We start from the raw sequence: 57,671 nt of genomic DNA, 5'->3' as shown, positions 1-57,671 counted from the left end.
ACACTTACAAAAAGTAATGTAGTGAACAAGGTTGCTGATGTTAAGGCGCGCATAGCTGCTTTTATTGGAGAGGGAGAGAATGAGGTTCTAGAATCAAATTACCAGATAGAGTCAGAGGAAGTAATCAGCGATGAATATTACGTTGAAGAACCAATGGAATATAACGTTGTTACGATTATTATCACAAAAAATTATGGTGAAACTCAAATCTTACATGAAGATTTTTATTTTAACACAGGAGAAACGATGAATGATGTTATGTATAAGTATCATGATGAATTAGAGATGGTAGTAGAGCATAACCGTATTGTCTCTCTTAAAGGTTTCGAGCAAAGTCTAAATGGGAGTGAACGGTGGTTGGCTCAAATAACTGCTGCGGATGGTTCACCTGTAGACTCACTTGAATCAATACTTAGTGATGGTGACATTATTGAATTAGATTTACATTAAACGATAGGGACGGTTCTCGTGTTTCATTTCTGGGGTGGTAAATGGGGACGGTTCCGATGTTTCATTTCTATTTCCGTATAAAGTATGAGACGTGAGAACCGTCCCCATTTCACAAAAAGAGCACAGCCCAATTTTTTTGACTGTGCTCAAATATTTAAATCAGACAGTTCCCAGCAGAACTGGCTTTGCAGTAACGGTTTTATGTTCAACAAATCCGTCAATAATCCTGATTAGCATCTCTTTATCCATGTTTAACGGATTGACGTTTCCTTGATGTAATAGGTTTCTTGTGTTTTCATCAACGAATGTGATGGATGAATTAAGGTATTCTTTAAATACTTTAATAGGTGTGTTTATTTTTACTTCTTCTTCAGTTAATACATGTTCTTCATCGTATGGGGTGAGTTCGACCCCATTGAATTCTAGGCTTTCCATGATGCTATCAAAGATTAATTGATTGCTAGGTGGATTAGGGTTAGTAATATGGTAGATGGTGTTATTTTCGCCAAAATCTAGGCCTAGCATTAGCACGGTTACTACGTAATCAATCGGAACAAGGTTGGACACTGAACGTTTATTCATTAATATCCGGTAGTTATGATTAGTGTTAGGATCTCTTCGTGCCAATTTCTTTAAAATTTCAACCGTTCGAATGATTCCATATAGTCCAAATGTCGAGTTGGATTCCCCTGTTTCTGAGTCTCCTATAATGATCGCTGGTCTCATAATCATCACATCAAAATCCTGATGATAAGACATCACTAAATGTTCTGCATTACATTTACTTTCTTCATAGGCGTTTTGGAAGGTAGAGGAAGTAGGGTATAAGGTTTCACTTCCAATAGACCTTGTGCCTAACGTATATGCCGTGCTCACATGAATAAATTTCTGTACGTTAATCTGCTTCGCAAATTCAAGGATGTTTTTTGTGCCTGAAACATTCACATGGAAAATCTCTTCCCGCATTGATTCATCAAATGACAGTAATGCTGCTGAATGATAGATGACGTCAATGTTCCCTGTGAGCGCAGCTATTTCTTCTTCATTTATTCCTAAGGAAGACCTCGTTAATTCCCCTTCAATCACGTGAACCTGTCCATTTTTATGATCTAATTCTTCGATCAGAGCTTGGGCTTTTTTCTTGCTACGCGCTACTAAATAAACATGATGGTTCTCTTTCAATAACCTTTTGGCTAATGTCGATCCTAAAAAACCTGTCGAACCTGTAATTAATATATTCACTTAACAACCTCCTGCAGCTTATACATACCTATCATTATATACTAGAGAAGGGGTAAGTGGGGACTGGTTATCATATGGGAAATCGTGGAGGGTGTTAGTGTTGGGGGCATACTCGAGGGATTTTAAGGGATGAAGTCTCTTGGGAAAATTGGCCTTGTGCCTTTGGGATATAGCCTACCGATTGGTTCTAATTACCCGCCTTTTTACCAAAAAAATAGTAGATTTATATCCAATTTGGTGGTAATATGTAGAAATATCGGAATACGAAAGAGAGAATCAAAATGTCGATCAATAGATTACAAGATTCAACCATTATCACAAAAGAAAAATTTATAGATGTGTTGAAAGCTGCTTATGAAACAGGAGAAAAGAAACCATCTATGTCTGCAACTGATTTAATTAATGAAATTGCTCAAAACATGAAACAATTGAATATTGCTGATAATAACTTTTAATCTGATTTTTGAAAGATCCTATTTGAACGGATTCTACCATACTTCATAAGATTAAAAGTTATTTTTTTTGTCCATAGAATCTTTGGAAAAGGTTTAGGCTTAAAAAAATGATCATTTCGAGCAGGCTGAATACACTCCACGTCCGGCGAGTGGTGATTATTGATCCCGCAGGAGGTTTCAGTAATGGATATCAATTTCTTTAGTGGGTTTACTTTGAATATAGAAAAAAACTTCATTATAGATATGTTTTTCAGTGATTACTCCATCTTTAACGATAGAAATGCTCCTCTTATCAGGATTTGTAACCCTCCCATAACTAATTTCATATCTCTCATTTGAAGGAGACTTTATTTCAGTCTTTACGATACTATACTTCTCTCCATTTGTATGAGAGGGAAGCTCAACCTCACTTTGTCCTCTAAACCATTGAAATTTGCTATCCTTTTTATGAATCATTGCAGCTCCGTATTGGTTAGTTGATCTTCTGTAAACGACAAAAGTTTGATTATCAACTTCTTCAACATCTATTATACTTTCTTGTGCAATTCCTTCTAATTCCAGTCCATGTTGGATCGCTTCTTCTTGGGAACTAAACCACTCATCGAACTTCTTATCATCAGGTTTCTTATTACAACCTACCATTACCATTAAGCAAAAAAATAGGAACAAATACTTTCTCATTTTATCCTCCTATGTAAATGGACTTTTGGGATAGCTTTTATAACCATCGATTAATAGCATAAATGAAAATAGCGAAAAATGTTATTGGGAAAATTAAATCCCTTTTTTGGTGGTTATTCCTTGTTTTTGGAACGGATTTTCCTAGAGAGGTGGAGGATTAGGAGAAAGGGATGTGGTGCCCTCCAATTGTTATGCACCACAACCTACAATTGGAGGGCAATAAAGTTAAAAGTTATTCGCTTTCGGTACATCAAACCTTTGAACAAAGTTACACCCCTGACAGGCTCTTCCTATCTGTACGTTCGTTTCAGCGTCTATATAATATACTTCATTAAAGCCACATACTGAACATTCCATCACATGCAAGATTTCTCTTGGCCCAAAGATTGCATCAAGTAAACTCTCGAAATACATTATATCCCCTGCTTTCACTTTTTACCATAATATAACAAATGCTAGATATGAAACTTAGCGAAATCTGGTAACCTACTAGTAAAATTTATCGACAAAAAGGTAGAGGAAATGAAGTTGAACATTCCGATTGTCCCCTTAATGAACACGTTCATAAAAATTTAACAAAAATATCCACTAAATGGGATTATTTTACTATATGCAATTATTTTCAAACGAGGTAACATTAAAAATGAAAGTGCTCACTTACATAAAAGATAAAATGTAGAGGAGATTAAACCAATGAAAAAGAAAATTGCCTTAAATGTGCTGATTGCGACTACAGTCATGTCACTAATCGCTTGTTCCGGAACAGAAGAGGAGTTAGGATATTCAGGATTTGTGGAAGGAAAGAAGATTAAGATTCAAAGTGAATACGTAGGAAAGGTCGATGAAATACACGTCAAAGAAGGAGATTCGATTACAAATGAAGATGTTTTGATTACATTAAATACACAAAAGTTGGATATTGAAATCGAAAATGCAAAAGTGGGGATTGATATCGCAAATGCGAAGAAGCAGGAAGCCGAGGACCTAAACAAAGACTATCTTACCGATCAAGCAGATGGATCCATTAAACAAGCTCAAAATCAATTGAAGTTATTAGAATTACAAAAACAAAATTCTCTCGTTAAAGGACCAGTTCAAGGGTTTATACAAGATATTTATATCACTAAGGGAGAAATCGCAAATCCAAACCAAGATCTTCTTTCGATTGTCGATCCGAGCATGAAAGAAGTCATCATTTATGTGAGTGAAAAGGATGTGAGTTCAATCGAATTAGAAGATAAGGTGAAAATTCGAACAGATGCCTTTGAAAATGATACGTTCGAAGGGACGATTAAACGAATTTCCTCTGAAGCTGAATTCACTCCACAAACGATACAAACAAAGGAAGAAAGAGCAAAACGAGTATTCGCTGTTTCTATTAATGTGTCAGATGTTTCTGAACTTAAGCCTGGAATGTCTGTAGAGGTTGATCTATAAAAGAGGAGAAGGTGATGAGGTTCATGGAGCTATCAATTAAAACTGAGGGGCTGACTAAGAAGTTTGGAAAGTTGCTTGTTGTGAATCATGTTAATTTAGAAGTTCCTAAAGGTCATATTTACGGGTTTCTAGGACCGAATGGTTCAGGAAAATCGACGATGATTCGAATGTTGTGTGGTGTATTAGAGCCGAGTGATGGGGTCGGTACTGTTTTAGGATTCGACGTCAAAAAAGAGCCAGAAAGTATCAAGCAACGGATTGGTTATATGTCTCAAAAATTTAGTCTGTATGAAGAATTAACCGTTAAAGAGAATTTAGACTTCTATTCTGGTATATACGGTTTGAAAGGGAAAAATAGCAAGGAAAGACAAAAAGAACTGATTGAATTATCAGGTCTAGTAGGAAGAGAAAATCAAAGAGCTTCCTCTCTGTCAGGAGGGTGGAAACAACGGTTAGCATTAAGCTGCGCCTTGTTACATAAACCTGAACTGTTAATTCTTGATGAACCCACAGCTGGTGTAGATCCTGTTTCTCGAAGAATTTTTTGGGATATTATTACCCAGCTTTCAAAGGAAGGCGTGACCATTCTAGTTACCACTCACTATATGGATGAAGCTGAGCTATGTGACGAAATCGGCTTTATTTTTTTCGGTCATATCTTAATAAAGGGAAAGCCCTCAGAATTGATAGAAAAGTATAATGTTCGTAATCTAAATGATCTTTTTATTCGATTAGTAGAAGAGCAAGAAAGTAATCCTTTGAAAGGTGGTGGATTAGAGTATGTCTAAAGAAAAAACACCTTTCAGTTTTACCCGTTATGCTTCTATCGTTAAAAAAGAAATCATTCAAATAAAAAAGGACCCCGGTAGTTTAGCTATAGCGATCGTATTACCGGTCATGCTCTTATTCCTCTTAGGCTATGCGGTTAGTTCAGAAATTGATAACATTGAAATGGTTGTATGGGATCAAAATCAAACGGCAGAAAGTAGAAGCTTAATCCAAAGCTTTGAAAACAGTCGTTACTTTTTACAAACAGGAAGGGTACAATCGTATGATGAAATTGAAAAGATGTTGGATCAGGGTGACGTCAGCATGGCTTTGATCATTCCTAGGACCTATTCAAATGATTTACTCACTGAAGGAGCATCTGTTCAGATACTTATTGACGGCTCTGATCCGACTGTATCTAAAACTGCTCTATCAAACTCTAAATTAGTTGTACAAAATAAGTCAATCCAAATTCAATCTCAGCTAACAGCAGGAATCTTGCAGCCAGTTAAAGAGGATTCACGCGTCTTATACAATCCAACAATGGAAGTAATGAACTTTAACATACCTGCTCTAATCGGGTTGATTCTTCAAGAAGTTATTTTGCTGCTTACTGCTTTTTCGTTAGTAAGAGAAAAAGAAAGAGGGACGATGGAACAACTAATTGTCACTCCAATTAAATCTAGTGAGTTAATTTTGGGAAAATTAACGCCTTATATAGGAATTGGTTTATTTTCATTCCTACTGGTGTTAATTACAGCCTTGACATGGTTTGGCGTTCCAGTTCAAGGGAGCATGACCTTGTTGATTGGTCTTAGTATCCTTTTCATGATTACAACACTTGCTATGGGAATATTAGTATCAACCCTTGCCAAAAACCAATTACAGGCCATGCACATGGCGTTTGCGATTATTTTACCCAGTGTTATTCTATCGGGCTTTGTTTTTCCAAGAGAACCGATGCCACTCATTATCCAAGCGCTAGGCGGTTTTATTCCATTAACCTATTATTTAGAAATCCTTAGAGGTATTTTCTTAAAGGGGATAGGATTAGAAGAATTATGGAGCCAAACCCTTATCCTTATAGGGTTTACGGTTTTATTATGTGTTATAACAACCCTTCGTTTTAAAAAGAACTTAGAGTAGGTGATTATATGGAATCTGAAACAAAAGAACAAACCTTACAACAAACGATTGAACGATTAACAGGTGAGCTGGAAAAGGAAAAAAGAAAAAATAAGAGTAAAGAAAAAATTCTAGACGCTGCTATTAATATGTTCTCACAAAAGGGATTTGATAATAGTTCAACATCTGATATTGCCAAGGAAGCAGGTGTGGCAGAAGTAACATTGTTTCGTAACTTTCAATCTAAAAATAATTTACTGTACCAAATTTTATCGCCATTGTTTATAAAAATGACTTCACCTATTATTTTAAAAGAAGTAAAAAGTCAGTTTAGTGCCGTAGAAGGGGCTAGTGAGGAAGTATTAATATCCATCTTTAAAGATCGATTAGATTTGATTGAAAAAAACAACAAAGTGGTACAGGTGTTATTACGTGAAGCGTTAAATCGAGAGGAAATCCTAGAATCGATTGTAAATAACATTACCATTCCTGCAAAGAAAGAAGCGTTAGAATTTGTTCAGAGAATGAAAGATAAAGGAGAATTCCGTGACGTTCAGGAACAAGCTGTGGTCGACCTTTTGTTTTATACGATGTTTGGTTATGTTTTAAGCCACCACGTTTTTCAAATCGAGACATTTAGTAATGAACAAGATGAAGTTGTAGAAACACTGGTCGATTTGTTGTTAAATGGGTTGAAATCAAACTAGGGTAGCAGTTCTACCTCTTGTATGAAGCAGCATTTAATAGAAGCGAAAAACCTGATTCTATTAAAGAGTCAGGTTTAGGGAAAAAGAATAAAATTACACCGTTTCTGTTAGAGCAGATTGTACATATGTTACGACATCCCCAACGGTTATAAACTTTTCTGCTTCCTCATCGTCGATTTCTATATCAAATTCATCTTCTATTTCCATCACAAGCTCAACAACATCTAGGGAGTCAGCCCCTAAATCATCCTTAAAACTAGCAGTTTCTATGACTTTCTCTTCACCAACTGATAAACGTTCGATGATAATGGCTTTGCCTTTGGATAAGATTTCTTCTCGTGTCATAGTTAAAACACCTACCTTTTAATAAGTAATTGATAATGAACCTAAAGATAACCCAGCGGATGTTCCGAACAGTAATATCATGTCACCTCTTTTGATTTCCCCTGATTGAATATAATCATAGAATGCCATTGGAATAGAAGCGGCAATACAATTTCCATGATCAGATAGGTGATTCACTATACGCTCTTTTTCGAATCCATATTTTCTGAGAATCTCCATTCCATTCTTACTTGTTTGATGGGGGACGATAAATTTATAATCACTAATTAGAATCTTGCTTGCTTCTTCTAATTCTTTGAAAAAGCCTTCTAAATAACGAACAGCTGTCTTGAAAACTTTCTTTCCTTCCATATGAAAGATGTTATCTTCCAATGTTGTCGAAGGATCATTTGGGTGTTTCAGAACCCCGCCACCTTTTACACTCGTGTAATCTGCCCCTTCACTGTATGTATTTAACTTGAAATGATGGACTCTGCTAGATTCTCCTTCTGGGGTCTTCGTAACAATACAAGCAGCAGCTCCGTCACCAAACAAAACTCTTACTTCTCGTTCAGCCTTTTTGAGTGTTGGACTTGGAGTATCAGAACTAATGATTAAGATGTTTTTATAAAGATTCGAGCTTACTAGATTTGAAGCAATGAAAACAGCCAGTGGAAAGCTATAACACGTTGTATCTACATCAAAACATGAAATACCAGATTGCTCTAACCCTAGTTCTCGTTGGAATAAAGCTGCATCACAAGGGATTGCTTGAAGGTGGGTCCCACTTGCTCCGATAATACAATCAATATCGGAAACATCTAAATTCGCATCCCGGATAGCAGATAAGGCAGCTTGTGTACCAAGAGTTAAAGCTGTTTCTCCTTTTTCTTGATCGATGTAATGGCGAGACATAACACCAGTAGCTTTTTCGATCCATCCATCTTTAACACCCATTTCAACAGCCAACTCTTGACTCGTTTTGATACTGGAGCCAACTGCTTTACCAATCCCGGCAATTTTCGTTTTGAACAATTGAACATACACCTCCATTAAATAAGAACAGGGTTATTATTACATATATGGAAATATCAGTAAAGTTAAATTATGTAAATTTTTTGTGTTTTTTCTGTGTCCATCAGGTGCAGGGGGGTGGTTCTCGTGCACCATTATCGGTTGGTGTGTGGGGACGGTTCTCATGCACCATTTTAGTATGGTTTGAGGGGACGGTTCTCATGTATCATTGCATGTCTAGGTTCGGAATTTGAGACACGAGAACCGTCCCGGTGTCGCACATGTCTAGGTTCGATGATTGAGACACGAGAACCGTCCCCATGCACCCCCATGCACCTAATTGGAAAAATATACAATATGTGATATTGCCAGAAAGTTGTATCAAATTTCGACAAAAGGTATTATAATAGAGTCCAAAGACCTATACGTTTTTGGTCGGGAAAACTAGTTGAATAATCTGGCAAACTATATGAAAATATAGGACGCAAAGCCACGGGTCTTCGCATAGCATGATAGCCGGGTTACGATTTGTTAGGTTCTGCTATGTAAGGGCCTTTTTTGTTTTTTCTAAATACATTCCATTGATAGCGTTTTCATTTGGTATATCTTATCGCTAACTAAGTGCAAATATTTTACTATAGACCATGATTAACAAAAGGAGGATAACATTCATGAGCACCCACAGATGGACCATACATACTACTCCTTTGCTGCTAGTGTTAATCGCGTTAGCCATTTTCAGTTTTCTATATCCGTGGGACACTGCCTTAGGCGGTACTTTTACCTCTGCAAGTGTTTTTTTTCTATTAATTCTACGAATATATGGTTTTAAGGTTGCGCTAGTCATCAATCTTGTGGCACAAGTGATTGCTATTTTCTTTTTTGACATTTTATCAGTGAATCTCTTTTCATTGGTAGAGATTATCTTTTTTGCAATCATTCTACAGTACAAACCAAAGGTAAATATGGTTATAATCGGTTCTGTTTTTTGGGTGATCTTCTTATTACCCGTTTCAGTATTTATTTATCAAAATGTATACAACTTAAACGAAACCGTTTTACTCTATCAGGTCACTACAGGTGTTTTTAATGGAATCATCAATCTGTTTTTTGCAGATTTACTCTACACGTATCTTCCATACCAACGTTGGCTTGGGCAGGGAAAAAGGAAACGGTTATTTAATATCAAACATCTTTTGTTTCATCTCTCATTCATTGCAATCATTTTTCCTTTTCTTATTTATGTGACCATAAATAGTTTAAGTGCGATCAAGCAAAATGAGGGTAGTATCAATCAAGCAGCTGAAGGGATTAAAAGGGAAGTAGCTCTAGAAATGAAAAGCTGGAGTGAAGAAGATATCTTGAGACTGAGGCTAAATGGAAAAATTCAAATTGGCTATTTTGAGGAAATGATTAGTAGAATTGCTGAGCAAAATCATTATAATCTGACTGTAACTAGTAGCGAAGGTATGATTATTGCTTCAACCAAGGATACAATGATCAAAAAGCAATTATTTAATTGGTCGGAAAACGATAAGATCCATTATCTATCTTCATCCTTTTATCAGGTTGTCCCACAAGATTCTGTGTTAGATGTAAAGAATTGGAGCAAAGGCTTTTACGTATATGAAAGTGATTTCGGGGTCGAATCCTTAGAGCTAAAAGTAGAAGTACCGATTGGTCCCTTTCAAAAAGTGGCGTTTCATTCATTTATGAATCAACTAGTCTTTTTATCTGTTCTTTTACTACTCGTTTTTCTGATTTCGAGTATCATTCATCGATTATTTTCTAGGTCACTTAACCAGTTAGCAATCACTACGACAGGGTTGCCATCCAAGCTAAATCAATTTGAAACCGTAGTTTGGCCAACTAGTTCGATCTCGGAGATTCAATCATTGACGACTAACTTTAAAGATATGTTTGATAATTTGAAAAAGATGTTTGAAGAAAGTAATGATATAAATGAAGAACTAAAAAGCAAGGCAGAAATGTTAAGGGATTCAGAGAAAAAGTTACATGATTTAGCTTATTATGATGTATTAACGGGTCTGCCAAACCGTCAATTTTTCCAAATTTCACTGAAAGAAATCATTGATCATGCAAAAGAAAAGAATAAAAAGGTCGCTATTCTTTTCCTAGACCTTAATCAATTCAAGCAGGTTAATGATACGATGGGACATTTGGCTGGAGACGAGTTATTAAAGATCGTTGCTAATATGCTAAGCTCATTAAAAAACGAAAAAATCCATCCATATCGGTTGAGTGGGGATGAATTTGTCATTATCATGGAAAACTTTGAAGAGAAACAAGAAGTGATGAACATAGCGGCAAAGCTTAAACTCATGTTTGAACAGCCTATTGTGCTATTAGATCATACCCTTCATATATCAAGTAGTATTGGTATTAGTCTTTTTCCGGAGGACGCAAGTGGGAGTGAATCCTTAGTCCAACATGCAGATATTGCGATGTATAACAGCAAAGCACAAGAAGGCACCACTATTGAATTTTTTACTGAAGCAATGAGAGCTGAATATTTAGAGAAAATTGTTCTTACAAATGATTTAAGAAACGCTGTAAATACGAGTCAATTTGAACTCTACTACCAACCGAAAGTAAATCAAACGAATTATTTAACAAGTATGGAAGCATTGATCAGGTGGCATCATCCAAAGGGTGATATGGTAAGTCCAGCGACGTTTATTCCGTTAGCTGAAGAAGCGGGACTTATAGAGAAAATTGATGAATGGGTGATTACTGAAGCATGTAGGCAAAACAAACGCTGGCAGGATGAGGGATACCCTAAAATCCGAATATCAGTAAATATCTCCGCCAAGCATTTTTATCAGTCAAATCTAGTAGACTTGATTGAAAAAGCCTTGCAAGAGTCACAATTAGATGCAAGATACTTACAATTGGAGTTAACAGAAAGTGTGTTTATAGAAAATATGGAGCTTGTTATTCAGACGATTCAAAAGATCAGAGATATAGGTGTAATGATTTCAATCGATGACTTTGGGAAGGGCTTTTCGTCATTAACACACCTCGTTAAATTACCAGTTGCTGAAGTGAAACTAGATAGAGAGTTTATCAGGAACGTAGACCTTGATTATAAAAAAGGGTTAGTGGTTCGCAGTGTGGTAGAGCTTGCTACTAGTCTACATTTTAATGTGGTTGCTGAAGGTGTAGAAACGAAGAGTGAGTTGGCTTGGTTAAACGAAACAGGATGCGATGAAAGGCAAGGGTTTCTTTTCAGTAAGCCATTGCCTAAAGAGGAATTTGAAAAACTATTACAATCTACTGAACCACTTTTAAAAGAGTAAGTGGATCGATGTGAGAGAGTGGTGAACTATGTTCAGACGTGTTATTTTCAGCATCTTCTTCATCTTCTTAATCGGGTGTGGAGCAGATGAGAACAAGGAACAAATTTCAGAAATAAAAGCAGATGAAAAGAGTGAGTTAATCGATAAAAACGCACCAATTGAGTTGGAGCTATGGTCGTATTATTCTGGGGGATGGGAGTATGCGATTGATCAATTTGAACAAAGTCATCCTGGTGTGACTGTAAAGGTTCAATTTTTTACATTTGAGGAATATCAGAAGGAGTATTTAAAAGCTCTAGCTACCAAGGAAACTCCTGATCTTATGGTTTTTGATAGTAACCATTTTGGTCATTTTATGGCATTGGATGGATTAGAAGATTTAGCGAAAGAGCCCTACACGTTAGAACATTATCGTGAGCACTTTTCTGAGTCGTTATGGAACATGGGACAATCCTTCGATGGAAAGAAGATGATTGGTGTTCCGATAGGACCATCTCCACTTGTCACTTTCTACCGGGCAGATATCATGGAGGAATACGGTTTTCCTTCTGATCCCGAAGAACTGGGTGATTATATGGAGGATCCAAATAACTGGATCAAAATGGCCACTGAATTAAGGGAAGATGATAAGTGGATGATTCAAGATGCCATGGAACCTATCCAAATCTACAAATCTACTAGAGGTGTTTTTAACCAAGAACTGGAGCTTGTTAGAACTGGTGAGGATTTTAAGAAAGCTATTGATCTTGCGAGAGTGATTAGAGAAAATGATTTGGTTGCACCCATTAATGTATGGGAGAAAAACGGAGTAGAGGTACTGAAAAATGACCAGTTTGTGATGTTTTATAGGGGGAATTGGGGAAGTGGCGAGATTAGCGGATGGGTACCAGAACAAAGTGGAAAATGGAGAGCTACTCGTCTTCCATTTAACCAATTTGGCTGGAGTAATGCACCGATCATTTCGATCCCGAACGCTAGTAAACAGAAAGAGCTAGCTTGGGAGTTTGTTGAGTCCTACAGTTTTGGGGAATCCTATGGAGTATTCAACCGATCAACAGATTTGAGAAAAAATGAGTTTCTTGGTGGGCAACAGGACATGGTATTATTTGAGGAAATCATGAAAAAGGTAGAAGTGCCTAACTTAACACCCATTGACGAAAAGGCAGATGCCATCTGGAACTCTACTCTATGGAACAACTGGGATACTAAACTAAGCACCGAACAAATCATGGATGAAATAACAAAAAGCATCAACGAACAACTAAGTAAAGAAAAAGAATATTTATTACGTGACTGATGCATGGGGACGGTTCTCTCGTGTGCCATTTAGGAATGGTGTGCGGGGACGGTTCTCATGTATCATTTATGTCTGAGTTCAGATAGTGAGACGCGAGAACCGTCCCCATGCACCACCCAAGCACCACCAGTGAATCCGAAATGTAAGCGTTGACAGAATTATTAATAAATAGTACGATAAATGTAGTTAAATCTATATCATTTAAAGGAATGTTACCTTTTTTGGGCATAACCTGATGAGAATTGATTCACGTAAAGTGTGTCATTCTCTTCGGGTTTTTTTGTGTTAATTAAACAAATAGCAAAGGGGAGGTGGCCTTAATACATAGATTCAACCTTTAGAAAGAGGTAATGTTTCAGATGAGTGATTTTAGATTTTACTAGTAAAAAAGCCCTGAAGGAGTGGAATAAAGATGAGCAAGTTGTTGAAATACTTATTAGCTTTATTACTCGTAGTTGGTTTTGTTGGTTCTGATGTAGTTGCAGCAAAATCGTATAATGCCAAGGAACAAGTTTCAAATTCTGATAACTACAAAAAGGGAATCATTCAGGAAACGAAGTACGGGCCTGTTAAGGGATATGAAAATGTTGAGGAAAACACATTGGTATGGAAGGGAATTCCGTATGCGAAGCCGCCTGTCGATGAGTTGAGATGGAAAGCACCAGAAGAACCTGCTCCGTTCGATGGAATCTTTGATGCAACTGAATTTGGTCATATTGCGATTCAGAATTCTGCAAGCGGTATCATTGGAGAAGAGGATAGCCTTAATCTAGATATTTATCGTCCAAATACAAATAAAAAACACTTACCTGTTTTCTTTTTCATCCATGGCGGTAATAATCAATCAGGAAAATCTGGAGAGATTACTGGTGATGCATTTGTAAATGATGTAGAAGCAATCTTTGTTTCTATTAATTATCGACTTGGACCATTAGGGTTCAATCCACTTCCTGCTTTGAACACTGGTGATCGATTAGAAGACTCTGGAAACTATGCACTATTGGATATTGCCCAATCACTAGACTGGGTTAAGGAAAATATCGAAAGCTTTGGTGGAGATCCAAACAATATTACAATCTCTGGATTTTCGGCTGGTGGAAGAGATGTAATGGCTGCCTTAGCATCTCCAATTTTTGAAGGGAAGTTTCAAAAGGCGATTGCTTTTAGTGGGGGAATGACGATTGCGGATGAAGATGATAGTATTAAAGTTTTTGCAAAGGCGATCGCTCCATTAGTTGTTGAGGATCAGGTGAAATCAACTGAAGAAGAGGCATATCAATGGCTTCAGCAGGAAGATGAGGCTGTAAGAGAGTACCTCTATTCATTATCTGCTGATCGATTAAGTGGATTAATGGGTAACGCTGCAATAAGAATGAGTGTCTTTCCACACCTGTATAATGATGGTTATGTTCTTCCAAAGGAAAAATTTGAGACAAGTGACTATAATTCTGTACCGTTAATGATGTTAACAGGAACTTCAGAATTCTCATTCTTTGCATTTGGAGATCCTTACTTTGCGAGGTCTTTACAAGATGGAAGTTTGTTTACGGATGAAACAAAACGTGCTGAATTTGAATTTGCAAAGAAATATGGAAGTGATTTATACACTTTATTTAATACCCAGGAATCGGCGGAAACCATGTATGACAACTATAAAGAACCAATTTATACAATCCAAATTCCGTTTGGAGAAGATATGAAAACGACAACAGATATGGATCTTTTTGGTTCTTTTCATGGTATTTTTGTACCTCTTTTAGATAGCAATAATCAGACATACTTACCATTAATGAGGCAGTCGTTTGAATTGGAAGGTGCTAAGGAACTGAGTAGCCAGTTTAAGAACTACGTAGCTAACTTTCTTCACAAAGGTAACCCTAATAATGGACCAAAGTTAACTAAATGGGATAATTGGACAAAGGAGAACCCGGCAACCCTCGTGTTAACTGCAAATGACACAGATGCCTACGCTCACATGTCTGAGGTTACGATGACTAAAAACGATGTGATCAAGGAAATCGAACAAGACACAACCATTTCAGCTGAAGCTAAGAAAAAGATCGTAAGTGAAGTATTAAATGGTCGTTGGTTTAGTGCTGAACTTGATGCATACTACCAAAACGAAGATTTATGGATTAAATAAAGATTGTGGTGCACGGGGACGGTTCTCGTGCGCCATTTTTTAGTTTTGGGTACGGCCGGAAATTGAGACGTGAGAACCGTCCCCGTGGTACATTATTCCATCCCCAATTGATCATTCAAGAAAACCAAAGAACAGCCGATATAGGTTATGTAGGTATTTTTAAAAGAAAGTATGTATAATCATACAAATATCATCTACGAAATTTACATCAGGAGGAACGATATGAGAAAGAAAAAGAGCAGTATCCAGTTTAAGATGCTTAGCATTTTTTTACCGATCATTCTTATTTCTACGATTTCGATTACAGCTCTAAGCTTTTTTAGTTCGAAGAAGGAAATTACCACTTTAACTTCATCAAGTGTTAATAATAAAATGGATTCTGTTCTTGAAGCAATGGAGCATGAATTTACCGCACATACACGTTTAGCACAGTCACTAAGTACTCTTTATAAAGTAAAGGGAAATTCCCTGACTAAAGAGGATTATCAGAAAACGTTAGAAGAGACGATAGCGCTAAATGAGAATACATTCGGACTTGGGATATGGATTGATCCGTATAAGTATAATGCGGATTCTCAATACTTTGGTCCATATGTGTACAGAGATGCTGGTTCAATTGTGTACACTGAGGATTATGAGACGGCAGAGTACAACTATCCTGAAGCAGATTGGTATGTGAAGGGAAAAGAAGTGGGAGAAGGTAACATTTCTTGGTCTCCACCTTATTACGATGAAGCTTTAGATATGACGTTACTAACTGCTTCTGTCCCTATTTTTCAGGATGGAGCATTTGCAGGTGTGATTACGGCCGATTATGATTTAACAACCATTCAAAACTTAATCGTCAATCAAAAGTTTGAGCAAACTGGTCATCTATTCCTTGTTGGGAAAGCTGGTGAGTTTATCGCACATAAAGAGAAGGCAATGACTGACCATATTTCAGATGACTCTGATTTAAAAGAACTAGGTCAAGCTATCGAAGAAAGTGAACAGGGAGTACAACTTTTTGAGACAAATGGTAAAGAGTGGGAAGCATTTTATACAACTTTTCCTGATACTGGCTGGAAGTTGGTTTCTGCGATTCCAACGAGTGAGTTATATGATGGGGTAAATTCCTTGCTAACAAAATCTGTTTGGATTACAGCCTTCTTTTTACTAGCATCTGCTACTCTTATTTATCTATTTAGTGCAAGTCTTTCTAAGAAGATCAAACAGTTTGTTGAAAAGATTGGATACCTAGCAGAAGGGGATTTGTCTAGTCCTATGGAATTGAAGTCAAATGATGAGCTTGGCCAAATGAGTGATCATTACAACCGAGCGTTAAGTAATTTAAATCAAATGTTTCATACCATACGTTCTTCATCAGAACAAGTAGCAGCTAGTTCAGAGGAATTGTCAGCTAGTGCGGAACAGACGAGTGGTTCTGTTGCGGAAGTGGCAAATTCGATTCAGGAAGTGGCCGCAAATATTAATCAACAAAACAATTACACACAAAGAGTGAAGGAAAGCACAACTTTTATCCACAAGGGTATGGAACAAATTAATGACAATATAGAAAAGGTTAAGCATTCCTCTACACAAACGACAGTATTAGCCCAAAGTGGAACTGCCGATGTGAAAAGTGCGATTGAACAGATGAAGGAAATTGATTCAACGGTTCAACAAACCTCTAATTCAATTAATAATCTAGATAACAAGTCTAAGCAAATTGAAGAGATTGTTGGGTTAATTAACACGATCGCACAGCAGACAAACCTACTTGCATTGAACGCAGCGATTGAAGCTGCAAGAGCGGGTGAACATGGCAAGGGCTTTGCCGTTGTTGCTGACGAAGTACGTAAATTAGCGGAGCAATCCAGTCAGGCTTCAGGAGATATTAAACAATTAATCCACGAGATTCAGGACGAAATTAGTATTTCTGTTACAGTGATGAAGTCTAGTACAGAGTCTACAAAATCAGGTATTCAAGTGGTTGGACAAACTGGACAATCATTTAGTGAAATCTATGAAGCTATTGAATCAATGACAAAGCATACAGAAGAAGTATATGATTCGATTGTTTACGTCTTAAAAGAAGTAGATCAAATGAAGGATGTTGTCGAGTCAGTGAACGAAATAGCTGTCACAAATGACGAACAGGCACAAAATGTATCAGCGGCTACAGAAGAACAAGCTGCAATGGTCGAAGAAATGACAGCGTCTAGTGAAGCATTAGCTCAAATTGCAACTGAACTTCAGATGGAGCTTGGTAAGTTTAAATTATAAATAAAAGAAAGGGAAGATGTCGGTGCATCTTCCCCTTTTTTAACATGTAGGATTTCGGTTCACTTGTTTCTCGTATTCTACTAAAAGAGGAATTACAAACGATTATTTTTGTACATAAACTGAAACTGATCCGCCATTTACATAAAACTGGCCCCAGCCGTCATTGTTTATTGTGACAGTAGTGGAACGGTTACCCGTCATATCATACCAGACCTCGCCAGCATTTTGTCTTCCTACATACATCCACTTAGACCCACCCGGACCGTCAGTGATTAGGGTAGCAAGTCCAGACTTCTGTCGTGTTCCTTCACCCTCTCTTGTCCAGCCGATAATATCCCAGTGATCCAGATAATCATGTTGGACACCATATGCAAAGTTTTTTCGTGCAGTAAGGAGGGGGTCAATTTTATTTTTTAGTGATGGAATTTCATAGCTGCTGTCCCCATTCGTTCCGTAATAGTCACCATAGAAAACGGAAGGATAACCTTGTTGACGCGTTAAAATAAATGCATACGCTAATGGCTTGAACCATGTACCTACAACCGACTCAAGAGCCTGACCTGGTTGTGAATCGTGGTTTTCCACAAGTGTTACAGCAAGTGATGGATGCTGTTTTACGACCGTTCCATTCAATATGTTTCTCATATCATAGTTACCATTACTGTTAGATGCATAATGAAAATTATAATGAAGTGGTGCATCAAATATCGAATGGTTATAATTTGTTTTTGCCAAGTAGTTATTTAATGCATTTATATCATTTTGCCAATATTCAGCAACAGTGAACAGATTTTTCCCAGTCTGAGACCTGACGTGGCTAACCCACTCACCTAGGTAATCATGCTTAATATGTTTAACAGCATCTAAACGAAATCCATCAAGATTCAGTTCATTGGCATACCAAGTACCCCAATTTTTCATTTCATTAGCAACATCAGGATGGCTAAAGTCTAAATCAGCATACATCAGGTAATCATAATTACCTCGCTCGTTAGACACTTCCCAATCCCATGCCTTACCAGTACCTCTGAATTTATATACTCCACTCTGATCTCTTCTTTCATCCCAGTCTGTCCCATCGAAATGATACCAAGACCATTTGAAGTTAGAGTATGTATTACCTCTACCAGGAAAATTAAAACCAGTCCAAGCATCAATCTGATAATCTCCAGAAATTTCATTATTACGGTTATTTGGATCAACTTGTACGACAGTTACAGGCTGAGTAAAATCAGCACCACCTTTATGGTTCATTACAACATCGCCGTATACATTTATATTTTGACTTTGCAAGGCAGAAATGGCTGACTTTAGTTGTGCTTTCGTTCCATATTTAGTCCGAATTGTTCCTTTTTGATTAAACTCACCAAGATCATATAAGTCGTAAGCACCATAACCTACATCATTTTGTGAAGTGCCTTTGTATGCTGGTGGAATCCATACAGCTGAAATCCCCTTATTTGCTAGATTTCCAGCATCATTATGTAAGCGTTGCCAATGAGCTCCATCATTAGGAAGATACCATTCGAAATACTGCATTAACGTTCCATTGTTCGGTGTTGAAGCTCCTGCTCTGTCTACAGTACCAAAACCAGACAGAAACAGCATAATCGATAAACATAAAACAAAAGCAATTCTAACCTGTCTCATATTTCACACACCTTTCGAATTTTTGTGCTAGCGCTTGCACAAGTTACATTATACACTTTTCTGAATTATTGATAAATAATAATTTAATATTCAAGGGAAAACACACCTTTTATCCTATGGATGTGAAGTTTTAAGTCTTGGGAAACTGATATTAGTAGAGTTAATTGGCAATCGATTGCACTAGTTTTGGTTTGTGGGGGGGCATGGGGACGGTTCTCATGTTTCATTTCATTATGTGATGTACGGCTCAGTCCTCATGTATCATTTAAGTCTTGGTTCAACAATTGAGACATGAGAACCGTCCCTATGTGTCAAAATATTACAGGTATGTATTAATAAGGTTACAGTTGACGGAACATTCGCTTTTTTATGTATAATAGCAAATGTGAACTATTGGCCAATAGTTGTGCTATTTCACCATGATATGACAATAAGAAACAATCAATCTAAAAAATTGAATAGCGGAGGAATTAACAATGAAAAAAATATTCTCAATTTTTATCGTGTTCGCTGTTATTTTTTCAACATTGTCAGTCGTGAATACAGCTCAAGCAGCAACAAGCTATGATTCTAGCAAAACGTACAAGCTTATTAATCGCAATAGTGGTAAGGCTTTGGAAGTTTACTCTTGGTCAAAGGATGATGGCGGAAATCTTGTTCAATACGATGATTTGGGCGGTGCTAATCAACAATGGCGTTTGATTGATGTAGGAGAAGGCTTCCACAAAATCGTAAACGTTAACAGTATTAAGGCTATGGAAGTAAACAATTGGTCAACTTCGAATGGTGCCAATGTCGCTCAATGGAAGGATTGGAATGGAGCAAGCCAACAGTGGCAAATCGTTGATTTAGGGAATGGCTATGTTAAAATTATCAATCGTCATAGCAAAAAAGTACTTGAAGTATATGAGAGATCAAGCAGTAACGGGGCAAATGTTGTTCAGTATGATGATTTAGGTGGTACTAATCAGCAATGGAAGATTGTTGAGGTAAAGCCTTCTGAAACTGTTACAGTCAATTCAACGATTGTTGTTCCGGCTGGACAAACCTTTGATGGAAAAGGTAAACGCTATGTTGCTAATCCTGTAACGGTAGGAGATGGCAGCCAAGCTGAAGGCCAAAAGGCTGTGTTTCAATTAGAGAATGGAGCCACCTTAAAGAATGTGATATTAGGTGCCCCTGCTGCAGATGGTGTTCACACCTATGGAGATGCTACCATTGAAAACGTTGTTTGGGAGGATATCGGTGAGGATGCATTAACGATAAAAAAATCAGGCCGTGTCGTGCTTAAAGGTGGTTCTGCCCAGCATGGTAGCGATAAAATGTTCCAGATCAATGCTGCTTCACAATTTGAAATCTATAACTTCACCGCTCGAAATGCAGGGAAGATGATTAGACAGCTTGGTGGTTCAACGTTTACAACAACTGTTCATATCGAAGGATCTGTTATTACTGACATGAATGAAGCTATTTTCCGTACCGATAGCACAACAAGTAAAGTCACAATGATCGATTCTCGTTATTCAAATGTAGGTAAGAAGTGGTACAACGTAAAGAACGTGACCGAAAGTAATAACTACGAGTTTTAATATACACTAATAAGAAAAACGTCTGAAAAGGTATCTTTTTTAGACGTTTTTTGGTGTGCGGGGACGGTTCTCGTGTGCCATTTTTTTGTTTGGTGCAGGGGTGGTGCATGGGGACGGTTCTCATGAATCATTTCTAGTTTGGTACATGGGGACGGTTCTGATGTATCATTTCTGTTTTTGTATGGAGTTTGAGGCATGAGAACCGTCCCCGTGTCTCAAAGAGAACCGACTCATACGAAGGATAAAAGTCTAACATTTGTATAAAATAACCATGTTCATAGGAGGTGAGAGTATGCCAAATCTTAATGATAACAAGTACAGAAAGATTCAATCTGAGAGCCAAAAGCAAGGGAAATCATATGATGAGTATGCAGCAGAACTTGAGAAAAACAAACAAGAGGCTCAAAAAAGAAAGTAATGGTTAATGGCGCACGGGGACGGTTCTCGTGTGCCAGTGCTTTGTTTGGTACAGGGGGCGGTTCTCATGTATCATTTCTATTTTGGTATAGAATTTGAGACACGAGAACCGTCCCCGTATCACAAAAAAGGAAGTGCGCACAAAACCCGCACTTCCTTTTGATGTTATTCAAAGATTGTATTCGATAGTAAACGGAATAGGTAGTCTGTGTGATCACGGAAGCCTGGTTCAAGTCCAATAAGTGTTACGTCTTGGTCTTTTTCTTGAACAATCACAGCTTCACCGGTTGCTCCAGTTCTATTTCTCCAGTGCCCCGCCACAAAGAAGTCTTCTGAATCTTCATATGTTGCAATTACTTTTGTGTCAGTTACATTTGTGAAATAGGCTGGTCGATAAACGAACCCAAGGTCGTGGTCACCGTAGCCATTTGTAATGGCTGATTCTGACATAGAATAGTCAACCTTCACAATTCCGTTACTATTGCTTCCACCTTTATTCACTGTCACATTTGTTAAGCCAAGTGTTTTCGTAGCATCTGCTGAAAGTGCCCCAACCGAAATGTATTTTCCCTCACTTGCAAGGAAGCTATTTACATTCTCTTTGAACAGATTTAGCTGGTCTGCATTTAATAACCAGAAATCACGGTTTGCCACACTAGATTGACTTGTTGCTAAAAGTGAACTCGTAGCACTATAAACAAACACATCATATCCCTCTAAGCCTTGTGTTGCCACATCACGTGGGTGAAGCTCTGTCACATCAAAGCCTAAGCGCTCAAGTGAAAGCTTTGTACCAGCATGTGATTGAACTTTGCCGATTCCGCCATCCTTTAAAATAGCAACCTTAACAGAAGATAGTTCACTAGTATCAGCAGGAACAGCCGTTGTGTTAATCGTTAGACCAGATTGGCTCACTAAATTTTTCACGACATTGCTTGTACCGCTAAAATAGAAGGTACCATCTGTTCCTTTTTCAACAGTAACTCCATTAGATAATAGAGAGTTTACTAGGTTCACAGCTTTCACAGAAGTATTTGGAATTAGGAATGGACCTTTTCCAACAAGTTTTCCTTGTTCATTAACTTTGTTTACACTCACAGATTGAGCTTTTACATCTGATTGAGTAGCTATTGCTTCAAAGCCCCAAAGTTCAGGAAGGCTCCATGCAGAGATGTCGTACATTGCCGTTGTATCTTCAGAAATGTCTTCACCATCCCAAAGCATTGTGTTAGCTAAACCAGCTTTTGCTTGGTCCATGGATACAAGAAAAGTTCCAGCGGGATATGTTACACCATCAACAGTGAAGGCTTTCTTTGCTTCCTCAACCTTAATATCATTCGTTATTAAATGGTTTACCGCTTTTTTTGTAACGGTAGGGTCTTGCTCATCAACTGGTAAGATATATGCCTTAGGGAAGAATCCTGCATCATGTGTCGGATGATCAAATTGAATCCCACGCTTGAAGATTTCAATTTGGTCTGTGATCATATCTGTACGATTTTCACTCGCATATGTTAAGGCACCAATCATCGCATCATACGTCCACTTTACACCGTTCTCATCGTTTGTTGGTGCTTCAAGTGTATGTGCAAATGAACCATGGTACATCGCATACATAGGTGTAAAAATTGGTGGATAATCATCCCAGCCTGCAGCATCATCACGATAAGGGATATAAGATCCAACCATATTTTCATAGAGTGGAGTCGTAAATTCTGTTTCCTTATCCTTCATAATTTCAGCTTCCATCGCTTCGGCAGCAGCAAGTCCATGTTCAATAAATAAATCATACTCATAGTTTGGATTATGTGGTGGTGTACAGGGCTCAATCAACCCTTGTAGGTTTGGTCCATAATTCTTTACATATCCATGTAAGTCTAAAAGAACCATTGGATTCCACTCTGTCATTAATTCAACAGCAAGCTTTGTTTCAGGCTGTGATTGAGTAATAAAGTCACGGTTCAAGTCGATGCCATTTCCATTAAAACGAGTTCCGTCAACACGTCCATCCGGATTTGCAACAACATTGAAGATCAAGATGTTATTTTCTAAAATTTTAGTCGTTACATCATCATTTTGAGTAGCTAATTGTTCAATTAGTTGGATGGCAGCATCTGTTCCAACATACTCTGTTCCATGAACAGAAGCATTGATCATGACTGGTACTTTAAAATCAGGATTTTTCGCAATCCAATCCTGTGCCTTTTCAGGGTTTTTGAACATTTGCTTTCTTAGTGCTTGAATATGACCATATTTTCCTTTTGCACTAGGATCTGACACGGTCACTACATACATATCGTGCCCCTGTGAAGACTTTCCTTTCACTTCAACTGTGATTCTATTACTCTGTTTAGCGATCTCTTGAAGCTTATTGCCAATCTCCGAATACTTTAGAAAATCATAGTGTTCATTATTGAATAAACTTTTCTCTGCTTCAATAAGTTCAATGCTTTGTGCATTTTTATACGACTGGCCTCCGTTTGCTAATGCATGGTAAGGGATGCTTACAAGCAGGCTAAGCGATAATGCCCCGACTAGTAGTTCCTTTGTATATTTCATCTAATTCCTCCATTTTTTTTATTTTAAATATGTATTGGTAGTGAATAATAATAAGTAAATATGAATATAAATACAATGGGTAAAACTGTCTATTTTTTAGAATGGTAGATTTGGGATTAGGGCCTTTTGCCTATGAGGAGTATGGTTGGTGTGTTTTGTCTATTTTTTATCAAGGAAAAGGCACCCATCTCTATTGTTGAAATAAGTCGTATTAGAAAGAAAAATATATTGTTAGATTTTCTTACTAAATCTATGACATACAAGTACCTATTCAGTAACCTATTAGTTGTTATAAAAAAACTAAAGGGAGTTGGATGTGTATTGAAGATGCGTAAATTATTATCTGGATTGTGTATAGGAGTCGTTTCTTTTGTAACGATGGGCACATACGTAGCTGGCGCGAGTACAGGGGAAAGTAGCCAAACCTTAAATCTATCAGGGACACCAAGTGAAATTGGACAACAATATGGAGAATTAGCAAAATCAGCGATTCAAGAAAATGTAACATTATTTAAGAAGACAGCCAATTTGATCGGCTATTCTGACGAAGAATTAATAGAAGCAGGTACAGAACTTGAAACATATTTGTTAGAACAAGACTCAGACTTAATAGAGCAATTCCAAGCAATGGCTGAAGGGTCAGGTGTTTCATACATAGACTTACTTGCATTTAATCAACTCGAAGAAACAGTCTTAGGAGATGGCTGTACAACCATTTTAGCTGACGGTAAAGCAACAAAAACAGGAGCAACCTACTATCATAAAACTCGAGATGCCTCTCGTGGATATAAACAAGTTGTGGTTCAAGTTCAACCAGAAGATGGAAACAAGTTTATAGGAATAACAAGTGCTGGATCCTCTGGGATTGCCATGGGTATTAATGAACATGGGGTCTCTGTTGGGAACAATGTGTTATCCACTTGGGATACAGGTAGAGGATATGGAAATCTTACCATTATTCGTATGGCGTTAGAAAATGTAAGCAACACTCAAGAAGCTGTAGATTATGTAGCAACCATTGACCGTAGCTCAGGTTCTGTTTATGGAATTGCTGATGAAACAGAAGCAGCGTTTGTTGAAACAACAAATAGTGCATATGGCGTCATTTGGGTAGAAGACGAAGCAATTGCCCACACAAACCACTTCATCCATCCTGATATGCTAGTTTATGAAGATTTATCGGAAGATCTAACTGATGAAAGATGGGATTGGAGTTGGTATATATCCACTGAAGAACGCTTAGAACGTGCTACTGAATTACTTGAAAAAGATTTCGGTAAGTTAGATATTCAACGTATTATCAAAATTTCTGAAGATCAAAACGGTGAGGATCCTACACTTTGGATTGATGCTCAAGCGGAAATTAACGGTAGAGCAATGGGTTCTGTCTCAACAGGGACATTTGATGGGTCAAAGCTTCGTATGTGGTCCCAGTTAGGGCAACCTAGTGTAGCCCCAGCAATCCCATTTGATGTTGACCGACCACTAATTCCTATGCCGTTTAACTCTGGTATGCAAAGTGACCGTATCGAGAAGACGACAAGCAATCGAAATTAATAAATCAATAGCAGCCTAGTGTTTGGTGCAAGGGGACGGTTCCGATGTATCATCTTGTGTCTGGATATAGAAGTGTTGAGACATGAGAACCGTCCCGGTGTGTCACGTAGCTGCCGAGGAAGCTGCTGCTTCGTCAGCTTTCACACAATCAATTGCGACTACGATTGCAATTATGATTGTCTCCATTTCTTCGTTCATTATTTGAACCTTATAGCTATCTCCCCAAGTGAACCACTCCTTGGTCACTTGTCCAACGACCTCTCCATGCTGTAGCACTTTGAAATCCATATCCCACCAGTTTCCATGCACCTCAATACCAGCAGCGTCAATGCTATAACGTGGTTTAAAGAAAGAAAACTCCTTCTTAATCGTTAATACCTCTTGTCCATTCACCTCAACAAAAAACTTTGGTAAAAAGCTGAACATCTTTTTCGTAATGAGTGCTATTTCGTCTCTAGCTGTATTCATTAGAGAGAAGGTTTTAGGGATCTTCATAAAACTACCTTCTACAAAGTAAACATCCTTTTCTTGCTGGTCCTTCACCGTAAATTTCCCACCAAGACTGAACACCTTTTGCTTTATAAAAAGATTCTTCATACGGTTTCCTCCTTTGCTATCGTGTCCTTCTTGTTACCCTAGTACCCTATTTCTACTACTATTCCACACATGATATGGAAATACCTTCAAAAAGAAACAGAGGGGACGGTTCTCGCGTCTCATTTGAAAAAATGGTGCATGAGAACCGTCCCCATGCACCAACCCCGGAGGCGCCACCCCCTGAAGTACACACCACGCCCCCCAAGTAAAAACAAAATGCCGCAATAGTGATTGCGGCATTTAAAATGGTATAACATATGATGTTTTATAGTAGTCTATATTTCTTAAAGCTATTATAAATACCATCATCATCGTGGGTATCTGTTATATCGTCGGCAGCCTTTTTAACGGCTTCTTTTGCATTCCCCATGGCAATACCGTGTTGAACAAATTTCAGCATTTCTAGATCGTTCAAACCATCTCCGTATCCGAACGTATCTGCCCTGTCAATTTTTAAATACTCGAGTACTTTTTCAATGGCTGTTGCTTTATGGATACCTGGCAATGATAATTCACCGCTATTCTCACCGAAAATAGGGACTGTACTAGGTATAACAGTGAAGGCTGATTCAAATTCTGCCCGTATCGTTTCAATGGGTACATCTGAGCCTAGAAAGGAGATCTTATTAATGTCATCTCTGATTAAGTCTCCATCCTCAATGATCGTGTCGAGAAAAGGCTTAATACCTTTTTCGACTTCTTCTTTTGCTTCAGGTTTTTCAGTTAACCATTTATCAATGATTCTGCCAATATGCTTTTTACAGTTCTTACTCGCAAATAGGCCACCATTTGACTCAAGGTAAAAGTCGATTTTGTGTTGGTCAAAATACGAAACGACCTGTTGTACAGCTTCTTTTTTAACTACTTCATGAAAAATCACTTCTGAACCAACTTCAACATAGCCTCCAGCTGCACCGATAATCCCATCGAATCCAACCTCTAGGATATCTGAGAAAAGCTCAGCTTTGGAACGCCCTGTACAGATGAAGACTAAATGTCCATTTTTTCGAGCTTCTCGTACTGCAAGTTTAGCCGATTCTGGTATGATTCCATTATCATTAACCAGTGTTCCATCAATATCCATGAAAATAATTTTCTTCATCATTACACCTCTTTAACCCATCTATATTTGAAAAAACGATCTATCTTATAATGTTATTTTTGCAAATTTACGCTTACCAACCTGAACAATTAATCCGTCTGTGATCACAAGGTGCAATTGAGCGTCATCGACCTTGTTTCCGTTTAGTTTAACTCCATTATTTTCTATCATTCTTCTTGCTTCACTCTTGGAACTTAACATGTTCAAATGAACAAGTAAATCAATAAGCGAGATGTCCAAATCACCTTGCCATTGTACCTCTGGCATTTCTTCCGGGATGCTCCCTTTCTGAAAGACCGAAACAAAGTGATTTTCCGCTTTTTCAGCTTCTTCCTGTCCGTGGTACATTCGTACAATTGTCTTGCCGAGGAGCATTTTTGCATCCCTTGGGTGGAGTTCTCCTGTTTCTAACTGATTCTTGATCATCCCGATTTTTTCAGGTGTAAAATCGGTTATTAACTCAAAGTATTTATTCATTAACTCATCAGGAATGGACATCGCTTTCCCGTACATTTCCTGTGGACTCTCATCAATCCCAATGTAGTTTTTCTTGGATTTAGACATCTTCTCAACACCATCAAGTCCTTCTAGTAATGGCATTAATAGCGCAACTTGCTTTTCCTTTCCAAACTTTTCTTGGAAGTGTCGGCCCATTAGAATATTAAAATGCTGGTCAGTCCCGCCAAGCTCAACATCCGATTCTAGATTAACAGAATCGTAGCCCTGCATGAGAGGGTAGAAGAATTCATGGAGCGATATCGGCTTTCCAAAAGCAATACGTTCCTCAAAGTCGTCTCTTTCTAAAAGCCTAGCTACCGTAATCTTACCTGCAAGGTTAATTACATCCTCAAAATTTAGTTCAGACAACCATTTAGAGTTATAGTGCAGCTCAACTTTTTCCATATCAATCACTTTTGCAAATTGTTCAAAGTATGTTTTCGCATTATGTTTCACTTCTTCATCCGTTAATTGTTTTCTCGCAACTGATTTACCAGTCGGATCACCAATTTTTCCAGTAAAGTCACCAATTATAAGTTGAATCACATGTCCGTTTTCCTGAAACTGCCTCATTTTATTAAGGACAACGGTGTGTCCAAGGTGTACGTCAGGAGCAGAGGGATCTAGACCTAACTTGATTTTCAAAGGTTTATTTTCTAGTAAAGACTTGGCGATTTTGTTCGCTAACTCTTCAGTAGGAATAATCTCTTGAACACCCTGGCTGTAAAGTGTCATCTGCCTTTTTACTTCAATTTGTTGTTCTTGGGTTAATTTTTCCATTAGTTGACTCATGATTATTCCTCCTAAAATAAAATATAAAAAAACCACATCCCTAAAAAAGGGACGTGGTTTACTGTTACACGCGGTACCACCCTTATTGAAGGACATCATCCTTCCACTTAACGAGTTAACGGCTCGCCCGTTCTTTGTTACTTTTTTTCACAAAGAAAGCTCAAGGAATGTAATTCGTGTTATCTTTGTGTCGATTCGCACCAACCATCGACTCTCTGCAAACAGGGAGATAACGACTACTGGATTTCCTATCCTAGCTTTTTATTATAAAATTGTTTATCAAAATTCATTGTCTCGAATGACTCTTCTTAGTAAGGTTGTCATACTCTTTTGTTCCTCAATCGACAAGCCTGCAACAATCTCGACTTCTCCTTGGTGGAATCGTGGATAAAGCTCTTCCATCACTTGCTTTCCTTTATCTGTTAAAGAAACATAGGTGATTCTTCGGTCCCTGTTGTCGGTTTTCCTGTAACAAAAGTCTTTTCCTTCAAGTGTCTTCGTTATATTACTAATCGTCGCTTTAGATACACCAGCAGACAGAGCTAATTTTTTGGTCTCGACAGATTCCCATATCCACAAATCATATAGCATCGAAAATGCAGTCCATGACAACCCATACGTAGCTAAAACTTCCTGCTCCATTTTGTTTCGTAACCCTTGTGCAACCCGATACAGATTCGTCACAACTGCAATCGCGTCTAAATTAAGTGAGTCAATTGGGATTTTATTTAACCGTTTTATCGTATCAATCTCTTCAGGAAGCAGATCTCCATCCTCATTAAATGAATGAATCGTCCATCACCTCTTTGAATTGTCAAAATCATTAGCTATGAAACGATAATAACAGATTTGGGGAATTGGTGCAAGGGGACGGTTCTCGTGTATCATTTCTAGTTTGGAAGAGGGGAACGGTTCTCATGTTTCATTCTATATTTGTATAAAGCTTGTGACACGAGAACCGTCCCCGTGTCACAAAATTGGGGTGCGCACGAGAACCGTCCGCACTAACCTATTTTGACATCAATATCTGAAGTGTCGACTTGGTCACCAAACCAATCTTTTAGTTTTTCTTTTGCTTGAGCTTTAATCTCATCGTCAATATAGATAGCTACTTGGAATAGTGCTAGCCCCAATGCTCCTAGGTCATCTGTATATCCCACTCCAACCATTAAATCGGGAATGAGATCTAGAGGTAATATAAAATACCCTAGGGCACCAATAATAATTGCCTTGGTCTTCTTCGGGACTTCGGGTTTTTGAAGGGTATAGTATAAAAGGAGAACAGCATATACAACAGATGCGCCAGCCTTTTTTGCAAATTTCTTTAACTTCCCCCAAAACTTATCTTCGGAAAAATGCTTACTAGCAGATTCCATTTCTTTTTCCAGTTTTTCTTGTTCCATGTTTACTAGCTCCCTATTTACGAGTTTTTCCTATATAATACCAAATGAACTTTCGAAATCATAGGGGGACGGTTCTCATGTGTCATTTCTATATTTGTATAAAGCTTGAGACACGAGAACCGTCCCCATGTCTCACTCCACCACAATGCTAACCTCTTGTTTCATATCAATTTCGATTGCACGAATTTTTAGTTTGTACATGTCGATGGTTTCGGTGTAGTTTGGTTTTTCGTTGTATAGCTGTTTAAGGTGTGTGGCATGGTTGAGCATGTCCTTCTTGCTATTTTGGATTTCGCCTTCAAGTGTTTGTTCAAATGATTGGAAGGTTCCATCAAGTTGTTGTCGAATAGTGGCTTCGAATTGCCCTAATGATTTTGTGATGTTGTACAGGTATTTGGCAATGGCGTCATCATATGATTTGTTTTGTAGGAATTGTCTATATTCTTCCGCTCTAAGTGTGGTTGAAGGACTTCTTCCACCTAGTAATCTTCCAACCCCTTTAAGGAAGGTCTGGAATGGATTAATTTTGTTAAGAATATCGATTGGCTTATAATCGATCGATCCTACAAGCTGTTGAAGATGGTGCTTCATTTCTTCTGAAAATTTATCATTATTCAAAGCAAAAGTCATTTCTTGCTCAGTATTGATGATATCCTCAATCTCTTTTCCAAAAGATTGTAATACCCTTTCAGTAGGTTCGAAATGTTCCTTAGTCTTAAAGAGCCAAAAACCGAATTTTTGATAGATTTGCGGAATGATTTGGTTCCTCAGTTTCCATTCTAGAGCTTGGTTCATTTCTTCGTCTAAGATCAGATGAATTTGATCGAAATCGGTATGGACATCGATTTTTTCCGCATATTGCTTAAGCTCGATATTTGTTTTTTCTTTAACCTCATGATAAATATCGGTGGTTAACTTAACATATTCTTGAATGCATTTAGATGTTAGTTCGTTTTTTACTTGTAGAGCCTTTTGCTTTAGGGCATTTAATTCCTCAACTTCCTTGCGTTTTCGGAGTGCAAGCGTATTAATCTGCTTTTCCTTTTCATGAACAAAATGATCAAATTGATCTAGCAGCATCTTGAAGTAAGGGATGGATTTTTTGATCCGAGCTTGATCAACGTTCACTTCATTTAGCTTCTGAAAATATCGTTGGAGCTCATTTTTTTCCATAGAACCTGTATGAACAGAGCTATAGGGTATGACTTGTGTTTGAATCCCAAATTGCTTCGAAAGCTTACGTTCGACATCCTCAATTACTTCATCTAGTTCGTCTTCATCAAGATAGTCAGCTTTATTTAAAATGAATCGAACAGGGAAATCAGGTCTAGCATCTTTTATTTTTAACAATATTTCCTTCTCCGTTTTCTTAAATGGAGTCTCAGCGCTAAAAATAAATAAGATTTCATCAGCTAAATAGAGATAGTCATAGGTAGGATTTTTCGTATGCTCATGGTCATTAAAGCCAGGCGTATCGATTAACGTGACATTATAATCTGCAAGTGGTGCTGAATTTGACTGAATTGAGATTAACGCAGTCGAATGTTTTCCATCTTTTTCATGATCAATGGTTGTCCGGTGTTCCAACTCGGACGTCTTAATGGTTGAAATTGATTGTTGATGAATCTCTATCATTTCCCTTGTTTCGCCATAACTTAAAAGTGTTACGACAGATGTTGTTGGTAGTAGATCAGTAATAAGCAATTGTTCTCCAAGGATCGAGTTAATAAAGCTCGATTTTCCATTACTAAAGCTCCCTGTAATCAGTACCTTCCTCTTCGGTTCCCCTAAGAAATAGTTCAACCACCACGTACTATAGGCGTCATAGTCTAGCTCGAGCGACTTCATCCAATCGATAACAGATAAGTAGGTTTCCTTCATAAGCGTATATTCATAGATTTTTTCAGCAGAGACTGGCAATCTTTCACTCGTAAGTCGAGATGTTGACTGTGGATTCATTTCTTGCCAAGCCTGCATTAAAGAGACCATTGCATGTTTCAGCGGTAATGACTCGCACATCTGAATATAGGCAGGTAGATGCATGGTTATGACATGCTCAATTTCTTTCATCTTGTAACTTGGTGAAACAAGCCCATTGATCATTTGATAGAAGCTACCAGACTGTCCATCAAGTAAGAACTTCCCGAAATGATCGGCCGAGTCTTGAATGGCTACAAACAAATTATCTAACCAATTAATGAAATAGTTAGAGTCTAGGTAATAGGTGTGCAGCATTTGAAAGCATGTGTTCAAACTGCCTTGATCTTCTCTCCACAAGAGCTTTAATAGTCTTGGTACGGTAAAGGCAGGATTGAGCTTATTAGCTTCGGTGAGTTGAACGTAACTGAAGATCTTAGCTAGAAGTGAAGCATTGAACTCTTTTTCTAGTTTCGTCACAACCAATGTGAAAGCGGACAAATACTCTTCTTTTTCTTCATAAAAGGAGATTGCTAGCTCAAACACATCCTTATACGACCAATCGGTGGCTACAAGCTTGTCGATGATTGGTAGGAGCTTGTCCGTTTTTTGTTGAGACACATTCAGCGAATATTGTGCTAAAAGAGATTCCATTTTTAGAACGGTCGATGAAGTGTGAATCGATTGGTAAGTTGATTCAGCATTTTTGGTAAAACCAAGTATTGCGTAAGAATCACCGATGTTTTTAGATGCCCAACCAGAAAGCGGAGAGCTTTGGTTAATTTGCTCCCACTTATAAATGGCTGTTTCATAGTCTTCTAGTGAAAAGTAAAGCTCTGCTTGTGCAAAACGCACCTCATTTAGCTGCTCACTATCCCTTGCAGTTAGTCCATTTAATTGCTTTGAAAGGGATAGGAGATCTTCCAACTGACTATGACCCTTGACCCTTGTTTGATAAAATTGTTTTTCGGTTAGTTTTTCTTCATTGATTCGAACCATATATAATCACTCACTCAATTTTTTATAGATAAAAGCTCTTCCAGGCTGATTTCTGGTAGAGACTGTTTGTGCTCACGTTCACGTTTGGCCAGTTCCAATTCTAAGGATTGCTTATAGGCAGCGACATATTCTTCAAACTGGATAAATGCTTTCTTTTCCAAGTGATCGACTTCTTGCGAGATATATTCTCCTGTTGATGCTTTTAATTTTTCAATTAAGCTTGTTACTTCTTGGTCGATGTGTGGGAGCACTTCTTCTTTTACCTTTTCAAGCTTCTTCTCTCCTAAAAACTTATTTAGAAGAGGAAATCCGGCTAATGTGATCACAGGTAGTAGTAAGCCACCACTTAGTAAAACCATAACTACGCCGGCTCCAGCAGTAATTAAACCACTGGTCACAGACGCGTCCGAAGAGTTTGCGGTCGTCTTAATCGATAAGCCCATACTATCTAGTGAATGGGAGCCATTTCCGATTCGAATGGCCGCTAGTTCTTGTTTGAAAAGGGTGGAGAACCCGTTCAGGATTTCTTTTTCAAGCTTCTTAATCAACGTCTCGATTTGTGGGGTGTAGCTATTTACCCAGCCTTTTAACTGATGTTTAATCGAAATTGGGATGTTTCGCTCCACAAAGGTTTGAAATTTTGGACCATCATACATAAAAATGCTTTCATGAAGATTCTGTTTTAATTCTTCCTCAAAATGCTCAATCGATTTATTGGTCAATTGGATAATTTCATTTTTACGAGAGGCGATATAAACACTCAATGTTTTCTCGTGTTCTTTTGATTTTTTGTTAAAATCAGTAATCTTAGATAGCGCCTGTTCAAGCTCCAAGTTTGATGCTTGACGGATCGCTTCAATTTGTCGAATCTCATCTTCTACAACATGAAATAATTGTGTCAATCTATCTTCAAAGAAGCTTAATTTAAACGTTGATCCTCGTCCTTGTTGAGACTGACTTTTTAGATAGGATAAAAGCTGCTTAAACTCTGGATTTTGTGGGTTCTCGAGCGCGTCTTTAGATGAGAGGGCAAATAGCTTAAAAGGCTCGTCCTTCATCACTTTTTTCAAGCGAGCTTTCATGTAATCCATTGTTTCTTCCAATTCTTCTTCATCTAAGCGATCGATGAAATTGGCGACAAACACGATTTCCCCAAATGCTAGTTTTAAAACGGTTTCTGTTAAGTAATCGACTTCAGACTTACGAATAGGTGTAGTTGCATCAAAGACAAATAGCACGATAGTAGAACGTGGTATGTAGCTATAGGTCACGTCTAACCGATGTTCATTTAAATCACCCACACCAGGAGTATCTACAATGACTACTTTCTGATCAAGGTGTTCATAAGGAAGCTTGATTTCGATATGATGAATGTCTTGTAGGTTCGATCCTTCCTCAAATGTGAAGCTTTTCAGGTGGTTACTGCTGAGACGGTCCTCAATTACCTCGCCATCCTGCATGTAGACAGTCATCCCGTTCGAATCTGAATGCTTGATGACATTGATCGTTGCTGTCGTTGGTGTAACATCAGACGGCAAAAGTGGTTGCTCAATAAGTGCGTTGATTAATGTCGACTTCCCACGCTTAAATTCACCAAGAACAGTGATCAGATGTTCATCGGTTTGTAAATCATGTAGTAGATCAGTGATTGTACTTTTATAGGGTGCATGTGGGATTTTTTCCTCAATTAATGTTAAAAGGCTTTGGCATTGCTGCAATAATTGTGTTTGTTTTTCTTTGTAGTTGTGCATGATGATCTCCTCTTATTTAATGATTTTTAAGGATTGTTCTTGGATAAAAATCAGTCTTTCACTTAATGATTCAAAGTAATGTCTTTGCTCTTCGACAGAACGTTTTTCCGTTTCTTTTTCAAGTCGAATCTGGTGAAGATCTTCTTGTAATCTAAGCGTTTTTTCATGAACTTCTATTTCAAAGGTCATTTCAATGGATTGAGCAAGCTTGTTCCAATCAGCACGGAATTGGCTGACAATGGTTGGGCGATTGTCATACAGCGTTTGCTGTACTTGCTTTTTGATTTCTTCTTTTCGACCGTTTCGTCGATAATCTGTGAATGAGTTAAAAATGCTATCACCAAAGAAGAAAGCACTGATTGCAGCACCAATTCCCCCGATCACTAATAATGCAGGAGCTAAAATAATAGCACTTAGACCTAAGCCAGCAGCTCCAAGAATCATGCCTGTTAGATCATCATTATTTTGATATAAGGAAAGGTCAAAGTTGTAGTTCATTTCTAATTCTAGGTTAAAGGTTTCTTTAATCGCTTTGTTCAATTGGGCTTCCTCAGAGTTGAGTAGCTTGTACGCATTTGTCACATGGTTCTCAAGTATGTCGCCTTTGAGTTGATTAAGTTCCTTTTGAATATCACTTTGATACGATCTAATTATATTTTTAAGAAATCTTTTGACTTCAGCATCTTCTAAGCTACCACTGTAGGAATCTAGTGAGGATGAAAGGTTTGTAGACATGTCCTTCAACAGTGTCTCAACTTTTCGAGTAATCGTAGTTTCCTCACTTTTAAGGTCCACTATCAAACGTTCAATAATCAATCGCGCATTTTGTTTGAATCGAGTCACCTGTGGAGCAAGCTCTGCGATCTTTTGGTTGATTTCCTCGATCTCCATGTTTGTGGCAGATATTCGAAGAGCAATGGTCTCTGTTCGGAGTTCATTTGTTTTTTTTATCATTCGTCTAATTGGTTTTTCTAGTTTCACTTGACCCTTTTCATATTGGAAAAAATGAGCAAGATCTGATTCTAGCTGCACGAATCCAGTGTCATGAAGGTTCGTGTATGTTTGAGATTTAATACGGAACTCTTCGTTGTGTTCGAGACGTCTGATTGTTAATGCATCAAGGGATGAAACAAGGTAAAGTCTTGGGTCAGGTAATAAGGGTTGAAGCTTCTCACGTACATAGTTGAGTACTTTCATTTGATCCTCTTCGGTTTGAAGGCGGTCTTTGTAGTTAATAACAAAGAAGACCTTATTGATGTGTTCACTTAAAATTCGTTCCTTTAAGAAGTCCATTTCCGTGCCTGCAAATGGTGTTGTAGCTGATAGTAGGAAAATGACAGCATCTGATTTCGGAACAAAGGTAAATGTGATTTCTTCTCTTGCTACGTCAATATCATTGGTCCCAGGAGTATCGTAAATCTCGACACCAGCTTCACAGAAATGGTTTGGGAAGCCCACTTCGGCCATGGCAATCTCTTTGAATACATTTAGCTCTTGCTCATATCTAGCTTGGTCTTCTGAATCATCTTCATCTGCTTCACGAGGAGCAGCTAACTTCCGGAAGGCTTTGTGGTCGAGCACTTTTTTCTCCTTTGTTTGGTCACGGAATAGGAGTGAGAAGCTTGGTTGTTCTTGATAATATATTTTATTAATCATGGCTGTTGTTGGTTTTACTTTTGAGGGAAGGACATCTTTTCCTAAAAGCGCATTAATAAAAGTTGATTTTCCACGGGAGAACTCTCCAACAACCGTTAAAGTGAATGCATCTTTTTGAACTTGTTGAAGTGTTTCGTTAAGATAATGGGTGATTTCACGAGCATTTAGCTTCTCTGCAATGTCAATGACTTCATTTATATATGTAAGTACGTTTTGTTTCTTTGTTTCAAACTCATTTAAATTGATATAGTTAGACATGTTGTAATGGGCCACCTTTATTAGAAAAAGTATACTACTATTTTACTATAAAGCGGGGGTGGAAGGGGGTGTGTATTTAAGAAAAATATTGTCAAAAAGGATCATAATCGGTATTATTATAGGAAAAAAGTCTCAGAGGTGGTTGGGGAATGGATACTCTTTTTACAAATGGAGAAACGTTAAATCAGGCAACAGTCGAAACAAATACATTCGGAGAAAAGGCCATGTACCAGAATGGCCAGGTGATCGCTACTCAAAAAGCGGGCCTCTTTCCCGGTTCAACTAGTACATTTGAAGGCTCTGAAAAGGTAGCAGAAACAAAGGATAACATCATTAATGGCACAGATGTCATTCAGGATGGGAAACACACAGGCATTATAAAAGAAGATGTACATGGAAACTTGGGATTATACGATACAAACCATAATAAGCTCGGTCACATTGATCCAAATGGCAATGTACAATCAGTCATGAATCATATGGACCCACTCTCACAAGCAAACCGTGTCAACTTTCAAGAACTCAAATTTCAACACGGGGAATAGAACTCGTGGATGCACGGGTGGTGCAAGGTTGGTGCTTGGTTGGTTGGTGCATGGGGACGGTTCTCATGCACCATTTTCAGTATTGGCATGCTATATGGTTCTCGTGTATTAGGTTAGGTGTTGGTAAAAAGAGTGAGACATGAGAACCGTCCCTGTGTCTCACTTTTAGAAAATATAAAGGAAATGGTAAGTTTGTGTAAGAGCAGGAAAGATGTGCACACTATTAATCAAATGATAGAATTTTATAAGGCAATTGAGTAACAGACTTAGTAGCTAAATGGAGGTGGATTTTATGCCAATCGATGAATTAGCAAAAAAACGGTGGTTAGCTAATCCTGCAGACGTTCGTAAGGTGTTTGAAGACAATGTGTTCTGTTCAACTTGTGGTGTTACTACAATTGTTGATTATCACGTTGAGTCAATAAATCAAAACCTTGTTCTAAAAGGGCATTGTAAAAAATGTAATGGTAATGTTGCTCGAGTAATAGATTAAATAAAATGGTGCAGGGGGACGGTTCTCATGCACCATTTTTTAGTATTCGTATGCTGTACGGTTCTCGTGTATTAGTTAGGCTTTGGTAAGAAGAGTGAGACATGGGAACCGTCCCTGTGTGTCTAAACTGTTGCGATGAATGGTCGATATTAATTGTATATACATTCATTAATGGAATAGGTGATTAATATGAATTTTAAGGTTGCCAATGATTTACTTGATTTAGCAAGCTCTCTTATTGAAGGGAAGTTTTTCTATATAGGAAAATTTGAAAATAACACATTTACATTTATGAAAGTTCTGGATAACGGAATGGTAGTTAATGTCAATGATGGGGATACGATAAATATTTCAGAATCCTATTGTCAGCAAATATTTAGAGATAGAGAACCTGTAATTATTAGTAATACAGATACGCATGCTTGTACGAAAAAACTGGATCTTACAAAAATATATAATATACAATCATATGTTGGTGTTCCTATTTTCTACCAAGACGGTGAATTATATGGAACAATATGTGCGATAGACAACGAGAAATCTAAATTTGATCAGAAAGAGGCAGATGTTCTTAGCCGCTTTGCGAATCTATACACAAATGTAGTTGAGTTAGAAAGAAAGGCAAAAATAGATGAGTTAACGTCTCTTTATAATAGAAGATTTCTATATGAAAGTTTTGATAGCATTTGTAAACATGGGGCTTTAGTTCTTTTTGATTTAGATGGTTTCAAAGAAGTAAATGATCATTTTGGACATGAAGTGGGAGATAGTGTCTTAAAAGAAGTAGGAAAACGAATGAAAGATTTTCTTGGTAACAACGGATTAGCTGTTCGCTTAGGTGGGGATGAGTTTGTTATCGTGCTCCCAGATGTAACGGAGAATAGCGAAATAGAAATCAAAGCTTCTAGCCTTTTGAAAATACTATCTGATTGGGAAGATTACGATTATAACATTAGGATTACAGTGAGTATCGGTATTTCACTCTTTCCGAGAGATGGTTTAGAGGTTTCGACGCTTCTAAAAAATGCTGATATCGCCATGTATCATGCAAAGAAAAGTGGCAAAAACACTTTCCAATTCTTTAATACTATTTAGTGCTGGTGCATGGGGACGGTTCTCATGCACCATTTTTTAGTATTGGTATGCTGAACGATTCTCGTCTATTAGTTAGGCCTTGGCAAAAAGAGTGAGACATGAGAACCGTCCCTGTGTTTCAAACATTAACACTGTGTCTGTAATAAAAAGTTCACAACTTCTTGAATAAATTGTGAAGTTATTCACATAGTTATTGTGAAAATATTCACATGGAGGTAAGATACAGACATAGAGATAAATAAAAAACAAAAAGAACTAAGGAGAGGATCAAGATGATGAACACTTTTTTGAGAGAAAATAAAATTGCAGCAGGTATTTTAACAGTGATTAGATTATATCTAGGTTGGGCTTGGATGACTGGTGGTTGGGGTAAAATCACTGGTGGTGGATTTGATGCAGCAGGATTTTTAAATGGTGCACTTGCAAATCCAGTCGCTGATAAAGCAACAGGAGCAGCGCTTTATCCAACATACAACGCATTTATTGAAGGAATCGCATTACCAAACGTAGGAATCATTAATTTTTTAATCCCTTGGGGAGAGTTCTTAGTAGGTGTAGGGTTAATCTTAGGATGCTTAACAACTGCAGCTATGTTCTTCGGACTTATGATGAACTTCATGTTCATGTTTGCTGGAACAGTTAGCACAAACCCTTTGATGATCCTATTAGGTGTTATTGTACTAGCAGCTGGTGCAAATGCAGGGAAATTTGGAGCTGACTATTATGTGCTACCATACCTAAGAAAAGTGATGAACTTTAATGTAGGTAGAGAAACAACTAAACGTGTTGCTTGACCTCTCATTTTACCTCACAAACCCTCATCGCAATCGGTGATGAGGGGAGGGCTTTTTGAGAGATAAAAAATATAAATTAAATAAAGAGAAATTAACCAATCAAACGCTAAGGAAAATCCTTAGCGTTTTTGTTATATGGGGACGGTTCTCATGCACCATTTTCTAATATTCGTATGCTGTACGATTTTCGTGTATTAGTTAGGTGTTGGTAGTAAGAATGACACATGAGAACCGTCCCGGTGCACCACCATCAGACTTTGAGGCGCGAGAACCGTCCCCGTGTTACCAACCGTGAATTAATGGATCATGTTGTCAGTTTTGCTGTCGATGTAGAGGGAGCCGTCTTGTTGAACTTCGGCGTAAAATACGTCAGATAGTGAGTCGATTCCAGCTTGTTTCAGTTGTTGGTTGACCCATTTTTCATCTAGATTAAGTCTAGACAGGTTTTGGGTAATGATTGATCCATCTGAAATAACTTGAGTTGAGATCGGATAAACCGATGCGCTTTGAGTTATGTTTGCATCGCTTTTCGTTACTGTCTGTTTTTCTTGTTTTTTCATGACAGAAAGCTTTCCACTCGTCTCAAAAAAAGCATAATTTACATCTGTTAGTGAGAATACATCCTTTTGTCTTAGCAAGGCACTAAGGGAGTCTATATCTAATTGAGTTTTACGAAGTGCATCCTCCATGATTTTACCTTCCTTAATGACAATGATAGGTTCACCGGTTGTAACTTTACGTGCTTTTCTAAATTTGATATCAATGAATCCCATTAGTAAGGTAAAAGCTGTCCACCCAGCTATGGCAATGATACCATTTCTGATCGAAAGATTTGAATTGACAGCTAGGGATCCTGTAATGGTACCAATAGAGATAGCTGAAACGAAATTAAAAAACGTCATTTGACTGATTTCCTTACGCCCCATAAATCTGGCCATAATAAATAGAACCGTAAAGGCGATCACCAGTCTAGTCAATAATTCTGTAAGTTCCATAAAAATTCATCCACCCTTTATAATAGTAAGTTCACTTGTAGTTTGTCCTAATCAATAGTTAGATTATTCGGATGGTGTAAGGTGGTGCAAGGGGACGGTTCTCGTGCACCATTGCCATGTAGGTATACAGGGCAGTGATCATTTTTAGTGTAAAGGTATCAAGATTTTGAAACACGAGAACCGTCCCTTTTTTGACGTTTTGTGTAGAAATATGGTGCATAGTTGCTTTATAATGAGCATTATAATTATTTTGGAAAACTAAACTGGCACACAAGTGTTAATAATAAAATTAAAAAAGTTATAAACTATTCAAGGAACCAAAAGGCTTTCTTCTTTATTTCAAATAGCTTGCAGCAATGGAAATAGTTTATTTTCGTTTGGGAGGACATCATGTTAGCAGACTCGAAATTTACCCAAGAAACATATGTAGAAATGATGAATGCCATTAAATCGGCAAACGCTGGATATAATGAAATCTATAAAATTCCTGTACGGTCTCAGGTTCCATTAATGGGGCGTGTATATAATTATATGGTAAGAAAAATTTCACAAAGAAAACGTCTTAAGGCATATGATCAAGAATTAAGTCAATTTCCTAATTTACCTCGAAATGAAACAGTATTACCTGATTCAGCTGCTTCTTCTAGTAATCAGTTCTTTTCGAATGATCGAATTGCCATTTATACGTCTGTTTTCGGGACTTATGATCACATCCATGAACCATTAGTCTCTCCGGATAATTGTGATTATTATATTGTCACTGACCAAGATGTCAACGGTTCGTCTAAATGGTGTAAAAAGAACATTGAAGAATTCGATCATTTAACGAAAGAGATGACGACGATTGAGAAAAATCGTTTCTTTAAGATGAATCCACATTTATTATTTCCAGACTATACGTATTCCATTTATATCGACGGAAATATCCAGGTTATGACAGATTTAACTGAATTTATTTACCAAATCGGTCCAAGTGGAATTGCTGTTCATAAGCACAGAGAGCGAGACTGTGTCTATGAAGAAGCAAGGGAAGTGTTATTGTTAAATAGAGATTCTGTTGAAAACATAACAAAGCATATTCATTATATTGCTGAAACGAATATGCCTAGAAATTACGGCTTACTAGAGTGTAATGTGCTTGTTCGAAAGCATCATGATCCTATATGTCAGAAGTTCATGGAAGACTGGTGGACAGAGTTCAGTCAATACTCGAATCGAGATCAATTAGCTTTTGCACACACCTTATTTCAAAACAATTTAACGTTGAAGGACCTAGGGTTAATCGGAAATAACGTATATGAAAACTATGCGTTTAAGATTCACAGGCATAAGTAGAAAGGGTGGTTAAGTCATTGTATAACTTTATAATCTTAGGAAGTCACACAGATTACTGCAAGGTCATGTGTCATGATGTACTAGACAAGGACCATGTCTACTTTGAGAATCATGGAGATTACTTAACGAATGGTGCTCTCAGATTGATCAGGCAAGTTCATCATAGCTATAAAATAAATAAGGTAGCCAAGCTTCCATTGAAAAAAGTGTGGTACCCGTATAATCTTGATGAAAGTAAGATTTCTCAAAGTGCGAAAAATGTGTTTATCGTGTTTGACTCAAATCAACAAGTTTATAATGAGGCGTATCTTCATTATTTAAAAAATAAGTTTAACGGTCACTTAGTTTTGATGCTTGTTAACACCATAAGCAGCATTAAATCCCATGACCCGAATTTTTTCAACAAAGTCTATGACCGGATTTTCACAACGGATCTGAAGGATTCACGAGACTACAATTATCAATATCTTCCTGGTCTTTATTCAAAAACTCAAGTCAATGAGGATCCTTCTTCTAAAAATGATTTATTTTTTATCGGAGCGAATAAAGGAAGACTAGAATTTCTTCATGAGATTGCTAAAAAAATGGAGTATAATGATGTTCACTATTCTATTAATATTATTGGTGTAGAAGAAAAGGATCAACTAGATTTCGAAGACCTTCATTATAATAACCGGATGAATTATCAACAAGTTTTGCATGAAACTCAATCAACGAATTGCATACTAGAAGTGGTTCAAGAAGGTCAGAGTAGTTTGACGCTTCGCGCGATTGAAGCAATTGTATATAATAAAAAGTTGATTACGAACAATGAATGGACAAAAGAAAGTGCATTTTATAACCCTAAATATATTCAAATCTATAACAATGTAGATGAGATCGACGTTGATTTTATAAAAGAGAAGGTTGACGTTGATTACGAATATGATCATCTTTACTCACCGCTGCGCTTGTTAGAAAGAATTGAAAAGCTGTTGGGTTAAAGAATTATGATGTTGAGATGAGGCAAGAAACGTGAATTTGTTAAGTAATGCAATGAATAAATACAGCTCTATCCCTTTACCAATGAAAGCATCCATCGTGTTTGTGTTTGCTTCGTTAATCACTCAAGGCCTAAGTATTATCACTTTGCCGATTTTCACAAGGATCATGGACCCGAGTGATATCGGTGTTGTTACCTTATATAATTCTTGGGAAATGCTAATTGGGATTGTTGCAGGATTAGCGCTTGGTTCAGGGTCTTTTAATATCGGGATGATGGAATTTAAGGAAGAGCGGGACGAATATATCGCTTCAATCTTAAATCTTTCAAGTCTATCAGCCTTTGTTCTTTTCGTGTTTTATTTTATTTTTCATGAACAAATCCAACCGTTTATAGGATTTTCTAGCGAGTTAATTTATTTAATGTTTCTAGGGTTTATACTTGCTCCAGCTATGAACTTCTGGATGCTGAAGCAACGGTATGAGTACAAATATAAGGCTGTAGCCTTAGTAACTGTCATGACTGCGGTGTTAAGCTCGATACTCGCAGTACTCGCGGTGCTTTTTGTTAATGATTTTGTGGAAGGAAGCTATCCATTAGGAGATATTAGGGTATTTGCGACAAAGGCGATTCCTTTTATCGTTGGAGCAGTTCTTTATGCTAGCTTTATTTTTCGAAGTAAGGTTTTCATGAAAAAGAAATACCTTGTATTCGCCATCACGCTGAGCTTACCATTGTTGGTTCATACGTTAGCGAAGCAGCTATTAGATGTGTCAGATCGAATCATGATTGAAAGATTACAAGGGTTAACTGAGGTCGGTATATACGGTGTTCTCTACACATTAAGTGCACTCTCATTGATTGTTTGGAATGCGATTAATGCGTCTTTAGTTCCTTTTATGTTTAAAAAACTAGAATTAGGTCTTGATAACGCCGCTAAAATTAATGCTGTCGTGAAACCTTTGATCACTTTTTATTTTGTGTTTTGTATTTTCCTTATCCTTGTTGCGCCTGAGGTTGTACAAATTCTTGCAACAAAAGAGTACTATGATGCTATCTATCTGATGCCACCGATCGCAGCGGGTATCTTTTTTACGTCATTGTATAATGTGTTCTCAAATGTTTTATTATTTTATAAAAAAACAAAATTAATCATGATTGCAACGCTTATTGCTGTCGTCGTCAACATCGGACTGAATTTCATCTTTATTCCAATCTTCGGATTCGTTGCTGCAGCTTATACAACCCTACTTTCATATTTGATCTTAGCAGGGTTACAATACATCTTCATGAAAAAAATATTATCAGGGGCACCTTTGTTTGATGATAAATATTTATGGATGATCGCATTGCTGATGATTGTATTAGCGCTTGTCTTGAATATCACGTATGAATTTAATATACTGCGATATTTTATTATTGTTGCCATAGTGGTTGGAGCGGTTGTCAAAAGAAAATCGATTATTAAAGGGTTTTTAAGGGCGAAAGATAGATAATAAGAAGAATTGATGATAAAGCGGATTACCAATCAGCTTTCTAATAGTATATGATGGAAGAAAGAGCAGGTACGAGAATGTCAACCTGCAATTATTGAGATGTTAAGGAGTCGAAGAATCTTGAATTACAAAACGCTTGATCCTAGTAAAACCTATTTAATCACTGGGGCTGCTGGCTTCATTGGTTTCTACTTATCGAAGAAATTACTAGAACAAGGTTGTCAGGTCATTGGGATTGATAATGTGAATGATTACTATGATGTGAACCTTAAAAATACTCGTTTGAAGCAACTTGAGCCATATGAAAAGTTTACATTCATTAAAGGTGACCTCGCAGACAAAGAAACGGTGATGAAAACCTTTGAAGAGAATAAGCCAAATGTAGTAGTGAACCTTGCTGCACAAGCTGGTGTTCGTTATTCAATTGAAAATCCAGATGTGTATATTCAGAGTAATATCATTGGTTTTTATAATATTCTTGAGGCTTGCAGACACCATCCTGTCGATCATCTTGTGTATGCATCATCAAGTTCAGTGTATGGGACCAATAAAAAAGTGCCTTTTGAAGAATCAGACTTTGTGGATCATCCTGTTTCACTTTATGCATCCACTAAGAAATCAAACGAATTAATGGCACATACGTACAGTCACCTTTATAAAATCCCTGCAACAGGGCTTCGCTTCTTTACTGTATACGGACCAATGGGACGACCAGACATGGCCTATTTTGGTTTTGCGGATAAGTACTTTGCAGGTGAGCCAATTAAAATCTTCAATAATGGTGATTTTGAAAATGACCTATACCGAGACTTTACGTATATCGATGACATCATTGAAGGGATTGAGCGTTTATTAAGCAATCCTCCAGCGGGTGAACCACAACATAAAGTCTTCAACATCGGCAACAATAACCCTGAGAAATTAATGACATTCATTGGTGCTTTAGAGAAAGCATTAACGAATTCATTAGGTCGAGATGTTGAATTTAACAAAGTCTACGAACCAATTAAGCCAGGTGATGTACCAGCAACCTACGCATCAACTGACCAACTGCAGCAAGCGGTAGGGTTCAAACCAGAAACATCAATTCAAGACGGTTTGCAGAAATTTACAGACTGGTATGTGGATTATTATAAGCTTAAGTAGGAAAAATGGCGCACAGGGTGGATCCCGTGTGCCATTTCTGTTTGGTGGTGCACGGAGTTGTCGTGCGCCATTTTCTGTTTTGGTGGTGTACATATGGTTGTTGTGCACAATCTTTGTTTGGTGCATGGGGACGGTTCTCGTGCACCATTTTTTAGTTTCAGAAATAAAAGTGAGACATCAGAACCGTCCCTATGTCGATAGTACATTATTCCTATTCTTTTAATATTCTAAGTGTGGTACTATATCCTCATGCTTTTTAAATATGCAAGGGCAAACTTGTGGAAACACAAGGACGCAAAGCTACGAGTCTAAGGTTCTATCCAGAACTATGATAGTCGGGTTACCATTAATGTATAGGTATATTAACGTGGTAATTCAACTATCTCATTTTCGTAGAGATAGTTTTTTTTATTATGAGGAGGAAGAAAAATGGAAAATTTAGCTTCAAAGAAGGAATTAACTTCACAGGAACTTCAATTGTTGGCATCTGAAATGGACAAGCGTAAAAAGTCTACGGCTACAACTTGGCTTCTATGGTTTTTCTTAGGAAATCTTGGAGTTCACCGTTATTATTTAGGTAAAATTGGTACAGGGGTTGCTATGACTTTCACATTAGGTGGACTAGGGTTATGGACATTAATTGATCTCTTTTTAATTAATGGTATGATTCAAAAGAAAAACGGAGAAGTAGAACAACAGGTAATTAGTGAGCTAAGATCAATTAGAGCTACCGGAAATAAAGAAGCAGCAGCTACTGTAGAAGGTTAAGGGAAGATTATGAATCAACGATTAATTCATGATAATGAGAAAGGGTACTATACTCTTTGTTTAGTTATTAGCATATTTACTTATTTCGCACTCATTCTTTCTGTTATAGGAATATTTTATATTTTAATTGGAGTAGCTGTTAGTGTTTTTCTACATGGCCTATCTATCGGTCATATTAGAAGTAATGGAATTAAGCTTACAGAGAAGCAATTTCCATTAATTTATAATCGTGCTAAAACGATAGCTGAGAAAATGAATGTTCAAGAAATTCCTACTATTTATGTTATTCAATCTGATGGAGTTCTTAATGCATTTGCTACTCGTTTTTTCGGAAGAAACTTTATCGTCCTTTATTCTGATATTGTTGAGCTTACAGAAGAGGGATACAGTGATGAACTAGATTTCGTAATTGCTCATGAGTTGGCACATATTCAGAGAAAGCATTTAACTAAAAATCTCTTAATATTACCAGCAAGGTGGATCCCGTTTTTAGGAAATGCTTATTCAAGAGCCTGTGAATTCACTTGTGATCGAATGGCAACCTCGTTTACTAGTAACCCTGATGCTGCAATTAACGCTTTAACGATTTTAGCTGTGGGCAAAAAACTATTTGTTCAAGTTGATACAGAGGAGTATATCGAATCGGCAAGGAGGGAAACAGGCTTATTCATTTGGTTAAGCCAAATCCTATCCACACATCCACCTCTCCCAAAAAGGATAACAGAGGTTCAACAAATAAAGAATTATCCAGAAATGTATGGGTTAGTCCAGTCGGCTTAACCTAAGGAAATGGCACACGAGCATGGTCTCGTGTGCCATTTCTTTTTTATAACGCAAGGATTTGGTGCGCGGGGACGGTTCTCGTGCACCATTTTTAGTTTCGGAAATAAAAATGAGACATCAGAACCGTCCCTACTTACATGCCTGAATATTCAGGCAATTGGTCCTTTTTGACTAGGACTCACGACGCTATTCCAAATTCTAGTAATATTATATAGTTATACTATTAAAAATTGTTTTTCAATTCGAAATATTAGGGAGGGGAAGAATCTAGTAAAGTATTAATCTTTATATAATAAGGAGGATGAAGATGTTAAGAAGGATTTCAGTCATTTTACTAGTTTTACTCGTCGCATTTAGTAGTAGCGGTTTTGCTGTGTCAGGTGGAGTTAATCCACAGCAATTAACAGGCGAAAAACCGAAACTTGATACCACAAACTTTGTACCTACAGATTTACAAGATATAGATCCAAATAAAGAGGTTCGTGTCATTATTGAATTGGTTGGCGATACACCAATCGAAACGGCAACGAAAAAGGGTGTAAAGTATGACAAGCTTTCCAAGGGAGAGCGTAAACAATTAGAAAAGGCTGCAAAAAATAAGCAAAAAGCAGCGAAGGATAAAATTAAAGGGAAAAAAGTTAACATTGAGTATCTTCAAGAATTCAATGCAGTTGCAAATGGATTCAGTGCTAATGTGAAATATGGCGAAATTGAAGCAATTAAAGAAGTAGCAGAAGTAAAGGGAGTATACCTTGCAACAGAGTATGAACTTCCAACTGAAGAACCAGATATGAAGTACAGTAAAGAACTAGTACAAGCCCAACAAGCTTGGCGTGACTTTGGCTATGATGGAGAAGGGATGACGGTTGGAATCATTGATTCTGGTCTAGACCCTTCGCACAAGGATTTTCTTTTAACAGATGGTTCTACAGCGGAATTATCTAAGGAAGAAGTAGAAAATGCCATTTCAGAATTTGAATTACCAGGTCAATTTTTCAATGAAAAGGTTCCTTATGGTTGGAACTATATGGACAATAATGCCGTCATTCTTGACTCTAATGCTGATACTGGCATGCATGGTATGCACGTTGGTGGAACGGTTGCAGCAAACGGTGATGAAGCAAATGGCGGAATTAAAGGTGTTGCACCAGAAGCACAATTACTAGCATTACGTGTATTTGGTAACGACGTAGCAACGACTTACGGAGATATTTATATTAAAGCGATTGATGATGCGATTAAATTAGGGGCAGACGTTCTTAACATGAGTCTTGGTTCAACTGCTGGATTTGTTGATGCACAGTCTCCTGAACAGCAAGCCGTGAAACGTGCAGTTGATAATGGTGTGGTGATGTCCATTTCTGCTGGGAACTCCGCATACTTTGGTAATGGATTCTTCTATCCATATGCATCAAATCCTGATTATGGCTTAGTAGGCGCACCAAGTGTTTCTTATGATTCGATTTCAGTCGCTTCATTTGAGAACACATACATGGACGTTGATACTGTAGGTGTAACAGTTGGTGAAAATGAAGCAGAACAAGTGATGTACTTATCTGCTGGTCAAAATGGACCTGCAAATGGTTCTTATGAATTGGTACATGCTGGTTTAGGGTCTGTAGAAGAATTTGCTGAATTGGACGTAAGTGGAAAATATGCATTAGTTCAACGTGGTGGATTTGCGTTTGTTGATAAGGCTCTAAATGCACAGAAGGCTGGAGCAGTTGGTGTTATTATCTATAACAATCAAGGTGGAACAGTTAGTATGGCAACAGACAAGGCTATCACGATTCCGCAACTATTTATGCTACAATCTGATGGAGATCGTTTTGCAGAAGCACTTCAAGCTGGACAACCTGTCACAGTTACATTTGCTGGCGAAAAAATGACAATACCTAATACAGCAGCAGGTAAAATGAGTGACTTCACTTCATGGGGAGTAACGCCAAACCTTGATTTCAAACCAGAAATTACGGCTCCAGGTGGACAAATTTACTCTACTGCTGATCATAATGAATATCAAGTAATGAGCGGTACATCAATGGCAGCACCACATGTATCTGGTGGTTCAGCATTAGTTTTACAACGTGTCGATGAAGAATTTGCCATTGATGGTGCGGCAAGAGCTGAGCTTGCGAAAAAATTATTACTAAATACAGCTGATCCTGTTGAATTTCAAGATGCACCTGTATCACCACGTCGACAAGGTGCAGGATTAATGCAGCTTCATGCAGCATTATCTACTCCTGTTACAGTTACAGATTCGACAACAGGTGAAGCGAAAGTGGCGTTAAAAGAAGTAAAAGACGATGTTGTAACATTTGAGTTAACAGCTGAAAACTTCTCTGATGAAGCTGTGAGCTATGATGTTAGTGCAAGTGCACAAACAGATTATCCTGTTAATGTAAGTGACTTTATGACAACACCATCTAATCTTGTTGGAGCACTTGAATTAGAAGGAGCTACAACAGTTGACGGCAAACCTGTAAGTACGATTGAGGTTCCTGCTAATGGTGGAGCAACCTTCGAAATCACTGTTGATGTTAGCGCATGGGATGAAGATTTAAGAACGTACTTTACTAATGGATACTGGTTAGAAGGTTTTGTTAAATTAACAGACCCTACTGACACAAATCCAGAGCTAGTTGTTCCTTATGTTGGTTTTAAAGGTGAATGGGATGCGTCACCAATTATAGACGCTCCAATTTGGGATTCAAGCTCTTATTATGGACTGACAGGTGTTTTAAGTGGCAATAACTATAGCTTCTTAGGTGTTGATCAGGCAACTGGTAGCATCAACCCAGAACTAATTGCTATTTCACCTAATGGCAATGGTACAAATGATAGTGCCACATACTTGCTATCATTGGTTCGTAATGCAAAAGAATTGAAATTGAGTGTAGTAAATGCTGATGGTAAAATTGTCAAAGAAATTGCGACGGAAGAAAATGTTCGTAAAAACTACTATGATGGTGGAGCCGGCCAACAGTACTATTTAAATTCTAGCTGGACATGGGACGGTACGATGCAAAATGGCAAAATTGCTCCAGAAGGACAGTACTATTTACAAGTAGCAGCAACACTAGACTTTGAAGGTGCTGACGTTCAAACCATTACATTCCCTGTAAAATTGGACATCACTTCACCAAAAGTGAAGACGAAACTAGAGGATGATGGTAAAACAGTAGCAGTTACTGCTTCAGACAAAACAAGTGGTATTGCTTACTGGTATGTTGAAGTTGATGGAGTAGCTGTTGAAGAAGCGAGATATGTGAACGGTGAAACATCACATGTTTTTGCAGAGCCTGTGAAAAAAGACCAAACCGTTACAGTCGTTGCCGTTGACAACGCAGGTAACGAAACAGAAAACACTGTAAAAGTAGTTAGTGAAGGAAATAACGGAAACACTGGTAATAAAAAAGGGAAATAATTCAAAGTAGAGTGCAAGGCACCACCGCAAAGTGGTGCCTTGCACCTTTTTTATTTAAAGATAAGAAAGTATAAAAATTTCATACTCAGATTTAGTGTCTAGCTCCAGCGCCTAGCCCCTCGGGGTCATAAGTCAAATCACTACGGAAAACAAGATTTCCTACGTGCTTTGCCTTATGCCTGCCTGAGGCTGAACAAGGCGCTTGCGCTTTTCTTATCAAAAATATGAAACTTTTTCCACCTTTAAGTAGTCTAGTATAAAGGAAGTATTTTGAAAAAAATTAGAGGTGTTTTTTATGGGGCATGCAACCATTTATAAAAGTGATGAGGGAAAAAAGCGAATTCTTCAACATTATGATCAGTACATAAACTCTTTTGCGTTTGAGGTTGAACGAACGTATGTGAATACAAGCTATGGAAAAACGCATGTGCTTGTAGCAGGTCCAAAGGATGGAAAACCGGTCTTTATTTTACAAGGGGGCAATTGTATCAATCCAATGACGCTTTCTTGGTTTTCTTCTGTAGCTGAAAACTATAGAGTGTATGCACCAGATACGATTGGTCATCCTGGCTATAGTGATGAAAATAGAATTTCAGCTAAGGATCATAGCTTTGCCGGGTGGATTGAACAATTAATGAACCATTTTGAGATTAATAGTTGTGCTTTTATCGGTCCTTCATATGGTGCCGGGATTGTTTTAAGAGTCGCTACATTTATGCCGGATAAAATTGATTGCGCGATTTTGGTGTCTCCGGCGGGTATATGTTTAGGGTCAAAATTGAAGATGATTAATGATATCTTAGTACCATTAGTTCTGTTTAATTTAACATCATCGGAGAAATCTCTTAATCGAATCGCAGGGAACATGTCTGTTAATTCGATGAAAGAAATAGATAAAGCGATTATTGGTGATGTATTTAAACATGTAAGCCTTGAACAGGATATGCCCAAACTAACCGAAAAACAAGAACTAACAAATTATAAAAGTCCAACTTTAGTGATAGCAGGTCAAGATGATGTCTTTTTCCCTGCGAGTAAAATAAACAAAAAAGCAAAAGACATTATTTCGAATTTAACCGGATTGAAAATCTATGACATGGGCCATTTTCCATCAGAAGGCGACTTGGTATTGATGAATAATGAAATTCAAACGTTTCTTAAGGAACATTACTAAAGAGTCGGTGGTCTCAGGGGAAAACGCTAATAAGAAAAATAATGCATCCAAAATAGATCAATGAAATCAATCATTTCCTTCAGGCCACCAACAAAGCCCAAGCACGACAAAGCAGCTATTGCTGTAAAAATTAACGGTTTCAACGCTTTCAAATCAATCATCCTTTAACCGATTTAATTACTAACAGTATAAAGACGCAATGTTAATTTAAATAAAGAAAATTGTTAAATTTGGGTAGGGTTCGGTGGGGTGCGGGGACGGTTCTCATGTCTCACTCGCTGTATGAAGTTTAAAATTGGTGAAAGGTGATGATTTCTGAAACAGTGGTTCGAAGCACTTAACGAAATTGAGACATGAGAACCGTCCCCATGTTTCAACCAGTTGCATAGATTAATAATGTTGAGAAATCGTTTATTAGATTTAGGAGAGGTTTGCTCATGATAAAGTATGTGATATTTGATTTTGATGGGACGATTGCTGATTCAAAAAAGGCGATTGTGTCAAGCTGGAATCATTTGGCTGATAAGTATAATTATAAAGAAATTTCGTTTGAAGAATTAGATGATCTCAAAAAGCTTTCTATGAAAGAAAGAAGTCGATTATTAAATTTCCCCCTCATCAAGCTCCCAGTTGTTATGCCAGAGCTCTACAAGTTATTTCTAAAAGCAAGACATCAGGTGAAATTGTTCGATGGAATGAAGGAAGTGTTATCAGAACTTGAGAGTAAAGGATATAAAGTAATCATCATTTCATCCAATTCGAAGGAAAATATTCAAGCTTTTTTAGAACATAATAGAATTAACAATGTAACAAAGGTTATTTGTTCTAGTAGCATTTTTGGAAAGGATAAATTGATTCGGAAGTTTCTCAGAGAGACAAGGCTCAAAACATCAGAAGTGATCTATGTGGGTGACGAGCACAGAGATCTGATCGCTTGTAAAAAAGCAGGTGTAAAGATGATATGGGTCAGCTGGGGCTATGACTCAATCGAAGTCCTAAAATCAGCCAAACCAGATTACAAAGTATATACTCCTGCAGAAATATTAGAAGTCATATAGAAAGATTGGCGCACGGGTGCACAGGGACGGTTCTCGTGCATCATTGTTGGAGTGGTACATGGGGACGGTTCTCATGTGCCATTTCATTTTGAATACATATTTTGAGACACGAGAACCGTCCCTGTGCTTCAAAAGTGAAGATATTGTGTCATATGTACCAGTTGGGATTGATGATGGTATAATTAAGGTCTAGTAATGTTACAGAGGTGAGAGTTAAATGAAATTAAAGCTTCTAGTTGTTATTTTTTCTAGTTTGGTTGTGTTAAGTGCTTGTGCTGGAGAAAATACAAATACTTCACAGGAAGACCAAACACAAATCATTAAAGATTTGGTACAGGATTTCAGTGAAGGTACTATAAAGGACAAGTCTGGTTCAATTACATCATCGGAACTTATTGTTACTGATAGTGAGGGAAGTGAACAGACTTATGACTTGTCAGAGACTGACTTCTTTGTTTCAATTGCTCCTTATGAACATCAAACACATCCTTGACTGAATCACAATTTGGCAGGTTGCCAAGGAGAAATGGTTGAAGAAGAGTTCGATGTATATATCGAGGACGAGGATGGAAATGTTGTTGTCGACAAAAAGATGAAATCTTATGCTAACGGATTTATTGATCTGTGGCTCCCGAGAAATCAAACATATAATACAAAGATTGAGCATAATGGTAAAACAGTAGAATCAGAAATCTCCACCTTTGATGGTGATGGGACCTGTGTTACGACCATGCAGTTATTGTAAAGCACCTATTGAGGGTGCTTTTCTTTGTATATAGAGATGGTGCGTGGGGAAGGTTCTCCTGTCACATACCTCTAAAAGTTAGTAGAATCTGTCTACTAGCTTTTTTTATATCCCCTGAGAATCTATGATTTTGTTTTCGTTTTATTTTTCAAATTTAGACAAATTAGCTATTTCGGTTGTCGAAAGATACTTTGTTAGAAGAACTGACAGAGTAATAGTATTAAATCTATGAACGTACTAAACTAGTAAATAATTAAGAGAAAGGAGAGTTTAAATAGGTAGAATATATACATAATTTATAGGGGGTTCCGTATGAAAAAGAAGAGTATGATAAAAACATTCGTCACGTCGTCAATGGTTCTGACAATGCTGATGGCTCCAACATTAGGGTTTGCTAATGGAAATTCTGCAAATGCCGTTTCAAAGAATGAAAAAGCTTCAAGTGCTGTATCGAAGAATGTGACTGCAGGTTTAGCGACAGGGATTCAATCATTTGTGATTGAAGAAACAACGATTGAACAAATTCAAAAGGCATTACAAACTAATAAAATTACTTCGGTTGAGCTTGTACAAATGTACTTGGATCGAATAGAGAAATATGATCAAAATGGTCCAACAATTAATTCAGTTTTAACCATTAATCCAGATGCCTTAGAAATTGCTGCAGAAATGGACAAAGTACGAGGCAAAGGAAAGCAAGGGCCACTTTTTGGAATTCCTGTGCTTTTAAAAGATAACGTAGATACCAAGGACAACATGCCTACTACTGCAGGGACGATTGCACTTAAAGATAATTATGCGAGTGAAGATTCTTGGGTTGCAAAACAACTTCGTGAAGCTGGAGCCATTATTTTAGGAAAAGCCAATATGAGTGAGTGGGCTTATTTTATGACAACTGGTGTACCAAGTGGGTATAGTGCTCTTGGTGGGCAAGTTCTTAATCCGTATGGGCCAGAAACTTTTTCAGCAGGAAGTGTGGGTGGTTCTAGTTCAGGGTCTGGTGCTGGAATTGCTTCAAACTTTGCGGTTGTAGCTATTGGGACAGAAACATCAGGGTCTATTCTAAGTCCATCAAGTGCAAATTCATTAGTCGGGATTAAACCTACTGTCGGGTTAGTAAGTCGCACGGGGATTATTCCATTATCAATGAGTCAAGATACAGCAGGACCTATGGCAAGAACGGTTACAGATGCTGCGATTACATTGGGTGTACTAACAGGTGTTGATCCAACAGATCCAATCACTGAAACGAGTGAAGGAAAAGCATTAACAGATTATACGAAACACCTTAAATTAGATGGGCTAGAAGGTGCAAGAATTGGAATTGATTATAACTTTCTTTCAACCTATAATGAAGCAACAAGAGAGCAGAAGAGAATAGTAGAAGAAGCGATTGAAGTGATGGAAGCACAAGGTGCAATTATCGAAGAAGTGACCATTCCGAGACATACTTATACTTCGCAAGTATTATGGTATGAATTTAAACATAACTTAAACGATTATTTAAAGACTGTCTCAGACAATGTGCCAGTAAGAACCCTCGCTGACATTATTGAATTTAACAAGCAAGATCCAGATGTTCGAATGAAGTACGGGCAGATTCATCTTGAGCGTTCAGAAGCATTAAGTGAAAGTCTTGAGGATCCAACTTACTTACAACAACGTGCAGATGATATTAAATATTCAAGAGAATTAGGTATTGATAAAGTCATGAAAGAAAACAATCTTGATGCACTGTTATTTGCGAATAATAGAGGTGCAGGAATTCCAGCGAAAGCAGGATATCCATCAATTACGGTACCAGCTGGCTATAGCAATGTTGGAATGCCTGTCGGAGTGACATTTACAGGAATGGCCTACAGTGAAGCAAGATTAATTGAACTCGCATACTCATATGAACAAAATTCTAAAAAACGAGTAGCACCTTTGTTTGAGTGATATAGGGACGGTTCTCATGTCTCATTTTTTACAAAATGTTTAAGGTCAGGGGATTTTTCCCCTGGCCATTTTTCTATGATTCTATTAAACGATTTTAATGTGAAACGTATATTATATGTCATAATGGTGCGAGAGGACGGTTCTCGTGAAGCATCGAATTGTCTGCATAAGTGGTATGTACTAGTTCTCATATGGCGTTTCTCGTAAGAGTATAGTGTTGAGACACGAGAACCGTCCCCATGCACCACCCCGTGCACCAGATCTGTGTACGGAGGTTGAGACGCGAAAGTGAACTGAACCCGGGCACCAGACCATAGAACTAGACCTAATGAACCATTTTTTCATTCCCTTTTTTGGGAATTTTTATTATACTATGTAAGTATGCGTTAACTTTGAGCGTTTTGTATTTCACATTTTTACGGGGGATTCTAATATGAATTCGATAAATCATTATAGGGTTACTAGTAAGCAGGATTTCTCAGCGACCAATGAGTTCGAGTTAATCTGGAATAATACCAATGACGCAATCTTTTTGATTGCACCTGATGGTTCAATATTAAAGGCGAATCCAGCGTTTGAGCGGATTCTTGGTTATAGTAGTGAAGAGCTAAAAGGTCATCTGCAGCCACCAATCCTCCCTCAACACTTGATTGAAGATCAACAGCCCTTTTTAAAAAGAATGGAAAAAGGTGAACGGCTTGATTATTATGAAGTGCAGCGACTCACAAAATCGGGTGAATTACTTGAGATTTTTGCATCTTATAGTCCTATTCTTAATGTTGATGGAGAGCTTTTATACATCGTTGCGATGTATAAGGATGTCACGGAGCAAGTTGCAGCGCAGAAGAAGATCATGGAAAGTGGAGAGAAATACCGATTTATTGCAGAAAACACGTCAGATTTAATTATGATTCTTAATGATAAGCAAACGATTACTTATGTGTCTCCTTCAGTAGCTGCTTTGTTGAAAATTCCCCCTGATGATTGTTTGAATAAGTCCATCTTGGATTTTATCTATCGTAATGATATCCTCCTTTTCATGGCAAAGCTTGAAAAAATCGAAAATACTCAAACGCCTCTGCAAATCGAACTCCGCTATAAAGTTGGAGATGAGGGTTTTCTTTGGATGGATTTGAAGTTGCAAAATGTCGTTGATGATAATCAAACGAGAACAATCCTGGTTTCAAGGGATATAAGTGAACGGAAAAAGCATGAAGAGGAGCTCAGATATTTAGCTTTTCATGATTCATTAACAAGCTTGCCAAATCGGTATTATTTTAACCAATTATTAAGTAAGGAAATTGCAAGGTGTAGTAATGAATCTACTGGTATAATGCTTATGTATCTTGATATTGATCACTTTAAGGATGTGAATGATCAATATGGACATGCTGGTGGAGACGCGGTCCTCATTGAATTTTCAAAGCGGATTAAACGGTCTATTCGTACCACAGACATTGTTTGTCGGTTGAGTGGAGACGAATTTATTGTGATTCTCACAGCCCCGAATGATCAAGCTGAGGTTCACGAGATTGTTGAAAGAATACAAAGAGAAATTGTAAAGCCAATGATGATCGAAAAGCATAGTATCACCATTACGGCATCAATAGGTATTTCTGCATACAATCGAGATATTTCACCTGAACAGCTAGTGAAAAGAGCAGACCAAGCGCTTTATGATGTTAAAGAAAAGGGAAAAAATAGTGCTTGTTATTGGTGTGAATAATGGGGAATAATGGGGACGGTTCTCGTGTACCATTTTTCGAGCTGGGAGGGCGGTCTTCTTGGCTCTTTTTTTGTGCTAAAAAGTGTAACTAATAGATGCTTACACACGTCTAACATGAGAGTTGATACAGATAGGAGATTGAACAAATGAAAGGCTGTTTAGTAACTTTCGGTGGTATTCTTTTATTATTTATTGGTGTGATTTTTTATGACTATATTTATTACGATCTTACTAGTTTTCGAGCAACAGATGCAGCTGAAAAATACCTTGAGAGTAAGTATGATGAGGAATTTGAGTTGAAGGAAGCGGAATATTCGAAGATTCTTGGTGAACGTGATGGTTCATATCAGATAGAGGCTAACCCAATCGCTAATCCACATATACCGATACAAATCCATGTTACTGAGTCGAGTGAGATTTTAAGTGACAATTATGCCGAAAGTAAGTGGCGCTTTGAGCTAAATGAACAGTTAAATTCGTACATAGGTCAATTCACAGATTCGTTTTTGTTAATGGCAAACGTTTCAATACCAGAGGATGTACGGAAAAAGTATAGTGTTACAAAGCAATATGAAGAAATCGCCCAGCAGCATTCAGGCAAATTAAATCATATTCTTTTTTTGCATGTTTTACGAGATCCAACTGGTAAGGTAGAAGCGGAGTTGGAGTGGTTATACAAGGTAGTCACTTATTTACAGAATCAAAGCCTAGGAAGATTTTCAATTAAGGTCCATTTTTACTCGGAAACGTTTCTGGAGGGTCTGTCAGAAGAAGCTCAGACATTATCATATACTGAGTTTGAAGACCAATATAAGTTCGAGGGGAGAAGTTATATATTCACATATTCCTCTGAGAGTGCAAAGAGTAATGTTGAAAAATTGGAGGGGCCAGAGAATTTAAAGGAATTTATGAGTGAGGTAAAATAATAGCAGGGGAAGGTTTTTTGGATTTCAAGAACATATAGATAAGTTGAAAGAGGCTGGGACATAACTAAAGTGTTTTACTGAATTTCCGGATTTCATGTAATTAAAACACGTTTGTCTCGGCCTCTCTCTATTCATTGCGAGATTACTAGTTTAGAATATTCATCCTCATTTTTTTGATAGCTGCCCTGCCCCAGGATTTCACTGCATCTGTTGTTACTTCTTCTTCTTTAGCGATATCAATAATTCGTTTATCCTCGATAATTCGTTTC

General features: G+C 37.6%; 47 protein-coding genes, 2 riboswitches and 1 other annotated feature (2 of these 50 cut by a window edge). Of the genes, 30 read left to right on the top strand and 17 right to left on the bottom strand.

Annotated features, from left to right (window positions below):
* Positions 1 to 450, top strand: partial view of a hypothetical protein gene (locus tag BLQ56_RS23220; RefSeq protein WP_139163111.1) — the 3' portion only. The gene continues 1,005 nt to the left of window position 1, outside the view; the window shows 450 of its 1,455 coding nt (coding positions 1,006-1,455); the start codon falls outside the window, past its left edge; the stop codon is at positions 448 to 450.
* Positions 451 to 609: 159 nt separating this feature from the next.
* On the opposite strand, the gene BLQ56_RS16435 is transcribed toward BLQ56_RS23220, so the two are convergent.
* A complete protein-coding gene (locus BLQ56_RS16435; protein ID WP_090856756.1) occupies positions 610 to 1,692 on the bottom strand; it encodes an SDR family oxidoreductase in 1,083 nt (360 codons plus the stop codon).
* Between the two features lie 281 nt (positions 1,693 to 1,973).
* On the opposite strand from BLQ56_RS16435, the gene BLQ56_RS23625 reads away from it, so the two are divergent.
* On the top strand, positions 1,974 to 2,147 hold the full coding sequence (locus tag BLQ56_RS23625) for a YwzD family small protein (protein WP_175490349.1): 174 nt from the start codon (positions 1,974 to 1,976) through the stop codon (positions 2,145 to 2,147).
* 177 nt (positions 2,148 to 2,324) lie between these two features.
* Here BLQ56_RS23625 and BLQ56_RS16430 read toward each other — a convergent pair whose 3' ends face one another.
* Positions 2,325 to 2,828, bottom strand: a complete 504-nt coding sequence (locus tag BLQ56_RS16430) for a hypothetical protein (protein ID WP_090856753.1) — start codon at positions 2,826 to 2,828, stop codon at positions 2,325 to 2,327.
* Between the two features lie 225 nt (positions 2,829 to 3,053).
* The gene (locus tag BLQ56_RS16425) at positions 3,054 to 3,242 is read right to left on the bottom strand and encodes an acyltransferase (RefSeq protein ID WP_090856749.1); all 189 of its coding nucleotides are present in this window, start codon (positions 3,240 to 3,242) and stop codon (positions 3,054 to 3,056) included.
* 279 nt (positions 3,243 to 3,521) lie between these two features.
* Between BLQ56_RS16425 and BLQ56_RS16420 the strand changes: the two genes are divergently transcribed.
* From BLQ56_RS16420 to BLQ56_RS16405, 4 genes are read left to right on the top strand one after another with little or no spacing between them, the layout of a single operon-like run.
* Positions 3,522 to 4,265 (top strand): HlyD family secretion protein, encoded by a 744-nt coding sequence (locus BLQ56_RS16420; protein ID WP_090856746.1) that lies wholly within the window; start codon positions 3,522 to 3,524, stop codon positions 4,263 to 4,265.
* A 23-nt stretch (positions 4,266 to 4,288) separates the two neighbouring features.
* The gene (locus BLQ56_RS16415; protein ID WP_090856743.1) at positions 4,289 to 5,053 is read left to right on the top strand and encodes an ABC transporter ATP-binding protein; all 765 of its coding nucleotides are present in this window, start codon (positions 4,289 to 4,291) and stop codon (positions 5,051 to 5,053) included.
* Positions 5,046 to 6,179 carry an ABC transporter permease gene (locus tag BLQ56_RS16410; RefSeq protein WP_090856740.1) on the top strand — a complete coding sequence of 378 codons (1,134 nt, stop codon included), beginning with the start codon at positions 5,046 to 5,048 and terminating at the stop codon, positions 6,177 to 6,179. The genes BLQ56_RS16415 and BLQ56_RS16410 overlap by 8 nt, the downstream gene beginning before the upstream one ends.
* 8 nt (positions 6,180 to 6,187) lie before the next feature.
* Positions 6,188 to 6,865: a TetR/AcrR family transcriptional regulator gene (locus tag BLQ56_RS16405; RefSeq protein WP_090856737.1), complete on the top strand. Its 678-nt coding sequence runs from the start codon at positions 6,188 to 6,190 to the stop codon at positions 6,863 to 6,865.
* Between the two features lie 93 nt (positions 6,866 to 6,958).
* Here BLQ56_RS16405 and BLQ56_RS16400 read toward each other — a convergent pair whose 3' ends face one another.
* Entirely contained in the window at positions 6,959 to 7,210 is a 252-nt protein-coding gene (locus tag BLQ56_RS16400; RefSeq protein WP_090856734.1) for an acyl carrier protein, read from the bottom strand.
* A gap of 18 nt (positions 7,211 to 7,228) precedes the next feature.
* Positions 7,229 to 8,224, bottom strand: a complete 996-nt coding sequence (locus tag BLQ56_RS16395) for a 3-oxoacyl-[acyl-carrier-protein] synthase III C-terminal domain-containing protein (protein ID WP_175490348.1) — start codon at positions 8,222 to 8,224, stop codon at positions 7,229 to 7,231.
* Positions 8,225 to 8,652: 428 nt separating this feature from the next.
* Positions 8,653 to 8,732, top strand: a riboswitch (cyclic di-GMP riboswitch).
* 142 nt (positions 8,733 to 8,874) lie between these two features.
* On the opposite strand from BLQ56_RS16395, the gene BLQ56_RS16390 reads away from it, so the two are divergent.
* The 4 genes from BLQ56_RS16390 to BLQ56_RS16375 all read left to right on the top strand — a co-directional run bounded on the left by BLQ56_RS16390 (position 8,875) and on the right by BLQ56_RS16375 (position 17,228).
* The gene (locus tag BLQ56_RS16390) at positions 8,875 to 11,523 is read left to right on the top strand and encodes an EAL domain-containing protein (protein ID WP_175490347.1); all 2,649 of its coding nucleotides are present in this window, start codon (positions 8,875 to 8,877) and stop codon (positions 11,521 to 11,523) included.
* Positions 11,524 to 11,551: 28 nt separating this feature from the next.
* The gene (locus tag BLQ56_RS16385; RefSeq protein ID WP_090856722.1) at positions 11,552 to 12,820 is read left to right on the top strand and encodes an ABC transporter substrate-binding protein; all 1,269 of its coding nucleotides are present in this window, start codon (positions 11,552 to 11,554) and stop codon (positions 12,818 to 12,820) included.
* Between the two features lie 412 nt (positions 12,821 to 13,232).
* A complete protein-coding gene (locus BLQ56_RS16380) occupies positions 13,233 to 14,963 on the top strand; it encodes a carboxylesterase family protein (protein ID WP_090856719.1) in 1,731 nt (576 codons plus the stop codon).
* Positions 14,964 to 15,185: 222 nt separating this feature from the next.
* Complete coding sequence (locus tag BLQ56_RS16375; RefSeq protein ID WP_175490346.1) at positions 15,186 to 17,228, top strand: methyl-accepting chemotaxis protein; 2,043 nt, start codon at positions 15,186 to 15,188, stop codon at positions 17,226 to 17,228.
* A gap of 102 nt (positions 17,229 to 17,330) precedes the next feature.
* Here BLQ56_RS16375 and amyS read toward each other — a convergent pair whose 3' ends face one another.
* Entirely contained in the window at positions 17,331 to 18,878 is a 1,548-nt protein-coding gene (gene amyS / locus BLQ56_RS16370) for an alpha-amylase (protein ID WP_090856713.1), read from the bottom strand.
* A 476-nt stretch (positions 18,879 to 19,354) separates the two neighbouring features.
* Here amyS and BLQ56_RS24285 point away from each other — a divergent pair, with 476 nt between their 5' ends.
* A complete protein-coding gene (locus BLQ56_RS24285; protein WP_090856710.1) occupies positions 19,355 to 20,467 on the top strand; it encodes a pectate lyase in 1,113 nt (370 codons plus the stop codon).
* Positions 20,468 to 20,759: 292 nt separating this feature from the next.
* Positions 20,760 to 20,885 (top strand): hypothetical protein, encoded by a 126-nt coding sequence (locus tag BLQ56_RS24110; protein ID WP_274380243.1) that lies wholly within the window; start codon positions 20,760 to 20,762, stop codon positions 20,883 to 20,885.
* A 164-nt stretch (positions 20,886 to 21,049) separates the two neighbouring features.
* On the opposite strand, the gene BLQ56_RS16355 is transcribed toward BLQ56_RS24110, so the two are convergent.
* Entirely contained in the window at positions 21,050 to 23,443 is a 2,394-nt protein-coding gene (locus BLQ56_RS16355; protein ID WP_090856704.1) for a M14 family zinc carboxypeptidase, read from the bottom strand.
* 327 nt (positions 23,444 to 23,770) lie between these two features.
* Here BLQ56_RS16355 and BLQ56_RS16350 point away from each other — a divergent pair, with 327 nt between their 5' ends.
* Positions 23,771 to 25,000: a C45 family autoproteolytic acyltransferase/hydrolase gene (locus BLQ56_RS16350; RefSeq protein ID WP_204381088.1), complete on the top strand. Its 1,230-nt coding sequence runs from the start codon at positions 23,771 to 23,773 to the stop codon at positions 24,998 to 25,000.
* A 102-nt stretch (positions 25,001 to 25,102) separates the two neighbouring features.
* Here the strand turns inward: BLQ56_RS16350 and BLQ56_RS16345 are convergent, their stop codons facing one another.
* The 8 genes from BLQ56_RS16345 to BLQ56_RS16310 all read right to left on the bottom strand — a co-directional run bounded on the left by BLQ56_RS16345 (position 25,103) and on the right by BLQ56_RS16310 (position 35,973).
* Positions 25,103 to 25,597 (bottom strand): LURP-one-related/scramblase family protein, encoded by a 495-nt coding sequence (locus tag BLQ56_RS16345; protein WP_090856698.1) that lies wholly within the window; start codon positions 25,595 to 25,597, stop codon positions 25,103 to 25,105.
* Positions 25,598 to 25,862: 265 nt separating this feature from the next.
* Positions 25,863 to 26,699, bottom strand: a complete 837-nt coding sequence (locus BLQ56_RS16340; RefSeq protein ID WP_338011857.1) for a Cof-type HAD-IIB family hydrolase — start codon at positions 26,697 to 26,699, stop codon at positions 25,863 to 25,865.
* A gap of 45 nt (positions 26,700 to 26,744) precedes the next feature.
* Positions 26,745 to 27,989: a tyrosine--tRNA ligase gene (tyrS, locus tag BLQ56_RS16335; RefSeq protein WP_090856692.1), complete on the bottom strand. Its 1,245-nt coding sequence runs from the start codon at positions 27,987 to 27,989 to the stop codon at positions 26,745 to 26,747.
* Positions 27,990 to 28,033: 44 nt separating this feature from the next.
* Positions 28,034 to 28,253: a binding site (T-box leader), on the bottom strand.
* A 15-nt stretch (positions 28,254 to 28,268) separates the two neighbouring features.
* Positions 28,269 to 28,781 carry a MarR family transcriptional regulator gene (locus BLQ56_RS16330; protein ID WP_090856689.1) on the bottom strand — a complete coding sequence of 171 codons (513 nt, stop codon included), beginning with the start codon at positions 28,779 to 28,781 and terminating at the stop codon, positions 28,269 to 28,271.
* 212 nt (positions 28,782 to 28,993) lie between these two features.
* Positions 28,994 to 29,392, bottom strand: a complete 399-nt coding sequence (locus BLQ56_RS16325; RefSeq protein WP_238457296.1) for a YkvA family protein — start codon at positions 29,390 to 29,392, stop codon at positions 28,994 to 28,996.
* Between the two features lie 132 nt (positions 29,393 to 29,524).
* The gene (locus BLQ56_RS16320; RefSeq protein WP_090856686.1) at positions 29,525 to 32,308 is read right to left on the bottom strand and encodes a dynamin family protein; all 2,784 of its coding nucleotides are present in this window, start codon (positions 32,306 to 32,308) and stop codon (positions 29,525 to 29,527) included.
* A 14-nt stretch (positions 32,309 to 32,322) separates the two neighbouring features.
* Complete coding sequence (locus BLQ56_RS16315) at positions 32,323 to 34,059, bottom strand: dynamin family protein (RefSeq protein WP_090856683.1); 1,737 nt, start codon at positions 34,057 to 34,059, stop codon at positions 32,323 to 32,325.
* A gap of 12 nt (positions 34,060 to 34,071) precedes the next feature.
* Entirely contained in the window at positions 34,072 to 35,973 is a 1,902-nt protein-coding gene (locus BLQ56_RS16310; RefSeq protein ID WP_090856681.1) for a dynamin family protein, read from the bottom strand.
* Between the two features lie 149 nt (positions 35,974 to 36,122).
* Here BLQ56_RS16310 and BLQ56_RS16305 point away from each other — a divergent pair, with 149 nt between their 5' ends.
* The 4 genes from BLQ56_RS16305 (at position 36,123) to BLQ56_RS16290 (ending at position 38,900) form a co-directional block, all read left to right on the top strand.
* Entirely contained in the window at positions 36,123 to 36,518 is a 396-nt protein-coding gene (locus tag BLQ56_RS16305) for a hypothetical protein (RefSeq protein WP_090856679.1), read from the top strand.
* 292 nt (positions 36,519 to 36,810) lie between these two features.
* Entirely contained in the window at positions 36,811 to 37,011 is a 201-nt protein-coding gene (locus tag BLQ56_RS16300; protein ID WP_090856677.1) for a hypothetical protein, read from the top strand.
* Positions 37,012 to 37,200: 189 nt separating this feature from the next.
* Positions 37,201 to 38,106 (top strand): sensor domain-containing diguanylate cyclase, encoded by a 906-nt coding sequence (locus BLQ56_RS16295; protein WP_090856674.1) that lies wholly within the window; start codon positions 37,201 to 37,203, stop codon positions 38,104 to 38,106.
* Between the two features lie 272 nt (positions 38,107 to 38,378).
* Complete coding sequence (locus tag BLQ56_RS16290; protein WP_090856672.1) at positions 38,379 to 38,900, top strand: DoxX family membrane protein; 522 nt, start codon at positions 38,379 to 38,381, stop codon at positions 38,898 to 38,900.
* Positions 38,901 to 39,196: 296 nt separating this feature from the next.
* On the opposite strand, the gene BLQ56_RS16285 is transcribed toward BLQ56_RS16290, so the two are convergent.
* Positions 39,197 to 39,895 carry a YetF domain-containing protein gene (locus BLQ56_RS16285; protein WP_090856669.1) on the bottom strand — a complete coding sequence of 233 codons (699 nt, stop codon included), beginning with the start codon at positions 39,893 to 39,895 and terminating at the stop codon, positions 39,197 to 39,199.
* 390 nt (positions 39,896 to 40,285) lie between these two features.
* Between BLQ56_RS16285 and BLQ56_RS16280 the strand changes: the two genes are divergently transcribed.
* The 13 genes from BLQ56_RS16280 to BLQ56_RS16215 all read left to right on the top strand — a co-directional run bounded on the left by BLQ56_RS16280 (position 40,286) and on the right by BLQ56_RS16215 (position 57,402).
* On the top strand, positions 40,286 to 41,230 hold the full coding sequence (locus BLQ56_RS16280) for a glycosyltransferase domain-containing protein (protein WP_090856666.1): 945 nt from the start codon (positions 40,286 to 40,288) through the stop codon (positions 41,228 to 41,230).
* Positions 41,231 to 41,247: 17 nt separating this feature from the next.
* A complete protein-coding gene (locus BLQ56_RS16275; protein WP_090856663.1) occupies positions 41,248 to 42,213 on the top strand; it encodes a WaaS/CpsH family glycosyltransferase in 966 nt (321 codons plus the stop codon).
* Positions 42,214 to 42,244: 31 nt separating this feature from the next.
* The gene (locus BLQ56_RS16270) at positions 42,245 to 43,708 is read left to right on the top strand and encodes an oligosaccharide flippase family protein (protein ID WP_090856660.1); all 1,464 of its coding nucleotides are present in this window, start codon (positions 42,245 to 42,247) and stop codon (positions 43,706 to 43,708) included.
* A gap of 120 nt (positions 43,709 to 43,828) precedes the next feature.
* Positions 43,829 to 44,854: an SDR family NAD(P)-dependent oxidoreductase gene (locus BLQ56_RS16265; RefSeq protein WP_090856657.1), complete on the top strand. Its 1,026-nt coding sequence runs from the start codon at positions 43,829 to 43,831 to the stop codon at positions 44,852 to 44,854.
* 259 nt (positions 44,855 to 45,113) lie between these two features.
* A riboswitch (cyclic di-GMP riboswitch) is annotated at positions 45,114 to 45,202 on the top strand.
* 81 nt (positions 45,203 to 45,283) lie between these two features.
* Positions 45,284 to 45,622 (top strand): TM2 domain-containing protein, encoded by a 339-nt coding sequence (locus tag BLQ56_RS16260; RefSeq protein WP_090856652.1) that lies wholly within the window; start codon positions 45,284 to 45,286, stop codon positions 45,620 to 45,622.
* 9 nt (positions 45,623 to 45,631) lie between these two features.
* Positions 45,632 to 46,402, top strand: coding sequence for a M48 family metallopeptidase (locus BLQ56_RS16255; RefSeq protein WP_090856649.1), 771 nt, complete (start codon positions 45,632 to 45,634; stop codon positions 46,400 to 46,402).
* 310 nt (positions 46,403 to 46,712) lie between these two features.
* The gene (locus tag BLQ56_RS16250) at positions 46,713 to 49,835 is read left to right on the top strand and encodes a S8 family serine peptidase (RefSeq protein WP_090856647.1); all 3,123 of its coding nucleotides are present in this window, start codon (positions 46,713 to 46,715) and stop codon (positions 49,833 to 49,835) included.
* 295 nt (positions 49,836 to 50,130) lie between these two features.
* A complete protein-coding gene (locus BLQ56_RS16245) occupies positions 50,131 to 51,009 on the top strand; it encodes an alpha/beta fold hydrolase (protein ID WP_090856645.1) in 879 nt (292 codons plus the stop codon).
* Positions 51,010 to 51,446: 437 nt separating this feature from the next.
* Entirely contained in the window at positions 51,447 to 52,067 is a 621-nt protein-coding gene (locus BLQ56_RS16240; protein ID WP_090856642.1) for an HAD-IA family hydrolase, read from the top strand.
* 217 nt (positions 52,068 to 52,284) lie between these two features.
* A complete protein-coding gene (locus tag BLQ56_RS24105) occupies positions 52,285 to 52,812 on the top strand; it encodes a CueP family metal-binding protein (RefSeq protein ID WP_175490343.1) in 528 nt (175 codons plus the stop codon).
* Positions 52,813 to 53,124: 312 nt separating this feature from the next.
* Positions 53,125 to 54,750, top strand: a complete 1,626-nt coding sequence (locus tag BLQ56_RS16225; protein ID WP_238457294.1) for an amidase family protein — start codon at positions 53,125 to 53,127, stop codon at positions 54,748 to 54,750.
* A gap of 433 nt (positions 54,751 to 55,183) precedes the next feature.
* The gene (locus BLQ56_RS16220) at positions 55,184 to 56,476 is read left to right on the top strand and encodes a diguanylate cyclase domain-containing protein (RefSeq protein ID WP_090856633.1); all 1,293 of its coding nucleotides are present in this window, start codon (positions 55,184 to 55,186) and stop codon (positions 56,474 to 56,476) included.
* Positions 56,477 to 56,622: 146 nt separating this feature from the next.
* A complete protein-coding gene (locus BLQ56_RS16215; protein ID WP_090856631.1) occupies positions 56,623 to 57,402 on the top strand; it encodes a hypothetical protein in 780 nt (259 codons plus the stop codon).
* Positions 57,403 to 57,547: 145 nt separating this feature from the next.
* Here the strand turns inward: BLQ56_RS16215 and BLQ56_RS16210 are convergent, their stop codons facing one another.
* Positions 57,548 to 57,671: the end of a sigma-70 family RNA polymerase sigma factor gene (locus tag BLQ56_RS16210; RefSeq protein WP_090856628.1), read on the bottom strand. The gene runs 365 nt beyond the window's last position; the window shows 124 of its 489 coding nt (coding positions 366-489); its start codon lies beyond the right edge, outside the window; it ends in the stop codon at positions 57,548 to 57,550.

This window comes from Litchfieldia salsa (assembly GCF_900104555.1).
Lineage (GTDB): Bacteria > Bacillota > Bacilli > Bacillales > Bacillaceae_L > Litchfieldia > Litchfieldia salsa.
The sequence above is the reverse complement of the archived record's forward strand: the minus strand, read 5'-3'. Positions and strand labels throughout refer to the sequence as shown.

What these genes read in the sequence shown, in the direction of transcription:
- BLQ56_RS16215 (WP_090856631.1), top strand. Translation starts at nt 56,623, where the DNA reads ATGAAAGGCTGTTTAGTAACTTTCGGTGGTATTCTTTTATTATTTATT.
- BLQ56_RS16285 (WP_090856669.1), bottom strand. Translation starts at nt 39,895, where the DNA reads ATGGAACTTACAGAATTATTGACTAGACTGGTGATCGCCTTTACGGTT.
- BLQ56_RS16280 (WP_090856666.1), top strand. Translation starts at nt 40,286, where the DNA reads ATGTTAGCAGACTCGAAATTTACCCAAGAAACATATGTAGAAATGATG.
- BLQ56_RS16375 (WP_175490346.1), top strand. Translation starts at nt 15,186, where the DNA reads ATGAGAAAGAAAAAGAGCAGTATCCAGTTTAAGATGCTTAGCATTTTT.
- BLQ56_RS16405 (WP_090856737.1), top strand. Translation starts at nt 6,188, where the DNA reads ATGGAATCTGAAACAAAAGAACAAACCTTACAACAAACGATTGAACGA.
- BLQ56_RS16410 (WP_090856740.1), top strand. Translation starts at nt 5,046, where the DNA reads ATGTCTAAAGAAAAAACACCTTTCAGTTTTACCCGTTATGCTTCTATC.
- BLQ56_RS24110 (WP_274380243.1), top strand. Translation starts at nt 20,760, where the DNA reads ATGCCAAATCTTAATGATAACAAGTACAGAAAGATTCAATCTGAGAGC.
- BLQ56_RS16380 (WP_090856719.1), top strand. Translation starts at nt 13,233, where the DNA reads ATGAGCAAGTTGTTGAAATACTTATTAGCTTTATTACTCGTAGTTGGT.
- BLQ56_RS16415 (WP_090856743.1), top strand. Translation starts at nt 4,289, where the DNA reads ATGGAGCTATCAATTAAAACTGAGGGGCTGACTAAGAAGTTTGGAAAG.
- amyS (WP_090856713.1), bottom strand. Translation starts at nt 18,878, where the DNA reads ATGAGACAGGTTAGAATTGCTTTTGTTTTATGTTTATCGATTATGCTG.
- BLQ56_RS16240 (WP_090856642.1), top strand. Translation starts at nt 51,447, where the DNA reads ATGATAAAGTATGTGATATTTGATTTTGATGGGACGATTGCTGATTCA.
- BLQ56_RS16350 (WP_204381088.1), top strand. Translation starts at nt 23,771, where the DNA reads ATGCGTAAATTATTATCTGGATTGTGTATAGGAGTCGTTTCTTTTGTA.
- BLQ56_RS24285 (WP_090856710.1), top strand. Translation starts at nt 19,355, where the DNA reads ATGAAAAAAATATTCTCAATTTTTATCGTGTTCGCTGTTATTTTTTCA.
- BLQ56_RS16220 (WP_090856633.1), top strand. Translation starts at nt 55,184, where the DNA reads ATGAATTCGATAAATCATTATAGGGTTACTAGTAAGCAGGATTTCTCA.
- BLQ56_RS16260 (WP_090856652.1), top strand. Translation starts at nt 45,284, where the DNA reads ATGGAAAATTTAGCTTCAAAGAAGGAATTAACTTCACAGGAACTTCAA.
- BLQ56_RS16315 (WP_090856683.1), bottom strand. Translation starts at nt 34,059, where the DNA reads ATGCACAACTACAAAGAAAAACAAACACAATTATTGCAGCAATGCCAA.
- BLQ56_RS16320 (WP_090856686.1), bottom strand. Translation starts at nt 32,308, where the DNA reads ATGGTTCGAATCAATGAAGAAAAACTAACCGAAAAACAATTTTATCAA.
- BLQ56_RS16355 (WP_090856704.1), bottom strand. Translation starts at nt 23,443, where the DNA reads ATGAAATATACAAAGGAACTACTAGTCGGGGCATTATCGCTTAGCCTG.
- tyrS (WP_090856692.1), bottom strand. Translation starts at nt 27,989, where the DNA reads ATGAGTCAACTAATGGAAAAATTAACCCAAGAACAACAAATTGAAGTA.
- BLQ56_RS16310 (WP_090856681.1), bottom strand. Translation starts at nt 35,973, where the DNA reads ATGTCTAACTATATCAATTTAAATGAGTTTGAAACAAAGAAACAAAAC.
- BLQ56_RS16385 (WP_090856722.1), top strand. Translation starts at nt 11,552, where the DNA reads ATGTTCAGACGTGTTATTTTCAGCATCTTCTTCATCTTCTTAATCGGG.
- BLQ56_RS16305 (WP_090856679.1), top strand. Translation starts at nt 36,123, where the DNA reads ATGGATACTCTTTTTACAAATGGAGAAACGTTAAATCAGGCAACAGTC.
- BLQ56_RS16290 (WP_090856672.1), top strand. Translation starts at nt 38,379, where the DNA reads ATGATGAACACTTTTTTGAGAGAAAATAAAATTGCAGCAGGTATTTTA.
- BLQ56_RS16295 (WP_090856674.1), top strand. Translation starts at nt 37,201, where the DNA reads ATGAATTTTAAGGTTGCCAATGATTTACTTGATTTAGCAAGCTCTCTT.
- BLQ56_RS23625 (WP_175490349.1), top strand. Translation starts at nt 1,974, where the DNA reads ATGTCGATCAATAGATTACAAGATTCAACCATTATCACAAAAGAAAAA.
- BLQ56_RS16345 (WP_090856698.1), bottom strand. Translation starts at nt 25,597, where the DNA reads ATGAAGAATCTTTTTATAAAGCAAAAGGTGTTCAGTCTTGGTGGGAAA.
- BLQ56_RS16420 (WP_090856746.1), top strand. Translation starts at nt 3,522, where the DNA reads ATGAAAAAGAAAATTGCCTTAAATGTGCTGATTGCGACTACAGTCATG.
- BLQ56_RS16245 (WP_090856645.1), top strand. Translation starts at nt 50,131, where the DNA reads ATGGGGCATGCAACCATTTATAAAAGTGATGAGGGAAAAAAGCGAATT.
- BLQ56_RS16430 (WP_090856753.1), bottom strand. Translation starts at nt 2,828, where the DNA reads ATGAGAAAGTATTTGTTCCTATTTTTTTGCTTAATGGTAATGGTAGGT.
- BLQ56_RS16390 (WP_175490347.1), top strand. Translation starts at nt 8,875, where the DNA reads ATGAGCACCCACAGATGGACCATACATACTACTCCTTTGCTGCTAGTG.
- BLQ56_RS16425 (WP_090856749.1), bottom strand. Translation starts at nt 3,242, where the DNA reads ATGTATTTCGAGAGTTTACTTGATGCAATCTTTGGGCCAAGAGAAATC.
- BLQ56_RS16225 (WP_238457294.1), top strand. Translation starts at nt 53,125, where the DNA reads ATGAAAAAGAAGAGTATGATAAAAACATTCGTCACGTCGTCAATGGTT.
- BLQ56_RS16340 (WP_338011857.1), bottom strand. Translation starts at nt 26,699, where the DNA reads ATGAAGAAAATTATTTTCATGGATATTGATGGAACACTGGTTAATGAT.
- BLQ56_RS16300 (WP_090856677.1), top strand. Translation starts at nt 36,811, where the DNA reads ATGCCAATCGATGAATTAGCAAAAAAACGGTGGTTAGCTAATCCTGCA.
- BLQ56_RS16255 (WP_090856649.1), top strand. Translation starts at nt 45,632, where the DNA reads ATGAATCAACGATTAATTCATGATAATGAGAAAGGGTACTATACTCTT.
- BLQ56_RS16250 (WP_090856647.1), top strand. Translation starts at nt 46,713, where the DNA reads ATGTTAAGAAGGATTTCAGTCATTTTACTAGTTTTACTCGTCGCATTT.
- BLQ56_RS16325 (WP_238457296.1), bottom strand. Translation starts at nt 29,392, where the DNA reads ATGGAACAAGAAAAACTGGAAAAAGAAATGGAATCTGCTAGTAAGCAT.
- BLQ56_RS16400 (WP_090856734.1), bottom strand. Translation starts at nt 7,210, where the DNA reads ATGACACGAGAAGAAATCTTATCCAAAGGCAAAGCCATTATCATCGAA.